General features: G+C 40.2%; 60 protein-coding genes (2 of these 60 cut by a window edge). 43 read left to right on the top strand and 17 right to left on the bottom strand.

Annotation, left to right across the window (positions count from 1 at the left end; all coding sequences use genetic code 11):
* The 4 genes from IPH84_07290 to IPH84_07275 form a co-directional block, all read right to left on the bottom strand.
* Nucleotides 1-198, bottom strand: the 5' portion of a protein-coding gene (locus IPH84_07290) for a hypothetical protein (protein ID MBK7173026.1). 309 nt of this gene lie to the left of the window's left edge; only the first 198 of its 507 coding nucleotides appear in the window; it begins with the start codon at nucleotides 196-198; its stop codon lies off the left edge, out of view.
* Nucleotides 199-296: 98 nt separating this feature from the next.
* Nucleotides 297-947 carry a uracil phosphoribosyltransferase gene (gene upp / locus IPH84_07285; protein ID MBK7173025.1) on the bottom strand — a complete coding sequence of 217 codons (651 nt, stop codon included), beginning with the start codon at nucleotides 945-947 and terminating at the stop codon, nucleotides 297-299.
* 104 nt (nucleotides 948-1,051) lie between these two features.
* A complete protein-coding gene (locus IPH84_07280; protein MBK7173024.1) occupies nucleotides 1,052-1,990 on the bottom strand; it encodes a hypothetical protein in 939 nt (312 codons plus the stop codon).
* Between the two features lie 47 nt (nucleotides 1,991-2,037).
* Entirely contained in the window at nucleotides 2,038-3,342 is a 1,305-nt protein-coding gene (locus tag IPH84_07275; protein MBK7173023.1) for a polysaccharide deacetylase family protein, read from the bottom strand.
* A gap of 78 nt (nucleotides 3,343-3,420) precedes the next feature.
* Between IPH84_07275 and IPH84_07270 the strand changes: the two genes are divergently transcribed.
* The 9 genes from IPH84_07270 to IPH84_07230 all read left to right on the top strand — a co-directional run bounded on the left by IPH84_07270 (nucleotide 3,421) and on the right by IPH84_07230 (nucleotide 13,217).
* The gene (locus IPH84_07270) at nucleotides 3,421-3,591 is read left to right on the top strand and encodes a hypothetical protein (protein MBK7173022.1); all 171 of its coding nucleotides are present in this window, start codon (nucleotides 3,421-3,423) and stop codon (nucleotides 3,589-3,591) included.
* Between the two features lie 49 nt (nucleotides 3,592-3,640).
* Nucleotides 3,641-5,458 (top strand): DNA polymerase III subunit gamma/tau, encoded by a 1,818-nt coding sequence (locus IPH84_07265; GenBank protein ID MBK7173021.1) that lies wholly within the window; start codon nucleotides 3,641-3,643, stop codon nucleotides 5,456-5,458.
* A gap of 98 nt (nucleotides 5,459-5,556) precedes the next feature.
* A complete protein-coding gene (locus IPH84_07260; GenBank protein MBK7173020.1) occupies nucleotides 5,557-6,504 on the top strand; it encodes a hypothetical protein in 948 nt (315 codons plus the stop codon).
* Nucleotides 6,501-7,100: a 1-acyl-sn-glycerol-3-phosphate acyltransferase gene (locus IPH84_07255; protein MBK7173019.1), complete on the top strand. Its 600-nt coding sequence runs from the start codon at nucleotides 6,501-6,503 to the stop codon at nucleotides 7,098-7,100. Before IPH84_07260 ends, IPH84_07255 begins: the two co-directional genes overlap by 4 nt.
* 67 nt (nucleotides 7,101-7,167) lie before the next feature.
* Nucleotides 7,168-8,439: a Vi polysaccharide biosynthesis UDP-N-acetylglucosamine C-6 dehydrogenase TviB gene (tviB, locus tag IPH84_07250; GenBank protein MBK7173018.1), complete on the top strand. Its 1,272-nt coding sequence runs from the start codon at nucleotides 7,168-7,170 to the stop codon at nucleotides 8,437-8,439.
* Between the two features lie 300 nt (nucleotides 8,440-8,739).
* Entirely contained in the window at nucleotides 8,740-9,618 is an 879-nt protein-coding gene (locus IPH84_07245) for a class I SAM-dependent methyltransferase (GenBank protein ID MBK7173017.1), read from the top strand.
* A gap of 183 nt (nucleotides 9,619-9,801) precedes the next feature.
* The gene (locus IPH84_07240) at nucleotides 9,802-12,009 is read left to right on the top strand and encodes a copper-translocating P-type ATPase (protein MBK7173016.1); all 2,208 of its coding nucleotides are present in this window, start codon (nucleotides 9,802-9,804) and stop codon (nucleotides 12,007-12,009) included.
* A gap of 49 nt (nucleotides 12,010-12,058) precedes the next feature.
* A complete protein-coding gene (locus IPH84_07235) occupies nucleotides 12,059-12,949 on the top strand; it encodes a cation transporter (protein ID MBK7173015.1) in 891 nt (296 codons plus the stop codon).
* Nucleotides 12,950-13,001: 52 nt separating this feature from the next.
* Nucleotides 13,002-13,217 carry a heavy-metal-associated domain-containing protein gene (locus tag IPH84_07230; GenBank protein MBK7173014.1) on the top strand — a complete coding sequence of 72 codons (216 nt, stop codon included), beginning with the start codon at nucleotides 13,002-13,004 and terminating at the stop codon, nucleotides 13,215-13,217.
* Nucleotides 13,218-13,227: 10 nt separating this feature from the next.
* Here the strand turns inward: IPH84_07230 and IPH84_07225 are convergent, their stop codons facing one another.
* The 4 genes from IPH84_07225 to IPH84_07210 form a co-directional block, all read right to left on the bottom strand.
* Nucleotides 13,228-13,806 carry a superoxide dismutase gene (locus tag IPH84_07225; GenBank protein ID MBK7173013.1) on the bottom strand — a complete coding sequence of 193 codons (579 nt, stop codon included), beginning with the start codon at nucleotides 13,804-13,806 and terminating at the stop codon, nucleotides 13,228-13,230.
* A 133-nt stretch (nucleotides 13,807-13,939) separates the two neighbouring features.
* Complete coding sequence (locus IPH84_07220; protein ID MBK7173012.1) at nucleotides 13,940-15,661, bottom strand: M23 family metallopeptidase; 1,722 nt, start codon at nucleotides 15,659-15,661, stop codon at nucleotides 13,940-13,942.
* Between the two features lie 111 nt (nucleotides 15,662-15,772).
* Complete coding sequence (locus tag IPH84_07215) at nucleotides 15,773-16,972, bottom strand: MFS transporter (GenBank protein ID MBK7173011.1); 1,200 nt, start codon at nucleotides 16,970-16,972, stop codon at nucleotides 15,773-15,775.
* Nucleotides 16,973-17,069: 97 nt separating this feature from the next.
* Nucleotides 17,070-17,768 carry a Crp/Fnr family transcriptional regulator gene (locus tag IPH84_07210; protein MBK7173010.1) on the bottom strand — a complete coding sequence of 233 codons (699 nt, stop codon included), beginning with the start codon at nucleotides 17,766-17,768 and terminating at the stop codon, nucleotides 17,070-17,072.
* A 306-nt stretch (nucleotides 17,769-18,074) separates the two neighbouring features.
* Here IPH84_07210 and IPH84_07205 point away from each other — a divergent pair, with 306 nt between their 5' ends.
* The 23 genes from IPH84_07205 (at nucleotide 18,075) to IPH84_07095 (ending at nucleotide 39,899) form a co-directional block, all read left to right on the top strand.
* Entirely contained in the window at nucleotides 18,075-18,500 is a 426-nt protein-coding gene (locus tag IPH84_07205) for a hypothetical protein (GenBank protein MBK7173009.1), read from the top strand.
* A gap of 54 nt (nucleotides 18,501-18,554) precedes the next feature.
* Entirely contained in the window at nucleotides 18,555-19,481 is a 927-nt protein-coding gene (locus IPH84_07200; protein MBK7173008.1) for a hypothetical protein, read from the top strand.
* A gap of 126 nt (nucleotides 19,482-19,607) precedes the next feature.
* Entirely contained in the window at nucleotides 19,608-19,937 is a 330-nt protein-coding gene (locus IPH84_07195) for a cytochrome c (protein ID MBK7173007.1), read from the top strand.
* Between the two features lie 170 nt (nucleotides 19,938-20,107).
* Nucleotides 20,108-21,019, top strand: a complete 912-nt coding sequence (locus IPH84_07190) for a hypothetical protein (protein MBK7173006.1) — start codon at nucleotides 20,108-20,110, stop codon at nucleotides 21,017-21,019.
* Nucleotides 21,019-21,636, top strand: coding sequence for a cytochrome b/b6 domain-containing protein (locus IPH84_07185; protein ID MBK7173005.1), 618 nt, complete (start codon nucleotides 21,019-21,021; stop codon nucleotides 21,634-21,636). Before IPH84_07190 ends, IPH84_07185 begins: the two co-directional genes overlap by 1 nt.
* 72 nt (nucleotides 21,637-21,708) lie before the next feature.
* Nucleotides 21,709-22,674 carry a 4Fe-4S dicluster domain-containing protein gene (locus IPH84_07180; GenBank protein MBK7173004.1) on the top strand — a complete coding sequence of 322 codons (966 nt, stop codon included), beginning with the start codon at nucleotides 21,709-21,711 and terminating at the stop codon, nucleotides 22,672-22,674.
* The gene (nrfD, locus tag IPH84_07175; GenBank protein ID MBK7173003.1) at nucleotides 22,674-23,990 is read left to right on the top strand and encodes a polysulfide reductase NrfD; all 1,317 of its coding nucleotides are present in this window, start codon (nucleotides 22,674-22,676) and stop codon (nucleotides 23,988-23,990) included. The genes IPH84_07180 and nrfD overlap by 1 nt, the downstream gene beginning before the upstream one ends.
* A gap of 22 nt (nucleotides 23,991-24,012) precedes the next feature.
* On the top strand, nucleotides 24,013-24,924 hold the full coding sequence (locus tag IPH84_07170) for a hypothetical protein (protein MBK7173002.1): 912 nt from the start codon (nucleotides 24,013-24,015) through the stop codon (nucleotides 24,922-24,924).
* A gap of 267 nt (nucleotides 24,925-25,191) precedes the next feature.
* On the top strand, nucleotides 25,192-26,544 hold the full coding sequence (locus IPH84_07165) for a hypothetical protein (protein MBK7173001.1): 1,353 nt from the start codon (nucleotides 25,192-25,194) through the stop codon (nucleotides 26,542-26,544).
* A gap of 344 nt (nucleotides 26,545-26,888) precedes the next feature.
* Nucleotides 26,889-27,881, top strand: a complete 993-nt coding sequence (locus IPH84_07160; GenBank protein ID MBK7173000.1) for a MoxR family ATPase — start codon at nucleotides 26,889-26,891, stop codon at nucleotides 27,879-27,881.
* A gap of 58 nt (nucleotides 27,882-27,939) precedes the next feature.
* Nucleotides 27,940-28,815, top strand: a complete 876-nt coding sequence (locus IPH84_07155) for a DUF58 domain-containing protein (protein MBK7172999.1) — start codon at nucleotides 27,940-27,942, stop codon at nucleotides 28,813-28,815.
* Nucleotide 28,816: 1 nt separating this feature from the next.
* Nucleotides 28,817-29,818 (top strand): hypothetical protein, encoded by a 1,002-nt coding sequence (locus IPH84_07150; protein ID MBK7172998.1) that lies wholly within the window; start codon nucleotides 28,817-28,819, stop codon nucleotides 29,816-29,818.
* Nucleotides 29,818-30,807, top strand: a complete 990-nt coding sequence (locus IPH84_07145; protein MBK7172997.1) for a VWA domain-containing protein — start codon at nucleotides 29,818-29,820, stop codon at nucleotides 30,805-30,807. Before IPH84_07150 ends, IPH84_07145 begins: the two co-directional genes overlap by 1 nt.
* A gap of 15 nt (nucleotides 30,808-30,822) precedes the next feature.
* Entirely contained in the window at nucleotides 30,823-31,857 is a 1,035-nt protein-coding gene (locus IPH84_07140; GenBank protein ID MBK7172996.1) for a VWA domain-containing protein, read from the top strand.
* Nucleotides 31,850-32,515, top strand: a complete 666-nt coding sequence (locus IPH84_07135) for a tetratricopeptide repeat protein (GenBank protein ID MBK7172995.1) — start codon at nucleotides 31,850-31,852, stop codon at nucleotides 32,513-32,515. The genes IPH84_07140 and IPH84_07135 overlap by 8 nt, the downstream gene beginning before the upstream one ends.
* Nucleotides 32,516-32,588: 73 nt before the next feature.
* Entirely contained in the window at nucleotides 32,589-34,463 is a 1,875-nt protein-coding gene (locus IPH84_07130; protein MBK7172994.1) for a protein BatD, read from the top strand.
* Nucleotides 34,460-35,266 (top strand): tetratricopeptide repeat protein, encoded by an 807-nt coding sequence (locus IPH84_07125; GenBank protein MBK7172993.1) that lies wholly within the window; start codon nucleotides 34,460-34,462, stop codon nucleotides 35,264-35,266. The genes IPH84_07130 and IPH84_07125 overlap by 4 nt, the downstream gene beginning before the upstream one ends.
* 87 nt (nucleotides 35,267-35,353) lie before the next feature.
* Nucleotides 35,354-36,175 carry a TonB family protein gene (locus IPH84_07120; protein ID MBK7172992.1) on the top strand — a complete coding sequence of 274 codons (822 nt, stop codon included), beginning with the start codon at nucleotides 35,354-35,356 and terminating at the stop codon, nucleotides 36,173-36,175.
* Nucleotides 36,176-36,215: 40 nt separating this feature from the next.
* A complete protein-coding gene (locus IPH84_07115; protein ID MBK7172991.1) occupies nucleotides 36,216-37,127 on the top strand; it encodes a DUF3078 domain-containing protein in 912 nt (303 codons plus the stop codon).
* Nucleotides 37,128-37,180: 53 nt separating this feature from the next.
* Nucleotides 37,181-37,585, top strand: a complete 405-nt coding sequence (gene mscL / locus IPH84_07110; GenBank protein MBK7172990.1) for a large-conductance mechanosensitive channel protein MscL — start codon at nucleotides 37,181-37,183, stop codon at nucleotides 37,583-37,585.
* A gap of 202 nt (nucleotides 37,586-37,787) precedes the next feature.
* A complete protein-coding gene (locus tag IPH84_07105; GenBank protein MBK7172989.1) occupies nucleotides 37,788-38,225 on the top strand; it encodes a hypothetical protein in 438 nt (145 codons plus the stop codon).
* A gap of 48 nt (nucleotides 38,226-38,273) precedes the next feature.
* Entirely contained in the window at nucleotides 38,274-39,335 is a 1,062-nt protein-coding gene (gene corA / locus IPH84_07100; GenBank protein ID MBK7172988.1) for a magnesium/cobalt transporter CorA, read from the top strand.
* Between the two features lie 51 nt (nucleotides 39,336-39,386).
* On the top strand, nucleotides 39,387-39,899 hold the full coding sequence (locus IPH84_07095) for a metallophosphoesterase family protein (GenBank protein MBK7172987.1): 513 nt from the start codon (nucleotides 39,387-39,389) through the stop codon (nucleotides 39,897-39,899).
* A gap of 6 nt (nucleotides 39,900-39,905) precedes the next feature.
* On the opposite strand, the gene IPH84_07090 is transcribed toward IPH84_07095, so the two are convergent.
* The gene (locus IPH84_07090; protein MBK7172986.1) at nucleotides 39,906-40,421 is read right to left on the bottom strand and encodes a DUF4293 domain-containing protein; all 516 of its coding nucleotides are present in this window, start codon (nucleotides 40,419-40,421) and stop codon (nucleotides 39,906-39,908) included.
* Between the two features lie 112 nt (nucleotides 40,422-40,533).
* Here IPH84_07090 and IPH84_07085 point away from each other — a divergent pair, with 112 nt between their 5' ends.
* The gene (locus tag IPH84_07085; GenBank protein MBK7172985.1) at nucleotides 40,534-41,187 is read left to right on the top strand and encodes an HAD family hydrolase; all 654 of its coding nucleotides are present in this window, start codon (nucleotides 40,534-40,536) and stop codon (nucleotides 41,185-41,187) included.
* A 45-nt stretch (nucleotides 41,188-41,232) separates the two neighbouring features.
* On the opposite strand, the gene IPH84_07080 is transcribed toward IPH84_07085, so the two are convergent.
* Nucleotides 41,233-42,021 carry a toxin-antitoxin system YwqK family antitoxin gene (locus IPH84_07080; protein MBK7172984.1) on the bottom strand — a complete coding sequence of 263 codons (789 nt, stop codon included), beginning with the start codon at nucleotides 42,019-42,021 and terminating at the stop codon, nucleotides 41,233-41,235.
* A gap of 333 nt (nucleotides 42,022-42,354) precedes the next feature.
* On the opposite strand from IPH84_07080, the gene recR reads away from it, so the two are divergent.
* Both recR and IPH84_07070 read left to right on the top strand, forming a co-directional pair.
* The gene (recR, locus tag IPH84_07075) at nucleotides 42,355-42,975 is read left to right on the top strand and encodes a recombination protein RecR (protein ID MBK7172983.1); all 621 of its coding nucleotides are present in this window, start codon (nucleotides 42,355-42,357) and stop codon (nucleotides 42,973-42,975) included.
* A gap of 119 nt (nucleotides 42,976-43,094) precedes the next feature.
* The gene (locus IPH84_07070; GenBank protein ID MBK7172982.1) at nucleotides 43,095-43,811 is read left to right on the top strand and encodes a pirin family protein; all 717 of its coding nucleotides are present in this window, start codon (nucleotides 43,095-43,097) and stop codon (nucleotides 43,809-43,811) included.
* A gap of 8 nt (nucleotides 43,812-43,819) precedes the next feature.
* Here IPH84_07070 and IPH84_07065 read toward each other — a convergent pair whose 3' ends face one another.
* Nucleotides 43,820-44,071 (bottom strand): hypothetical protein, encoded by a 252-nt coding sequence (locus IPH84_07065; protein MBK7172981.1) that lies wholly within the window; start codon nucleotides 44,069-44,071, stop codon nucleotides 43,820-43,822.
* A 77-nt stretch (nucleotides 44,072-44,148) separates the two neighbouring features.
* The gene (glmM, locus tag IPH84_07060; GenBank protein MBK7172980.1) at nucleotides 44,149-45,546 is read right to left on the bottom strand and encodes a phosphoglucosamine mutase; all 1,398 of its coding nucleotides are present in this window, start codon (nucleotides 45,544-45,546) and stop codon (nucleotides 44,149-44,151) included.
* Nucleotides 45,547-45,745: 199 nt separating this feature from the next.
* On the opposite strand from glmM, the gene IPH84_07055 reads away from it, so the two are divergent.
* The 4 genes from IPH84_07055 (at nucleotide 45,746) to IPH84_07040 (ending at nucleotide 49,297) form a co-directional block, all read left to right on the top strand.
* Nucleotides 45,746-47,179 carry a tetratricopeptide repeat protein gene (locus IPH84_07055; protein ID MBK7172979.1) on the top strand — a complete coding sequence of 478 codons (1,434 nt, stop codon included), beginning with the start codon at nucleotides 45,746-45,748 and terminating at the stop codon, nucleotides 47,177-47,179.
* A 159-nt stretch (nucleotides 47,180-47,338) separates the two neighbouring features.
* Nucleotides 47,339-47,965 (top strand): DedA family protein, encoded by a 627-nt coding sequence (locus tag IPH84_07050; GenBank protein MBK7172978.1) that lies wholly within the window; start codon nucleotides 47,339-47,341, stop codon nucleotides 47,963-47,965.
* A gap of 57 nt (nucleotides 47,966-48,022) precedes the next feature.
* Nucleotides 48,023-48,781 (top strand): shikimate dehydrogenase, encoded by a 759-nt coding sequence (locus tag IPH84_07045; GenBank protein ID MBK7172977.1) that lies wholly within the window; start codon nucleotides 48,023-48,025, stop codon nucleotides 48,779-48,781.
* A 204-nt stretch (nucleotides 48,782-48,985) separates the two neighbouring features.
* Nucleotides 48,986-49,297 (top strand): thiamine-binding protein, encoded by a 312-nt coding sequence (locus IPH84_07040; GenBank protein ID MBK7172976.1) that lies wholly within the window; start codon nucleotides 48,986-48,988, stop codon nucleotides 49,295-49,297.
* A 29-nt stretch (nucleotides 49,298-49,326) separates the two neighbouring features.
* Here the strand turns inward: IPH84_07040 and IPH84_07035 are convergent, their stop codons facing one another.
* The 3 genes from IPH84_07035 to IPH84_07025 form a co-directional block, all read right to left on the bottom strand.
* Nucleotides 49,327-49,572, bottom strand: coding sequence for a DUF4342 domain-containing protein (locus IPH84_07035; protein ID MBK7172975.1), 246 nt, complete (start codon nucleotides 49,570-49,572; stop codon nucleotides 49,327-49,329).
* 75 nt (nucleotides 49,573-49,647) lie between these two features.
* Nucleotides 49,648-51,126: a T9SS type A sorting domain-containing protein gene (locus tag IPH84_07030; protein ID MBK7172974.1), complete on the bottom strand. Its 1,479-nt coding sequence runs from the start codon at nucleotides 51,124-51,126 to the stop codon at nucleotides 49,648-49,650.
* Nucleotides 51,029-51,754 (bottom strand): Omp28-related outer membrane protein, encoded by a 726-nt coding sequence (locus tag IPH84_07025; protein ID MBK7172973.1) that lies wholly within the window; start codon nucleotides 51,752-51,754, stop codon nucleotides 51,029-51,031. The genes IPH84_07030 and IPH84_07025 overlap by 98 nt, the downstream gene beginning before the upstream one ends.
* A 326-nt stretch (nucleotides 51,755-52,080) precedes the next feature.
* Between IPH84_07025 and IPH84_07020 the strand changes: the two genes are divergently transcribed.
* From IPH84_07020 to IPH84_07005, 4 genes are read left to right on the top strand one after another with little or no spacing between them, the layout of a single operon-like run.
* Nucleotides 52,081-52,725, top strand: a complete 645-nt coding sequence (locus IPH84_07020; protein ID MBK7172972.1) for a zinc ABC transporter substrate-binding protein — start codon at nucleotides 52,081-52,083, stop codon at nucleotides 52,723-52,725.
* Nucleotides 52,688-52,972, top strand: coding sequence for a zinc ABC transporter substrate-binding protein (locus tag IPH84_07015; protein MBK7172971.1), 285 nt, complete (start codon nucleotides 52,688-52,690; stop codon nucleotides 52,970-52,972). Before IPH84_07020 ends, IPH84_07015 begins: the two co-directional genes overlap by 38 nt.
* A gap of 27 nt (nucleotides 52,973-52,999) precedes the next feature.
* Nucleotides 53,000-53,755, top strand: coding sequence for an ABC transporter ATP-binding protein (locus tag IPH84_07010; GenBank protein MBK7172970.1), 756 nt, complete (start codon nucleotides 53,000-53,002; stop codon nucleotides 53,753-53,755).
* Nucleotides 53,748-54,596, top strand: coding sequence for a metal ABC transporter permease (locus IPH84_07005; GenBank protein MBK7172969.1), 849 nt, complete (start codon nucleotides 53,748-53,750; stop codon nucleotides 54,594-54,596). Before IPH84_07010 ends, IPH84_07005 begins: the two co-directional genes overlap by 8 nt.
* 21 nt (nucleotides 54,597-54,617) lie before the next feature.
* On the opposite strand, the gene IPH84_07000 is transcribed toward IPH84_07005, so the two are convergent.
* Both IPH84_07000 and guaA read right to left on the bottom strand, forming a co-directional pair.
* Nucleotides 54,618-56,576 carry a LysM peptidoglycan-binding domain-containing protein gene (locus tag IPH84_07000; GenBank protein MBK7172968.1) on the bottom strand — a complete coding sequence of 653 codons (1,959 nt, stop codon included), beginning with the start codon at nucleotides 56,574-56,576 and terminating at the stop codon, nucleotides 54,618-54,620.
* A gap of 70 nt (nucleotides 56,577-56,646) precedes the next feature.
* Nucleotides 56,647-57,671, bottom strand: partial view of a glutamine-hydrolyzing GMP synthase gene (guaA, locus tag IPH84_06995; protein ID MBK7172967.1) — the 3' portion only. It continues 505 nt past the right edge of the window; only the last 1,025 of its 1,530 coding nucleotides appear in the window; the start codon falls outside the window, past its right edge — the gene reads right to left on this strand; the stop codon is at nucleotides 56,647-56,649.

Here is a 57,671-nt window from a genome sequence, read left to right as displayed (position 1 = left end):
CCTGCAATAGGTATCGTATAACCGAATAATGCTTCTGCTCAGATAAAAAAACAAGAATACACCCATAATTCCACCGGCTGATGTAGATGCCAGGGTTTGAACAAAATTCAGCCCCATTCCGAAAGAAAGAGGTGGAGCCAGCAGGAATTTGACACTGCTAAGGGCAAAGACTATTAAAAGCTTGAGAAGAGCAGACATGCATTGAGGAGTAAGAAACAATTAATTAACGTTGCAACTAATCATTTATTACTTCAACGCCAAATAGTAATGATATGTTCAGTTTGATTTTTTGCTTATCAGGCCTTTTTTCCAAAAGCGAGATCGCCGGCATCACCCAGGCCAGGTACAATGTATCCCTGGGCAGTTAATTCATCATCAATGGCACCGACCCAGATAGTAACATCCTGGCTCCCCATATAACGTTTCAGATACGCTATTCCCTGGAGACTGGCTAATACAGCAACAAGGTGTGTATGCACAGGCTTGCCTTGCTGTACCAATTCTTTGTAAGATGAGAGCATTGAATGCCCTGTTGCAAGCATAGGATCACTCAGGATGAGCACCTTGCCCTCGAGATCCGGGCATGAAGTATATTCAATCCTCACAGCAAACTCATCATCTTTCCTGTGTTCGCGGTATGCCGACACAAAAGCATTGTCAGAATGGTCAAAGAAATTCAGTAAACCCTGATGTAATGGCAACCCGGCCCGAAGAATGGTCCCAAGAATGGGTGGATATTTTAAAACAGGAACATTGGCAGTTCCAAGGGATGTAGTAATCTCTCTGGATTCAAATTCCAGTCGTTTACTGATCTCATAAGCGAAGACCTCCCCCAACCTTTCCATATTCTTACGAAACCGCATACTATCAGTTTGAATACCAGCATCGCGCAACTCAGCAATAAACTGATTAACCAATGAATTTTGTGTGCCCAGATTGATAACCATGGTATGGATTTTAAGTCAATGGGGTGAGTATTCTGTAATAAGGTATTACCGCAAATGTATCGAAAATCATGTGATCCCTGACCCAACTTTTTTAATTTATTTTTTCAGATTTCCCTAAATTTCCTGTACACAGATAAGAGGGGTCTAAGTATCACTGGCAGATTATTCATCTTCAAACGAGGGTAGAAAGTCTTTTCAGAACCAAATGATGCATAGAACCTGGCCAGGTTTTCATCATTGGATCCTTCAAAATCGAGGGTAATAGAATTTCCTGCTTTTTCGTGAATGAAAGTATCTATCATCCATGGCATTACGCCTTTTTCCTTGCCCAAATCTGACAAAGCAGAAAACAAAAAAACAGCTTTCTGATGACTGTATGCCCAGATGATTCCTGCCACAACCTGGTTATTCTCATCAATGGCACCCCAAACCTGGCAGATACCCCGGCTGATCATAGCATAAATCAACCTGGAAAGCAATTGATACTGATCTTCTTTAAGTGCCTTTATTGATGAGCCCTTATTTAGTCTGAAAAGATCAATGATTACCTCAGGCTTCAGACTTCTGACAAGAGTCAGATCATGCTTTTCAGCCTTTTTCAGATTCCTGCTTAAGTTTTCACTGTACTGACTTTTCAGTTTCTCATATGGGTGTATAAGGTCTAATTCATAATTGACCTGGAGAGAGCAGTCTAAAGAGAACTGGTTAATAGTATTGAACTTATTGAGATTAAAATCCATATAAAGGAATCGCCGGGGAATACTCCGGATAAACTTATCAAGAACTTCCTGGTTTAGAGCTTGTTGGGAATACAGTCCGAGTTGCTGAGTAAAGTAGGGTTGTAAAAGGTAAGTTATTCCAAATTTCTTCCAGGCAGGCAATGGCATGACCCGAACATAATCATCTTCAACAAGAGCGCACCATTCAGGGCATACAAGGTCTAGAAACCAGGAATATCCATAGAGATTCCCATTGATTGCATGCTGAATGCATTCGTCCCATTTCTCAGAATTTACCTGGTCATGTGATAGGAAATGAATCATAGGGAGGTCATTAACCTGGTTTCATTGATAACGAATTCTTCAATTAATTAAGGCCTGGCAAGTTGGACCATTAGTTCAAATACATGTAGCCATCCTTTCCATTCTTTATGATCATTCAGCGTTTGATTATGCCATAGAGGGATGAAAACCCCATTCACTTTTTTAACTTCATTTATAAGAGATGTCAGAACTTCAATGGCTTGTTCCGGGCTTAATCTCAGGTACTCCTGCAGCGTTCCATCCATTACTGTAAATGGGTGTATTTTCAGATGAGTCTCTACATCCAGATCGAGATCATAAAAGAAGAATGGGGTGCAGATAGAAGCCCTGAACCCTGGCTGCTCGGCATAACCCATAGTAAAATCATCCGTAATATCAAGGTTAACAAGTTTTCGATAGGTAACAGGAAACTCCAGTCGCAGAAAATGTTGCCTGCTCATCTGTATTTCCCTGTGCAAAACCTTTGACAGCCGATTTACCTCGATTCCGGTAAGTTCAGGATTGGAAGCCGAAGCATAGGATGGATGTATACCTACCTCAGCATAATCCGAGATCAATTTAAGAAGCTGAAGGAATTTTCGGTTGTTAACGGGAAGGTTCTTGTCCCTGGGCCCGTAATCAGCCATCAGCACAAAATAGAGCATCCGCAGTTTGTACTTCTCCTGCAATTCGAAGAGGTAGCGAAATGTATCAAAAGGATCTTGTTGCCGGTTCAATAACACCTTGATCCGGTCCTTCATTTCATGGTAATCCTTCCTTCTGAAGGAATTGAGGAAGCCTCCGAGAGTACGGGTTATTCCTTTATGTTTGTAGGCAAACGCAGCATCTATATCAATCGTTGGAATGAACTGGTATTTGTGCTGCCTGATTTGAATACCAGGAAAATGTAATGATAATATCTTTCCTAACATTATCGCCCAGGTATTTACAACTGGTATTCTGAGGAAACCATATTTAAAAGCATCACTTCCATTTGCCAGGAATCTGCCGTGCTCATCCCTTATATGTGGCAGATACTCTTCATATCTTGTAACAAGGTAAAAGGAGGCAGAAAAGATATCAAACGGAAATATGGAAGAAGGTTCATAGACAGGGAAAATGGCTGGTTTACCTTCATATTCAAAATAATTGACATTTTTTACTGAAATCCCCGATTCGAAGAGTAAACCGTTTGCAGCAAGATACAATTCATTCTCTATAAGGATGCCATAAGTCATCCGGGGACCTTGCCAGGAAAGAAACTCTGATTCTGATTGGGTTATCTGAAAGGGAATCCCAAGCAAATCCTCCAGGAGCAAATGCGCAATGTAATGAAGCCGGCTTGTTTTCTTTTTGGCAAGGATAAGAAACATGGAGGGATAATTTCAGTGTTACAATATTACCGCGGGAAGATAGAAGTTTTCGAAATTACGAAAAAAAGATGTCAGAACATGAACGTAAAATGTCTGCTGTTATTGGAAACTACTCTCTGTAAGCAGAAAAGCAATAAATATGAGGTGCTGATTCCTTCTGAATTTCTTTCCTGGTCATTGTTACTCTGCTCAACAATTTCGAGGAAAAGTCTTACTTTTGGAATTCCAACAAACAGGCAGATGCTGTGATTAAAAAAGGCCTGTGCATGCATGTTTCAACAGTCTATTGATTTGAATTATGGATAATTTCATTGTTTCTGCCAGAAAATATCGTCCCGTTACTTTTGATACGGTAGTTGGACAACTCTCCATTACGAGTACCTTGAAAAATGCCATCAGGAACAACCAGTTAGCCCAGGCTTTTCTGTTTTGCGGGCCAAGGGGTGTCGGGAAAACTACCTGTGCGCGTATCCTGGCAAAAACAATCAACTGTGAAAATCCATCTTCCACTATAGAACCCTGTAATACCTGTACGTCCTGCAAGACATTCAATGAATCTTCTTCTTTCAATATACATGAACTGGATGCTGCTTCCAACAACTCTGTTGATGATATCAGAAACCTGGTAGAACAAGTCAGAATACCGCCTCAAATGGGTAAATACAAGGTATATATCATCGACGAGGTCCATATGCTGTCATCTGCTGCTTTTAATGCATTCCTTAAAACATTGGAAGAACCCCCGTCATACGCTAAATTTATTCTGGCTACCACTGAAAAACATAAAATCATTCCAACCATCCTTTCCAGATGCCAGATCTTTGATTTTAAGCGAATTACCATACAGGATATAGCCTCTCATCTTGCATATGTTGCCAGTTGTGAAGCCGTGACAGCAGATCCGGAAGGATTGCACCTCATTGCTCAGAAAGCTGATGGCGCCCTCAGGGATGCCCTCTCCATATTCGACCAAATGGTGAATCTAGGGGACCATTCCATTACAAAGGAATTGGTACTGGAAAACCTGAACGTTCTGGATTATGATTACTATTTCAGGATCACTGACTATATGCTTGCCGGGAATTATAAAGAATGCCTGTTAATTCTCAACGAGATCATACAGAAAGGATTTGAAGGACAGCATTTTATAACAGGATTGGGCGAACATCTCCGCAATCTTCTTATGTGCCTGGATGGTTCAACCATTAAACTCATTGAAGCCAGTGAATCTGTTAAGGAGAAATATCTCTCACAAGCAAGGAATGCACCTGTTATGTTTCTTATCAACACCCTGGAAATAAACAATAAGTGCGACTTCACTTACAGGGCCGCTAATAATAAACGGCTTACACTGGAGATTGCACTTATCCAGATGTGTCAGCAAGGCAATCCGGCAATGATCAGCGAAAGCATTCAGCCTCCTGCAAGCATACCCATTCCTGTTTCTCAAACTGTTGCTCCTACTCCACCACCCAGGGAATTGGCCCCTGCACCTGCAGCCCCTCCTCAAATCATCGAGGAAAAACCAATCAGCCCGCCTGCGGTAGTCAAAGCAGAAACAATTTCTGAACCTGAAATCACCTCTGTGGAAGAGCCTGTTCAACCACAAAATGAAAAAGTCCCCCTTCCTGAAGAACCTATACAAAAATATCCTGCCGCTTCCATGCATTCCATTAAAGGCATCATGAACCAAGGTTCGCAGGTAGCTCCAAAAACTGAAAAAGAAAATATTACCCTCCGGAAAAAGGAGTCTTTTTCTTCAGAACAACTTGTCTCGGCATTTTCAATGTACGCTGCCAGGATCAATGATGATTCTGCCATGCTATTCACTGCTTTAACAGCCCATGAACCAGAACTAAAGGACGATCTCATCATTGTTCTGACTGTTGACAATGCAATTTTGTTGAAAGAGGTCAATGATTCATTTAACCTGTTGTTATCATTTTTAAAGGAGGAGCTAAAGAATGATTTCATTTCTTTGGAGGTAATAGTATCAACCCACATTATTGAAAACAAGAAATTCCTCAGTGATAAGGATAAATTGGATGCGATGAAACTTAAGTCGCCTGAATTGGCAACTCTTACCGATCAGCTTAATCTCGAATTAGATATTTAAGAATTTAGCCGGACGAGTTTTGCAACAATATAAAGTCTGCCACCCCATCAGACTGGGAATCAATGCTGAACAACACTCATGGATAAAAGGTCCATCCTATGAAAAAACGCATTTTTGCATTAGGGGAATCCCTTATCGATATCGTTTTTGAAAATGATCAGCCTGTAAAAGCGGTACCTGGAGGTTCTATGTTTAATGCGGCCGTGTCATTGAGCAGATCAGGCATATCCGTTGAGTTCCTTGGAGAATTGTTTGAAGATGCATTAGGCAATATTATAGAGAAGGCCCTTGAAAGGAACAAAATTGGCATCAACTGGAGTATCAAACACCCAACAGGAAGAACATCTCTTGCTATTGCCAGCCTGGATGAAAACAAGAATGCAAGTTATAGTTTCTATCATAACCCAACATTTCCATTGACTGAATTTCCAATTCCTGAGTTCAGCAATGCTGATATTTTGATTTTAGGCTCAGGTTATGCGATCAGGTCCGACAGAAAAGAATGGAAACTAAAAGTATTGGAAGAAGCCAGGCAAAAAGAAGTTTTGATTTATTATGACTTAAATATCAGGAAATCTCATTTGCAATCAATTTCAAAGATTAGGGATATGGTAATGGAAAATATATCATACTCTCAAATTGTTAAAGGCTCTGATGAGGATTTTTTGCATATTTTTGGGTATTCTGAGCCAGAGAAAGTGTATGAGATTATAGGCAAATACTGCCCGATCCTTATAATTAGTGCCGGGAAAAAAGACATTACCTTATGTTTACCTGGTACGACCCGGAGCTATTCAGTACCTCCCATTACACCAGTTTCAACTATAGGGGCGGGTGACAATCTAAATGCAGGCATTTTATATTCCTTGTTAAAAAAAATGATCAACCTTCACAATATAAAGGCTTTGGGAGAAAATGACTGGATGGAGATTATTGGGACCGGTATATCCTTTGCCCAGGCTTGCTGCTGCTCTTTGGAAAACTATGTTCCGGAAGGTTTCCCCTCAGAATTAAAATCATCAAATCTATCAGGCAACCCATCATGAGTTTTTCTATTTCACACATAATACTAAAAATGGCAGGCTGGAAAATTTCCGGTTCCATGCCGTCCTCCTTAAAAAAATGCATCGTTGTAATGGCACCCCATACCAGTAATTGGGACTTTTTTATTGGCTGGCTTGGGTTCAATGTTCTTGGACTTAAATCAAAATACCTTATCAAAAAGGAAGCTTTCTTTTTCCCTTTGGGCACTATTGTAAGAAAGATAGGTGGGATACCAGTGGACAGGGGAAAAAGCACGAATATAATTCTTCAGATCACTGAACTTTTCAAAGAAAGGAATGAATTAATCCTGACTGTGACACCAGAAGGAACAAGGAGCCTGAACAGAAACTGGAAAAAAGGGTTTTACACAATAGCACTCCATGCAAATGTGCCAATAGTTCTGGGATTTCTGGATTATAAGAAAAAAATAGGAGGCTTGGGTCCCATTATTATGGTAACCGGAGATTTTGAAAAGGACATGGAAATGATTGAAGCATTTTACGCTGATAAAACTGCCAGGTTTCCTGAAAATTTCAATCTAAGTCCTCAAAATTTCCAGAAAAGGATAATAAATCAAATAAAAGAAGGAGAAATCTAGTTACCATTTCCATGTTAAGGAAATAAATAAGCAGATAACTTAAATACATTATAACATCTAATCAATAATTCAGAATATGAGTGATATTAAAATTGCAATCATTGGTCTTGGCTATGTCGGACTTCCATTAGCAGTTGAATTTGGCAAAAAACTTCCCGTTGTTGGATTTGATATTAATGTAAAACGAATAAAGGAATTGGAAAGTGGTGTAGATCACACCCTTGAAACCTCTTCTGATGACCTGAAATCAGCCAAACACCTGGTTTATACCCATAACCTCGAAGATTTGCGTCAATGCAATTACTTTATTGTTACCGTTCCTACTCCTATCGACAGGTTTAAAAGGCCTGACCTTACACCACTTATAAAAGCTTCAGAAACAGTTGGTAAAGTACTGAAAAAGAATGATATAGTAATCTATGAATCCACAGTCTATCCAGGTGCAACAGAAGAAGAATGTGTCCCTGTCCTGGAAAAATTCAGCGGACTAAAATTTAATACTGATTTCTATTGCGGTTATTCTCCTGAAAGAATCAACCCGGGAGATAAGGTTCACACCCTGATAAAAATCAAGAAAGTTACTTCAGGTTCTACACCAGAAGTAGCTAAGAAAGTAGATGACCTTTATAAATCCATCATTATTGCAGGAACCCATATCGCATCAAGCATTAAAGTAGCAGAAGCTGCAAAAGTTATTGAAAACTCTCAAAGAGATATCAATATCGCTTTTGTCAATGAACTGGCACTGATATTCAATAAACTTGGAATCGACACTCATGAAGTCCTGCAGGCTGCAGGCACTAAATGGAACTTCCTTCCGTTTACCCCGGGCCTGGTTGGTGGCCATTGCATAGGAGTTGACCCTTATTACCTCACTCATAAAGCACAGGAAGTCGGGTATAATCCTGAAATTATCCTGGCCGGACGTCGCCTCAACGATAATATGGGAATCTATGCTGCCAACAGGACAATTAAACTTATGATCCAGAAAGGGCATACTATCGCCGGAAGCAGAATCCTGGTATTAGGGATTACGTTTAAGGAAAACTGCCCGGATATTCGCAATTCCAGGGTTATTGATGTCATCAATGAACTTCAGGACTTCGCATGCCAGGTAGATGTATTTGATCCCTGGGCTAATGCCGATGAAGTTAAACACGAATATGGTGTTGATATGATCCCCTCACTTGACAATGTCCAGCCTTATGATGCCATTGTTTTTGCTGTTTCTCATAATGAATTCAGGGAAATGTCATTCGATAAATTTAAGAAACCCAACACTGTTTTCTTCGACATAAAAGGAGTCGTAGAAAAGGGCATGGTTGATGGCCGGCTCTAATCTGAGTCTGCTGTAAATATCATTAATATTTTTAAAGAAGAGCTGCCTGTATTGACAGCTCTTCTTTTTTGTATTCCCGGAACCAGTAACACCTTATGGTTGGAATTTTGGTTTAGTTCAGCACACTGATATGCTAACTATTGAATACTTTTGCATCGAAATACTGGTTTATTACTCAAGTTTAACGGTTTCATGTCTATGAAATTGACAATTGAGACGCCACCAGGCCTTCCAGTGAAATAAAATTAAAAAAGCACAGATTTTCAAGTATAATAATCGCAAGCGCCAACCATTGTATTTATGAAACTTTTAACTCCATTATATTGGAAAGACTATGAGTTAATTGACTCAGGTAATTTCAGGAAACTTGAACGGTTTGGCAAGTACTGCCTGGCAAGGCCTGAGCCACAGGCCATCTGGAACCAGTCGCTAAGTGAAACCGAATGGGATAAAATGTCAAATGCTGAATTCAGAATTGAAAAAAACGACCCTGAAAAAGGAAAATGGATTCTGAAGAAAGGGATGCCTGAACAATGGTGGATACGTTACTCTCATGCAGGACTGGATATTAATATGAGACTGGGATTAACTTCATTCCGGCATATTGGTGTTTTTCCAGAACAGGCTGAAAACTGGGATTACATCTATGATTTCCTGAAAACCAATCAGAAACAACAGTCTAAAGTCCTGAATCTGTTTGCCTACACCGGAGGAGCCTCCCTGGCTGCACGTGCTTCAGGGGCTGATGTTTACCATGTGGATTCAGTGAAGCCCGTTATTACCTGGGCTCGGGAAAACATGGAAGGCAGTAATTTATCCGACATTCGATGGATAGTGGAAGACGCTCTGAAATTTGTAAAAAGGGAGGTAAGAAGAGGCAGCAAGTACCAGGGAATCATACTTGATCCGCCAGCTTATGGACGAGGTGCAGATGGAGAAAAATGGATCCTTGATGAACAGATCAACGAAATGGTAATGCATTGCAGTAATTTGCTGGAAGAAGATAATAGTTTCCTCATCCTGAACATGTATTCCATAGGCTTTTCTGCCATTGTCGCCGATAACCTGGTAAACTCTTATTTCAAACTTTTCAGGGACAAGGAAATCGGGGAGTTATTTTTAATAGATTCTTTTCAAAAACGACTTCCCCTGGGGACTTTTGTTCGTTTCATGTTGTAAGTCCCTCTTCAGAGTGATTGAAACTAATAACTTTAAAGAACGTATCCACCATCACATTATATAAAACATTTAAGCAATAAGTGAACTTCCGGTTTTAAATGAAACATAGAAATACAATAAGGTCAGTAAATCCATTGATGTAATCATTTTGATCTTAAAACTGTTATATAGTAAAGATAAAAAGTGACAGATGTAACCAAAATATCAGTTCCCGTTTTAGGGCTTGCTTGCGCAGCATGCGCAGGTAGTGTACAATCGTTATTGGAGTCTACTGAAGGAGTGGTATCCGCATCCGTCAATTATGGGAATAAAACTCTCAGACTGGAATACAATTCTACTGCCATTGGTTTACCTGAAATCAAAGAGAAAGTAAAATCAATAGGATACGACTTACTGATAGAAGAAGAAAACAAGTCAGAAAAACTCGAAGAAATAGAGCGACTGCGATTTGAAATTTTAAAGAGAAAATTATTGATTGCTTTAATTTTCAGTTTGCCTGTTTTTATTATTTCCATGTTTTTCCATCACACTTTCCAATATCAGGATATTATTCTTTTAATCCTTTCATTGCCTGTTATACTCTATTCCGGATCCGATTTCTATACATCCGCGTTCAGACAAGCCAGGCATGGGATTTTCAGTATGGATTCCCTGGTTGCAACCGGAACAGGGGTTGCTTTTTTGTTTAGTGTATTCAACACTTTTTTCCCGGCTTTCCTGGTATCACACAAAATCCAACCAGAGGTATATTATGAATCCGCTGTGATGATCATTTCTTTCATCCTGATTGGAAGGTTTCTTGAGGATAAAGCCAAAAGAACAGCCTCTTCAGCTATGCATAAACTCACCGGACTCCAACCGAAAGTGGTAACTATCGAACGTGAGGGTGAATTTTTTGATCTTCCGTATTCAATGATTCTTCCAGGTGATAAAGTAATTGTGAAACCGGGAGATAGGATCCCTGTAGATGGAATGGTTTCTGAAGGAGAATCCCTGGTAGATGAGAGTAGTATCACCGGAGAAGCGATGCCAGTGCTTAAAGAAAAAGGACAAAAGGTCTTTTCAGGCACCATCAACAGCAATGGCTTACTCACTGTTATATCTGAAAAATCGGGTAATGATACCTTGCTCTCCAATATAATTCGCCTGGTGGATGAGGCACAATCCTCGAAACCACCCATTCAAAAACTGGTTGATAAAATCACACAAGTATTTGTGCCGGGTGTATTCCTGATTGCAGCGATAACTTTCCTAAGCTGGATGATATTGGGAACCCTGGGGCAGGCAGTAGTTACTTCAATTAGTGTTCTCATCATTGCATGTCCATGCGCTTTGGGATTGGCCACACCTACAGCACTCATTGCCGGAATTGGCAGAGGTGCTTCAGAGGGAATACTGATCAGGAATGCTGCAGCCCTCGAAACAGCCAGAAAAGTAAATGTGATTCTTTTGGATAAAACAGGAACTCTTACGCAAGGAAAACCAGTGGTGAATAATATTATCTGGCAAATTGCTCCTTCAAAACTGGAATGGAATGCATTATATGCCCTGGAATCAAAATCGAACCACCCTTTGGCAGTGGCGATTTACTCCTATATTAGTAACATTGCATCTTTCAGTCCAGACTTCATTGACGAAATTACAGGTTTTAGTGAAGAAGCAGGCAGAGGGGTAAGTTGTACTATCAAGAATCAAATATGGCGGGCAGGCAATAAAAAATGGATAGAAAAGGAGTGTAATTTAATACTGAAAGATAATTCACAGGAGGATGGGAAAACCTCAGTATACTTTACAAAAGGTGAAGAATGGCTCGCAGAGATAGTCCTTTCAGATGAAATCAGGTCAAATGCTCCTGAAATGATCAGAGCTCTCAAAAAAAATGGCATTGAAACAATAATGGTGAGTGGCGACTCTGATTCCACAGCCAGGGCAATTGCATCTGAAGTGGGGATAGACAAAGTATATTCACAAATTCTGCCTGATCAAAAAGGGCAACTTGTTAAAGATTTGCAAGCTCAGGGTAAAATAGTTGCAATGGTTGGTGATGGAATCAATGATGCTTATGCTCTTGCTCAGGCCGACCTGGGAATAGCCATGGGAAGTGGTTCCGATATTGCTCTGGAGAGTGCTTCTTTTATATTATTGAAATCGGACCTGGAACTGGTATTGAAATCATTGACTTTATCTAATGCCCTATTAAGGGTTATCCAGCAGAATCTGTTCTGGGCATTTATTTACAACCTCATTATGATTCCTCTGGCTGCCGGATTATTATACTCCTTCACAGGTCACCTGCTAAATCCAATGATTGCAGGAGCCGCCATGGCCCTGAGTTCCGTCTCAGTTGTTACCAATAGCCTGAGATTGAGAACGATGGCACTTGTTAAATAATCACCAGAGTACTAATATGCGGTTTTCCACTCAATGAAATCCTGAATTCATGTCTCATCAACATATACATGATCATCATTCTTCCGAGAAGAATCTGAAGACAGCGCTTTGGCTCAATGCACTATTTGCCGTTATAGAAGTGGTTGGTGGCATTATGACTAATAGCATTGCTGTACTTTCAGATGCCTTGCATGATGCCGGAGATACAATAGCCATTGGAATTGCCTGGTATTTTCAAAGGGTGTCAAGGAAGAAACGTGATTTAAATTACTCATTTGGTTACAGGCGCTTCTCTGTCCTGGGAGCTCTGATAAACTCACTGGTATTGTTATCAGGATCGTGCATTATACTGGTGCAAGCGATTCCCAGAATATTTGCGCCACAGGAAGTTGAGGAGACCGGAATGCTGTTACTGGCAATAATGGGCATCATCGTCAATGGAATTGCCATGTTCAAGGTAAAGAAAGGCCAGAGCCGGAACGAACAGGTTATATCCCTGCACTTACTGGAAGATGTGTTAGGTTGGGTCGCCGTTCTGCTGGTCTCAATCTTATTGCATTTTGTCCATCTCCCTATCCTGGATCCCATTTTATCAGTGGCAGTTACCCTGTTTATACTGTACAGATTATTTGGCAGTTTGAGGAAAACATTCCGAATCCTGCTCCAGGGAACCCCAAGTTCAAGCCAGGGAAAAGAAATATCAGAGAAGCTAATGAAGAACATTCCCGAAATAACCGGGATACATGACCTGCATGTATGGTCCATGGATGGTTCCTATCATGTAGCTTCCTTACATATCGAAGTAACCACTGAAATGAACTTATCTGATACAGAAACGCTTAAAAATAAGGTCAGGGAGGAATTAATGAATCTTTCTATTGAACATGCCACACTCGAAATTGAATTAAAAGGGCAGGATTGCAGGTTGCAGAGTTGTTGATAGTATCTTTGAAAACTCAAAAATGATGTTCATCATTAACCCATAAAAAACAATGGAAAATTTGAAATTCCGGACAAGCTTGAAATGCAATGGCTGCGTTAACGCAATCACTCCATGGCTCAGCAATATTAATGAGATTAAATCCTGGAATGTTGATCTTAACAGTATTGACAAGGTTCTTGAAATTGAAGCGAATGAAGATATAAGTGACCAGGTAATTGAAAACATAAAAAAAGCCGGCTACGAGATCAGCCGGCTTCCTGCATAAAAAATATTTTTTAAGGCAGACGGGAAGCTACGATGTCCCAATCTACAAGGCTCCAGAATGCATTGAGGTAATCCGGCCTGCGGTTTTGATAATCGAGGTAATAGGCATGTTCCCAAACATCACAGGTAAGTAATGGCACCTGGCCTTCACGCATTGGATTGCCTGCATTACCTGTTTGAACAATTGCGAGGGAATTATCAGGTTTCATGGTAAACCAAGCCCATCCTGAACCAAAAAGGTTAATGGCTGCATCCGCAAACTTTGCTTTGAATTCGTCAAAAGAACCAAAGTCCCGTTCAATGAGGGCTAATAAATCTCCCTGCGGTGCAGTATCTCTCCTGGCTGAGAAGCTTTCCCAGAAAAATGTATGATTCCAGACCTGAGCTCCATTATTAAAAATACCGCCGGTGGCCTGGCAAACTATATCTTCAAGTTTAGCTTCTTCAAACTGAGTGCCTGGAATCATTCCATTAAGTTTGGTCACATAAGTTTGATGATGCTTACCATAATGAAATTCAATCGTCTTGGCGCTAATAAATGGCTCCAATGCATCCGGGGCATATGGTAGTTTTGGAAGTTCAAAAGGCATAATCTTGAAATTTTATGGTTAAACAAATCATTTTTGGAAAGGTAAAATTAACACGAATTTACTATGAATAGTCATAAAATCTGCAAAATTTGAAATAAGACAGTAAAACACCTCTTTTTTAAAACTAAAAAATCTATTTACCAATGAATGAAGTTGAAGCAGATGCCTTGTTTCCCTTCTCATCCCATACTTCCAGCCTGAAGTTGTTTTTTCCGGTTTGAACCTTTTCATCAAAACGATAAATCATTAACTTGTTCTTTGGATCCCATTCTACTAAAGCCCATTCATCATTAATCTCACCTTTGTAATCACTGATGCCCGAAAAATTATCTGAAACCCTGAATTTCAACGTATTACGACTTTTCGATTTATCATGAATGATTTTTAATGAAGGAGGAATACTATCCACTACTATGGCATAGGAATCAAAGAAATAGGAGTCTGTACTTACATACCCATTCTCATAACTCCCTCCTGCAGGATGTCTTCCGCCTTCCCTGTCAATCCTTGCGAGCAAAGCTTTGGAACGCAAACGAACAGGAAGTTTGTCGGCCTTAATGGAAATTTTCATTTTCTTATGAAGGGGGATTTCAGGATTATGCAAACTATGGAGTTCAGAAAAATATCCTTTTCTGGCAGCTGACTTTCGATATTCAAACTGGCATTGATCATATAAACTCCCCTTTGGAAGGAGAACTTTAATTTCAGGAGTTATAAATTCATTGGTTTTGCTTATAGTGAACTTCACTATTGTGTCAGCCTGTATAAGTTCCGGTACCTGAACCATCTGCTGCGGCAAGCTGCTTTGAATCCACCACCTTAATACAGTTTTATGCCCCTCAAAATCTGTAACAACAACCACCATTTCATGGACCAGGGAATCGGTTAAGATCAGTACACCATTCTTTTCAGAAACTGAATGCATCAACAATTCATTTCCTGGTAACTTTCTTGTCTCAAGCAACCTGTTTCCATTTTTATAATTCCTGGAATAATCAATGCTCGCATTTACATACCTGGATTCTGTGAAGGCAAAGCTATCGACCTGCATCGAAAACAACGTTCCTTTATCCATGAAAACCGTCATAGAATACCAACCATTCCGGTCGGTTTTACTATATAGAAAATCATATGCTTCAATTCCAAGTTCAAGAAGACCCCAGGCCTTCAGAGTGTCACCCGCAGCTAGCCGGTATTCCCCAGGTTCATTTTTTTTCACATTGAACTTAGTTGACAACAATGATCCTTCAATTGTGCTTTGTTCATTAACCGGTGAAAGGGTAATGAGGTCAATATAAGGTGGATAAAGGTCCTTACAACTAAGCCCAAATAACAGGGGATTGATGACCCTTTCAGTTTTTGTATTCCTTAATTCAAAATGTAGGTGAGCACCAAAGGAACTCCCTGAATTACCGGCATATCCGATCAACTGACCTTTGCTGACAAAAATGGAGTCCTTTTTAGTAGCTGGAAATAAGTCAACCTCAAATGATTTAAGTAAGTACTGCTTTAAATGCGCGTATTTACGTATCGTGTCATTATAGTCAAAAAGGTGTCCATATACAGAGGTATAACCATTTGGATGGTCAATATACAATGCATTACCAAACCCGACCGGTGATATTTTTATTCTTGAAACCCATCCATCTGCTACAGCATAAACCGGAAGGCCCTCTTTCCTCTGCACCTGGAAATCGATTCCTGAATGAAAATGGTTAGGACGGATCTCTCCGAATGTGCCGGTAACAGATAGATCAATCCCTAAAGGAGAGGAAAAATAGTCTGTGGGAATTGGTTTCTGTGCTGATAATCCACACGAAACAGCAAGAAATAAGTAGATTAAGAGAATTCGCATTATTTTCATCTTTGCAAACTTACAATTGATGATCCATATAATCAATGTACATAAAACCCTAAGTTGAGAAGTTAGTTCTCAAGAAACTGCAACAGGAAAGTAAATATTTTATTATATAGGTATAACCTTCATCTTTTTACCTATAATCAGAAGGTATATTGAAATAAGCACAACCCCTGAACCAGAAATGATAAACATCCAGGATGGCCCAAGGCTAAACCATATGATCCCAGCCAGACTGCTAGCCAGCATGGTAAAAATACTTGCAAAACTTGTATAAAAGCCAATAGCTGTAGCCGTTTTATTGGATGCAGCTACATTGCTGATTATAGCTTTTGAAATCCCTTCGGTAGAGGCAGCATAAATGGCATATCCTCCAAAAAGCAACAATAATTCCGTAATAGATGTTGCAAACCCCATAAAGAAGTATACGAGAGAAAATATCATTAAACCGGCAACGAGCATTCTGTGCAACCCAATTTTATCTGCCAATATCCCTAAAGGGAAGGATAATAAAGCATAAATCAGGTTATAAAAAATATAAAGGCCGATCATAGTCTGGTCATCATATCCCTGATGTTTTACACCCAGCAGGAGAAAAGCATCTGAACTATTAAATAATGTAAACATCAAAAGGCCTGAAACCAGTAATTTATAGTATTTACTCGCCTCTTTCCAATAAGAAAAATAGGAGAAGAAGCCTGGAGATTTTTTAGAGGGGGTATCCAGCTGTTTTTCTTTCAACAGGAAGGTAAGTAAAATGGCTATAATTCCAGGAATCACAGCAATAATGAACAACCAGCGATATTCTCCCGGATAGTAATGCAGGTAAATCAGTGCCGCAAAAGGCCCAAGTGCAGCACCAACTGTATCCAAAGCCCGATGAAATCCAAAGACTTTACCTTTATGCTCAGGAGTTGTTTCACTGCTCAATATTGCATCCCTGGCTCCTGTCCGGATGCCTTTTCCAAGACGGTCAACAGTCCTTGCCAGGAATATCCACAATGGAAAAACGAAAGCAGCCATCATTGGTTTTGAAATGGCAGACAAAGTATATCCCCATTGTACAAAAGGTACTCTTCGGGATATTTTATCAGAATAGTTTCCGAAATATCCTTTGCTCAGACCAGCTGTTGCTTCTGCCAAACCTTCAAGGATACCGATAAGCAGAACGGAGAAACCAATGGATTGAAGGTAAACCGGCATAACCGGATATAACATTTCACTGGCAATATCAGTAAATAAACTGATGAAAGAAACAAGGAGGATTGTTCGGGTAAGGATTGAACGTAATGGAGTACTCTGCTTCATGCCTTCAGGAAAACGACAAATTTATAAATATCCTCAGGAGAATCATTGCGTAAGTGAAACATTCAATAAAGTAAGGAAAGTGCTTAAATAAGAATGGTTATCCCGTTTGACTGATCTTATGCAACTGTTCTTCATTGATAACTTCAATATGGTTCCCATCTACCCTGATAATATCTTCATCCTTGAATTCCTTGAGAATACGAATTGCGCTTTCCTTTGACATTCCTGACATGTCGGCAAGATCCTGCCTTGACAAAGTGGTAGTGAATGGATTGGATTCATAAACCCTATCTTTCAGGTAAATGATCACGTCAGCGATTCTGCCAGGCATTTGTTTTTGGGTAAGACTGATCACCTGCTCAAAATTCATGATAGATAATAAGCTGACTTTCCTGATAAATGCTTCCGCAAAGTCTGGATTGGTTCTAATCAAATTTTTAAAAACACTTGTCTCAACCAGGCATGCTGTAGAATCTTCAATAGCCATGGCTGAATAGTGGTGTTTGGAATCTACATAAATACCAGGTCCAAGAATATATTCAATAGGTTTAACAATGCCCAGAATAAGATTCTTACTGTCAAATCCCTCAATATAAAGTTTTACCATACCACTGGTAAGACATAGAAAATGCAAATTTGGGGTCCCCTGTTTAAAAATAAGTTCTCCCGCTTTGAAATTTATTTCAATCCTTTTTTCATCAATATTTGCCAATTCAGCTTGACAGAGACAATCAAAAATATCTGCTCGTTCTCCACAAGAATTGCAACCCGAATGTGCACCTATTCTATTATTCATTTTTGATTGATTGAGGATGAACCCGTAATATATTGATGAATTACTTGACTATCAATTGCTTATAAAAACATCTAAGATGGAAGCAATCCATTTATTTTTTCCGACCATCATTCTCCCACAAAAATAATGATAAATATCAATATGTAGATTGATAAATAATAGATATTTTCAACTAATAAATCATACCTTCGTTCGTAAGCCGTTTTGATAAAAGATGTTTTTTTGTCTCGTCAAATATAGGAAACTACATATTTAAGAACATACACACTTTCCGAGCAAAAAGCTAAATAATTAACCTTGAATAATATGAAAAACATTACACCAAAAATCCTGCTGCTTGCATTTATCGGTTTGATAATGCTGGCATCCTGCGAATACAACTATTATGTAATTCCCCCGGAGCCAGAGGCGCCCATTGATACAACAGGCAATACTGACACTACAAATAACGACACCACTATTGTTACTGTTGATACCATCAGTTTTTCACAAGATCTGCTTCCATTCTTCTCAAACAAGTGCGAGATTTGCCACAAAGGCTCTACACCTCCTGATCTTAGGCCTAGCAAAGCGTATGCTTCACTAATGAATGGATTTGTTGTTGCTAAAGATATTGACAACAGTGTGTTATACCAGTCCTGTAAACCAGGTGGAAGTATGAAAAGTTATTGCAGTTCAGCTGAACTAAAGCTAATACAGCGATGGATACTCAAAGGAGCAAAAAATGATTAATTAGTGGAACCGGTTTATTTAACGATACTTTCAATGAAACAAAATATCATTCCTATGAAATTTATTTATAGCCTCTTACTGGCAGTTGCGTTAATGATTCAGGCTGTTTCCTTTGCACAGGATGCTACTGAAGAAGAAACAGGGCCTGATAACCGTCCATCAAAACCTGCATTTGAAAGTGGGCTGCTTTTTGATCAGCAAACTGCCAACATGCAGCAGAAGAATACACTCGAATTTATTATTCAGCACAGGTTTGGAACTGCAGAGGATGGAATTTCCAATCTCTACGGAATCTGGGGTGCATCAAACATTAGGCTCGGTCTCAATTACACCGTATTGAAAAATGTGATGGTAGGATGGGGTGCAACAAAATACAAGAAAGCCCAGGATTTCCAGGTAAAATACAACATCCTTCAGCAAACCCGCTCCAACAGTGTTCCTGTTTCTCTAACCTTGTATGGCAATATGCAGATCGATTGTCAATACAAGAGCGATGACACGATAAGTGTAGGAAAAGATTTTGGATTTAGCGACCGCTTATCCTATTTTAGTCAGTTGATCATTACCAGGAGATTTGGCAATCACCTTTCAATGCAGGTTGCTCCAAGTTTTACCCATTACAACTGGTTTATGGTTGATACCGTTAATTCAGAAGTAGGTGATGCAGTTGCCTGGGAACATGATAAAATTGGTATCTCAGCAGGGATCCGCTATAAAATCAGTCCTCAGACTTCTTTCATGGCCACTGTTGACTACCCTCTGCAGATAAAGGGCATAGCAGAATATAAAGATTTTGTCAATCCACCAAAACCCAGTTTCTGCATTGGAGCAGAGATTGCAACCAGTACCCATGCATTTCACATCTATTTTGGAACTTCCCAGGGGATACTTCCGCAAGAAATCATGATGCTGAATCAAAATGATTTCTTCAATCAGCAATTCCTTATTGGATTGAATGTTACCCGTTTATGGAATTTCTAATTTTGGAATGATAATTGTAATTTTTTTTGACAACTTTAAAAACCATTTAATATGAAAACAAAAAGAATGATCAGTCTGTCAGCAATGATTGTTGCTGCTTTCCTATTCGTCTTCGCTAACAGCGTGATGGCTCAGAAAAAGGCAGGACCATGGGAAATCCCGGCCAAGTACAAAACTATGAAAGGTAAAGGCGATGTTGCTACCGGTAAAGAATTATATGCCAAGCATTGCAAGTCATGCCATGGTTCCAAGGGAGTAGGTGATGGACCAAAAGCTGCCGGATTAAAAACCTCATGTGGTGATTTTTCAAGTGCCGATTTCCAAAAAGGTACTGATGGTGAACTGTACTACAAATCAATTATTGGCAGGGATGAAATGCCCAGTTATGAAAAGAAAATTCCTGACGAAGCCGATCGTTGGTCTCTTGTTGCCTACATACGGACAATGAAGAAGTAATTCAACCAGACATAGAGAATTGGGTGTTTCACAAATGAGGGAAACACCCAATTCTCTTTATGGAACTGCCCAATTGAACATTAGTCTAAATAAGAATTATGGACAACAGCTACTTTAACTCATCTAAGGCTTTATTGAAAGTATCAGTAATTTGCATTCTGGTATTTTTTATGTCTGCTTTTAAACTGGATGATAAGACCAGGAAAGAATTCAAAAATGCAGAATCAAACGAGAACTGCCTGAAATGCCACGGCCAATCCAAGTATTCCTATGATAATCCGGAATCAGGGCAAGTTGTATTCAGGAGGATGTATAGTGAGGCCATTGTTAACCGGGACCTTTTCTATGAATCGAATCACAGGCAGTTTAAGTGCACCGATTGCCATGCAGAAGATTATGACACTTTTCCTCATCCCGGCAGGCTAAGAATGGAAACGCCTTATGCCTGTAACGATTGTCATGGTGACGACCCTGCCTATGAAAAGTTCAAATTTATGCAGATCGAGGAGGAATTCCTTGCCAGTATGCATTCAACGAAACATAGTGAAGATTTCACCTGTTGGATGTGCCACAATCCGCATACCTATAAAATTAGTGCACGTACTGAAGAAAAGATTAAAGATATCGTTGCTTATGATAATGCCATCTGTCTTAATTGTCATGGCGATATAAATGAATATCAGCTGCTCACTACGAAGGTAAACCCAAACATCATCAAGAAACATGACTGGCTTCCAAATCAAGCCTTGCATTTTACCAGCATACGCTGTATAGAATGTCATGCCAGGACCAGTGACTCTCTCCTGGTTTCTCATAATATTCAACCGAAATCAAAGGCTGTCAAGAGATGTGTTGAATGTCATTCAACCAACTCCATACTGATGGCATCGCTTTATAAATTCAGTGTCAAGGAAAACCGAAGCAAAACAGGTTTTTATAACGGAGTTATTATGAATGAGTCCTATGTAATTGGGGCTAACCGCAACTTTTACCTTGGAATACTAAGTATGGCAATGTTTGCCATAGTAGTGGCAGGTATAATCATACATGCCAGTTTACGAATTTTAAAAAGGAAAAAATAATGGCTGAGAAACTCTATTTATACCCTTTATGGCTTAGGCTTTGGCATGGAATCAATGCAATCCTGATATTATGTTTAATAATTACAGGTGTCAGTATGCAGTATTCCAGCCCTAATTTCAACCTGATCAGGTTTGATATTGCCGTGTCATTTCACAATATTGCCGGAATGATTTTAACGGCAAATTACCTGCTGTTTCTCATTGGTAACATTGTTACTCCTAATGGGCGATACTATAAAATGACTTTTAAAGGATTGTTTGACCGACTGAAAAAGCAATTCGTGTATTATACGATGGGCATTTTCAAGCATGAGAACCCTCCATTCCCTGTGATTAAAGAACGGAAATTCAATCCTCTGCAACAGTTTACCTATGTTGGAGCTATGTATATAATGGTGCCAATCGTAATCATCACCGGTTGGGCATACCTTTACCCGGAATTACTTTTAACCAAAATCATGGGAGGCGGAGGTTTGAAGGTAAATGATTTTATCCATGTTATTATTGGATTCTTTCTTTCCTTCTTCATGTTTGTTCATGTATATTTCTGTACAATCGGAGCAACCTTCGTAAGCAACTTCAAAAGCATGATTAATGGGTTCCATGAGCCTCATTGATTCACTGTTTATTAATACCTGGGAATCAGTGTCATCCATGCAGTATTAACAGTAACTTAATGTAAATCTACCATGAACGAAGATCAGAACCAGGATAATAATTCACGCCGAAGATTCCTAAAGCTGGGACTTCTGGCGGGTGCCGGAACAGTGGCAACTGGTGCGATTATAGCAACCAGTAACAGCCAGGCACACGAATCAGGCGAAAAAATCAAGGTATTAACCACCAATGGCGAAGTTATGGAAGTAGATAAAAACTATCTTTCCATGGCTCCTGTAGGAATCAAAGAATCGCATGAAGGGATTCCCGGGAGGAAATTCGTCATGGTGATCGATCTGGCCAAGTGCAAGAATGCCAGGAAATGTGTTGAGGAATGCCAGAAAGGGCACAACCTGCCGAAAGGCCAGGAGTTCATGAAGGTGTACCTTATGCAGGACTCAGAAAAAACTGCACCATACTGGTTCCCAAAACCATGTTATCATTGCGATAACCCCCAGTGTGTAAGTGTTTGTCCCGTTGGGGCCACTTATAAACGAACAGATGGTATTGTTCTGATTGATAATGAACGCTGCATTGGATGTAAATTCTGCATGACAGGCTGCCCTTATTCAACAAGGATTTTCGCATGGAATCATGAAGAGGCGTTTGAATCTGACCAGGTCTATTCACCTGAAAAAAGTGTTCCCGGAGTTGAAGGCACCGTTTCCAAATGTGATTTTTGCCCGGATCTCGCCAGGGAAGGCAAACTCCCTTACTGTGCATCTGCTTGCCCAATGGGTGTTATCTATTTTGGTGACATCGACGAAGATGTGGTAACCAATGGAGTAGAAACCTATAAGTTCAGTGAACTTATCCGCGACAGGTCAGGATACCAGTACCTGGAAAACCTGGGCACCCGGCCCAATGTATATTATCTTCCTCCTGTCGACAGGCAATTCCCCGTTGAGAGAGGTTATGACGGACTGGAAGATGACATTAAAGCACGGTATGATGAAACTCCGTTTGTACAAAAATTAAAACATGAGGAGGAGAAATAATGACACAATCCGATCAACTGCTTAAGGAATTTGCTCCTCAATTGGAGAGAACAGGGCTGAAAGGCAAAATCTGGATCGGTTTCCTGATTTTTATGGTGCTGGCAGGTATATTTGCACTTTACTGGCAGGTTTCCAGGGGCCACATTGTTACCGGCATGAGGGATAATGTGGTATGGGGTGTTTATATTGTCAATTTCATCTTCTTTATGGGAATCAGCTATGCCGGGGCACTCATTTCCGGAGCACTGCATCTTTTCCATGCAGAATGGAGAAAGCCCATTATCAGGATGGCTGAATTTATCACAGTGATCTCCCTGCTTATCGGTCCGCTTTATATCATGCTTTGTATTGGCCGTCTTGACAGGCTTCCAAACCTGATCTTGTTCGGACGTATCCAATCACCTATTACATGGGATGTGATTGCCATTTCCACTGATATCATCGGTTGCTTTATTTTCCTTTACCTGGCCTTACTGCGGGATCTAAGCAAACTACGTGATTATAAGGATCTTAAATTGCCTGAATGGCGTAAAAAACTATATAAAGTGTTGGCTCTTGGTTATGAAGGTACCCCTGAACAGCAGATCCGCCTTAAGCGTGCAACAGACATTATGGCCGCTATGGTTATTGCTATTGCTATCATCGTTTATTCTGTATTAGCATGGATCTTTAGTGTAACGCTCCAACCAGGCTGGCATAGCACCATATTTGGCCCTTACTTTGTGATCGCTGCCGTTTATTCGGGATCCGGAGTACTCATTGTTGCCATGTATATTTTTCGAAAAGTTTATCACCTTGAAAATCATATCACACTGAAACATTTTATCAATGTTGGTGTCATCATGCTGGTACTCGCTGCTTTCTTCGGGTATTTTACCTTCAGTGAATATCTTACAAAATGGTATGGTTCGGAAAAAAATGACGAATTACTGATCAAGATCCTTTTCAGGGATTATTATTTCTTCTTCATTTTCTCAAATTATTTAGGTGTATTGTTACCTCTTATCGTTGTAGGGTTTAAAAAACTCAGGACCATCAACAATATTACCATAACTGCAGTCATCGTAATTCTTGCATTATGGATGAACCGTTACCTGATTGTAGTACCAACCCTTGAATCTCCTTATCTTCCAATACAGGATGCCAGGGAAGCATGGAGGCACTATTCAGCAACATGGGTGGAATGGGTATTGACTGCAGGGGGCGTTGCATCCTTCTGTCTATTCTTCACCATTGCTTCCAAGTTTATTCCAATCGTTCAAGTCTCTGAACTTAAAGAAGAGCCTGTAGAAGCAGGTGACATCAATTTGAGGTAACCGTTTTTCAATACAACACATCATGAAAAAATACTCTATAGTGATCATTTTCCTGCTTATGAAAGTTGCTTTAATACAAGCGACCGCTCAGAATGCAGAAAAGGAGACAGGGCCGTTTGCAACAGCCATGAGTTTTATTTGCACCAGCACATCAAATGATAGTATCCTGTTGAAAGTGCAGATCAGTGTCAAACATGAAACCGGTGCAACAAACCTGGCCAATGCTCCTGTTTTATTTTCTGTAGCAGGAACAGAAAGTGATATTGAATTGGGAACTGTAAAGACTGACCTTAGGGGCACTGCAATCATGAAAGTTCCAGCCTTGAACCAATTTCCGAGGAATGAAGAACAAATGATCAATTTTAAGGCTGTATTTGCCGGAATAAAAAACTATGAAGGGTCTGACGGTGAATTTGCCTTGAAACCTAGCAAACTGGTGTTATCATTTTATGAAGAAGATTCCATTAAATATGTGAAAGTTGAAGGCTCTCAATACAATGCTGACGGTACTGTTACACCACTTGGTCCGATTGACCTGGCTGTTGGAGTACAAAAGATGCTCAGTGTCCTGAAAGTTGCCGATATTTCGCTGGATTCAACAGGGGTTGGAACTGCTGAATTCCCTTTGGATATTATTGGTGATACACTGGGTAACCTAATTGTTATTGCCTCCATAGATGAACACGAAGTTTATGGATATGTAAAAGTTCAATCCAATATTGGATGGGGGTTACAAAAACATCTAATAAGCCCTGACCGACCTTCGAGGGAACTCTGGACACCTATCGCTCCACTTTGGATGATCATCACACTTATCATCATGTTAGTGGGAGTCTGGGGACATTATGTATATGCAGTCGTGCAATTGGTAATGATTAAAAAGTCTTCAAAAAAGAAAGTTGAAGACGAAGAGGAAGAAATAGCAAAAGTTTAACAAACTGAATTCGCATCAATACATAACTCATATGTAGATGCATTCAATAATATTCATATGTCATTTTGTTATTGATTTATATCAACCAAAACACGGATTATTACTTTCCAGACTAGAGAATATATCAATGCTCAATAAACAATAATGAACAGATATAAGTACATATTTGTATGCAATTAAAGGTGCAAAAATAGTTTGAAATAGTAAATCTTAAAATAACATAAGTACTTCATTTACAAACCCTAACAAACAACTAAAACAACAAGTATGAAAAAACTCTTATTTATTCTTGCAATCGGTGCCGGGCTGCTGATCACATCCTGCACCAAGGAAGGACCAATTGGGCCAGCCGGACCAGCCGGAACCAATGGTACCAATGGTACAAATGGTACCAACGGTACCAACGGAGCAGACGGTATCAATGGTGTTGATGCCAATGCAAACTGCACCCAGTGCCACGCACAGGATGTCGTTGAATTTGCTGCAACCCAGTATCAATTATCTAAACATGAGTACGGTGAAGCAGCTTTTGAAGAAGCTGGCAGCACAACCTGCGGTCCTTGCCATTTATCAGAAGCCTTTAAGTATGTTTGCGAAAACAATACGCCTTCAACATTTACATTAAATACTACCACAAACAAGTATGTAAATGATTATTTCGTAGCTCCCGATGCTGCTTTTGGTGAAATTACCTGTTCTACTTGCCACAGTTCACTGCACACAGGTTACACTATTTCCGACCTTCTTCCTCTCACAACAACAGCTCCTGTTGCTATGTCCATGTGGGGAGGTGCCAAAACCATCAACCTTACTCAAAACAATGGCGAAAGTCATCTTTGTATCAAATGTCACCAGCCTCGTCCTTTCACAGCATCTGCTGGTAATGGCAATGTTCTGGATTATGTAGCCATGGCTTCAAATCCAACTACCGTATTCTATGATCCAAACGGAACTGCAAACCTTTTGAAACCAGGTTACAGGACACATACCCATTATGGTACCGTAGGTGCTATATTTGCCGGTATGGGTGGTGTTGAATTCGCAGGACTTGCTTATACAAGTTCAGTGCATGCTACAGGTGCTTCCTGCCAGGATTGCCATATGGCTCCAATGACAGGCAAAGCCGGTGGACATACTTTCTTTGCAAAAGGTAACTTCAATGGTTGTAATGTTGACGGTTGCCATACAGGTATGGGTTCAGCATCAGCTACCTGGACAGGTACCCGCACTGAAATTAAAGGTTTACTTGATAACCTTGCTTCAAAATTAAATATTGGTGGTATCGATATTCTTAACCGTAATCCGGATGCTGAAGCTAACCTTTGGTCAACACTTACAACCAATAAATATGATGGTTACCTGAATATTTTCGACCCAATTAACAATCCTGATTTTGCTGCAAACAACCCTACCGGAACTTTCCAGAATCCAAGTCCATCAAATTCATGGAGTGCCGATCAGAAAGCTTTCAACCTGACACTGCCTAAGATTTCTCTTACAAATGCTCAGATGGGTTCAATCATCAACTTCCAGTTGTGTTTAAGGGAATATAGCCTTGGTGTTCACAATTATGCTTATACCAAAGCTCTGCTTACCAATTCAATAGCTGTATTGAACTAGTTTTCCTCAATTAAGGATTACTAACTTTTTATCGTCGAAGTTAAGAAAAGCCGGCTACCCTTAGCCGGCTTTTCCTTTTAAGTATAACAGAATCTGGCTCTGAAAGAGATAAGTACCAACTAAGTTAGAATATACACTAAAAGTGCATCTATTAAACCTGATTCCTAACTTCTTAAGGGTAGTTCAGCAACATCTGAGTCATAGCATAGGTTAAGACAGGTAAATGCTTGCAATCCCTAGAGAATTAACAGGTTTTAACTAGACGTTTAACAAAATTTAACAGGCAATTCAACCTCCAATGTTATGCCTGTTTCTATTTTTGCGGTCACAAAAATCCTTGTAATATGTTAGAGACCAACATCAAAGAACTGAATGATAAAATTCAACAGGAAAGTGCATTTGTTGACATGCTGACGATGGAGATGCACCGTGTGATTGTAGGGCAAAAACACATGATAGAAAGATTAATCATTGGTTTATTGTCAAATGGCCACATATTGCTCGAAGGGGTGCCTGGCTTGGCTAAAACACTGGCTATTAAATCTTTGGCAGCAACTATTGATTCAAAATTCAGTAGAATACAGTTCACTCCCGACTTACTGCCTGCCGATGTTGTTGGTACGATGATATATAGTCCAAAAAATGAAGATTTCGCGGTAAGAAAGGGTCCCATTTTTGCCAATTTTGTATTGGCTGATGAAATCAATCGGTCCCCGGCAAAGGTACAGAGTGCACTCCTGGAAGCCATGCAGGAACGGCAGGTCACCATTGGCGATAAGACTTATATGCTTCCGGATCCCTTCCTGGTAATGGCTACACAGAATCCTATCGAACAGGAAGGCACCTATCCCCTGCCTGAAGCACAGGTAGACCGGTTCATGTTGAAAGTGATCATTGGTTATCCGCAGAAACAGGAAGAAAAATTAATATTACGTCAGAATATAGCGGAAGAAACTCAGTCGACCAGGACAATCCTTAAACCAGAAGACATACTTAAAGCCAGGAGTGTTGTAAAGCAAGTGTATCTTGATGAAAAGATAGAGAATTATATTACAGATATCGTTTTTGCTTCACGCTATCCAAATGATTATGGCTTAAAGAAATTCAATGACCTGATCAGGTATGGTGCCTCTCCCAGGGCATCTATTTATCTTGCGATGGCCTCTAAATCCTTTGCATTCATTAAACGCAGGGGTTATGTAATCCCCGAAGATGTGAGGGCAGTAGCACATGATGTACTTCGTCACCGTATTGGGCTAACCTATGAAGCAGAAGCTGAAAACATTACTACTGAGGATATAATCAATGAAATTCTGAACTCAGTAATCGTTCCATAAGCAGCAACATAAACAATTAGCCTTAACATTTACTCCATTGATATAAAAAACGATTCAAGTGGAAACCACTGAAATTTTAAAGAAAGTCAGGAAAATAGAGATAAAGTCACGGGGGCTTTCGCAGCAGATTTTCTCCGGTCATTATCACTCTGCTTTTAAAGGCAGGGGAATGGCTTTCAGTGAAGTCAGGGAATACCAGTTTGGAGATGAGATCAGGAGTATTGACTGGAATGTTACTGCCAGGTTCAATCATCCATATGTCAAGGTATTTGAAGAAGAAAGAGAACTCACGGTCATGTTGTTGATTGACGTTAGCGGATCACATGAGTTTGGAACACGTAAGCAATTCAAGGCAGAAACAATGACTGAAATTGCCGCAGTGATAGCCTTTTCCGCGATCCAGAATAACGATAAGGTAGGTGTGATCTTTTTCAGCGACCGTATAGAAAAATTCATCCCTCCCAAAAAGGGAACCTATCATATCTTAAGAATCATCAGGGAGTTACTTTATTTTAAACCGGAAAGCCATAAGACAGATCTTTCGGAAGCCTTTCGCTTCCTTACCAATGCCATTAAGAAACGTTGTACTGCCTTTATCATTTCCGATTTTATGGATTCTCCTTTTGAAAAGGCGTTGCGTATTGCTTCCGGCAAGCATGATATTGTTGCGTTAAGGGTTTACGATCACCGAGAAACTGAATTGCCTTCAGTGGGCATCATGGAGGTTTATGACAAGGAATCGGGTGAACGGATGTGGGTTGATACATCAGAAGCGAGGGTGCGCAGGAATTATAAAGAATGGTGGATAAACCATAGCAGGCAGGTAGAAGGAATAATGATGAGATGCGGCGTTGACTCTGCAATCATTAATACAGAGGAAGATTATGTAAAGCCATTATTACAGTTATTTTCCAGAAGGGAGTTAAGGTATTAGGATGAATAGAATGAAACTGCCACATATACTTTTCCTTGCTTGTCTAACAGCCGGCCTGATGCTAATTGCCTCCTTCCAGGCTGAAGTCCGGGCACAAAAGGCAACTGCATCTCTTGATACCACTTCCATCAGACTTGGTGAACAAGTGCAGTTACAATTAAATGTTACCCTTCCTTCTGCAGCAAATGTGATTTGGCCAAGGTTTACCGATAGCACTTTTTCACCTGTTGAAATTTTGCATGCCTCAAAGGTGGACACAATTGAAACCTCAAGAAACAACTATCTTCAATATAAGCAGTTCATTACAATCACATCTTTTGATTCCGGCTACCACGTTATTCCGCCCATATCTGTTGAATACCAGATGAAAGGTGATCTTCAGACAATGGTCTCCGTTACCGATTCCCTGATACTTCATGTCAGGACTGTTGATGTTGATACAACCCGGGCTATAAAAGATATCAAGGGCAATATGGAAGCACCTATAACCCTTGCAGAACTATGGCCCGTTTTTGCCGGGATTGCCATTGTCGGCCTTATTGCAGGTTTTATATGGTACTATCTATGGCGGAAAAAAATGAAAAAACCCTTGTTCCCGGTTATTAAAAAGGCGCAGTTACCGCCCTGGCAACTGGCGCTGGAAAACCTTGACATTATTGAAGCCAAAAAGTTATGGCAAAACGGGAAGTACAAGGAATATCATACTGAAGTAACTGATGTTTTGCGTGTTTACCTGGAATCGCAATTCCGGATTCCGGCAATGGAAATGATCTCATCCGAGATCATGGATGCATTTCAGGGAAATGATCAATTGAAGCCTTTCAAGGAAAAAGTATGGCAAGTATTACAACTGGCTGACCTTGTAAAATTTGCTAAAGAGGTCCCGATTCCTGCTGAGAATGTGATGAGTCTTGAGAATTCAAGGGCATTTATTATCGAAACAAAACCAACTGAAAATCCGGAACCACAAAAAGAAGTGACCCTTACAAAAGAGCACATATGATGAGACTCACCTTTGCAGACCCTGAATACTTATGGTTGATGCTGCTGATTCCTGCAGCTATCGCCTGGTATGTCTACAGGCTGAGAAAGCATCATGCCACTCTGCAGGTATCTTCCATCAAAGCATTCAGTCAGCAAAGCCCTGGCTGGAGATTGTATGGAAGGTATATTCTTTTTGGAATGCGGTTAATGACAGCTGTTTTCTTTATTCTTGCCTTAGCAAGGCCCCAGACAAATATGAGTCGTCAGGATATCAGTGTGGAAGGCATTGACATTATGCTTGCCACTGATATTTCCCGCACCATGCTGGCTGAAGATCTGAAGCCTAACCGCCTGGAAGCAGCCAAACAAGTGGCCATTGATTTTATCAAAAGCAGGCCGGATGACCGGATCGGGTTGGTAGTATTCAGTGGAGAAAGTTTCACCCAATGCCCGCTAACCACTGATCATGCAAAACTCATTAACTTATTTGATGACATCAGGTTTGGCATCATTGACGACGGGACTGCCATTGGTGATGGTCTGGCCACAGCTGTTAGCAGGCTGAAAGAGAGCAAAGCCATAAGTAAGGTGATTATCCTGCTCACTGATGGGATAAATAACACTGGATCCCTTGACCCTCAATCCGCTGCAGAAATTGCTTCAATCTATGGTATCCGTATTTACACCATTGGCGCCGGCACAATGGGTTTCGCTCCGATTCCTGTTTCTACCCCATTTGGCATTCAATATATTCAGGAGCAAGTAGAAATTGATGAAGTTCTGATGAAGAAAATCTCTGCCATGACCAATGGTAAGTACTTCAGGGCAACCAATACAAGGAAACTGGAAGAAATATATAAAGAGATTGATCGATTGGAGAAATCCAAAATAGATGTCACTGAATTTAAAAGAAAGAAAGAAGAGTTTTTAATTTTTGCTTTGATAGGTCTTATCCTTTTGGGTATTGAAATACTTCTTAAAAACACTATACTTAGAACAATTCCTTAAGCCGAAAGCAACACTATGTTCCGACTTGCTCACCCAATGATGTTATACCTGCTGCTGCTCATACCGGCATTTGTGGCTATTTTCATCCTGGCTCAAAGGCAAAAGAAAAAGGCATTTAAAGCGTATGGTGAATGGACAATGTTGCTGCGCCTGATGCCTGATTATTCCGGGACCCGTAGCCTTCTCAAGTTCTTACTACTGATGCTGGCGTGGGTATTCCTGGTAATTGCATTAGCTGATCCCCAGACCGGTTCAAAACTAGAAAAAATAAAAAGGAAAGGCATTGACCTGGTATTTGTTTTGGATGTTTCCAATAGTATGCTGGCCCAGGATATTGCACCCAACAGACTTGAACGCGCGAAGCAAGCTATATCCAGGCTCCTTGACAACCTCGAGAACGACAGGGTAGGTTTGGTTGTATTTGCAGGTAAATCCTATATTCAAATGCCTATCACGACTGATTATTCAGCAACGAAGCTGTATTTGTCAGGAATAAGCCCCGGTATGATACCTACCCAGGGAACAGCAATTGGTGATGCTATTGAGACCGCCATTTCCTGCTTTGGGAAAAACAAGCAAAACAAAGCCATCATCCTGATTTCAGATGGAGAAAATCATGAGGATGATGCTATAGAAGCTGCGTCAGCAGCAGCATCAGCGGGTATCAGGGTATATACAATCGGAATGGGACTACCTGATGGAGCACCTATTCCCATCTACAACTCGGGGGTTCAGATCGGATATAAGAAAGATCACCAGGGGAATACAGTCATTTCCAGGCTGAGTGATGAATTGATGCAAGATGTGGCAAAAGCAGGTAAAGGCGTGTATATCAGGGCCAATAATTCTCAGGCTGGTATAAATGAAGTATTCGACCAAATTAATAGCCTGGAGAAAGTAGAATATGATTCACAAATATTCTCTGATTATGAGGATCGTTATCAATTTTTCCTTCTGGCAGCCTTACTACTAATCATAACCGAAATCCTGATTTCCGATAAAAAGAGCCGGTTAGCCGGAAAACTAAAACTGTTCCAGCCGAATGAATAAATCTGAAATCCATAGAATAATCATTTCAGTGCTGATACTTCTTGCCTGGGTATCTCTTTATGCTCAGCCTGCCCAGAAATATATCAGGGAGGGCAATTCATACTTCCAGGATGGCAAATTCAAGGAAGCTGAAATTGATTACAGGAAAGCCCTTGAAAAATCACCGAAATCCACCAAAGCTGCTTACAACCTGGGGAATTCACAGTACAAGCAGCAGAACTATAACGAAGCCTCAGCTTCTTACCAGCGGCTGGCATCCGAACCGGCGAACAAGAACCTTGCTCAATTATATCATAACCTGGGTAACTCCTATCTGCAATCTCAGAAATACAATGAGAGCATCGATGCATTTAAAAAAGCCTTAAGGTTGAATCCAAAGGATGAAGATACACGTTACAACCTGGCATATGCAATGACTAAACTTCAGCAGCAGAAAGACAAAAAGCAACAGGAGCAGAAAAACAAACAACAGCAGCAACAACAGCAAAACCAACAACAACAGAATAACCAACAACAGCAGAAGCAGAATCAAAAGATGTCGAAGCAAGATGCTGACAGGATGTTAAATGCGCTAAGGAACAATGAGAAACGAACCATGGATAAGGTAAAGAAGCAGAAAGCAAATGCATCTGCGGTTCAGCCTGAGAAAGACTGGTAGCCTGACTATTTGATTCTTAAACCATTCATATCTTTGCCATTTCATTCAGAATAGCTGTAAATGAGTATACAAAATGAAGCGTAACCTTTTCTTTATAGCATTCTTTTTCTTAATCCTGGGCACAGCATGGGCGCAAGATGCAACATTTTATGCCCAGGGACCCAGGCAGGTGAATCTGGGACAGCGATTCTACCTAACTTTTACTGTCAACCAGGAAGGTACAGGGTTCATTAGTCCTGAGATTCAGCACTTTGATGTTTTATCAGGCCCTACTGTTCAGACTAATACACAATATCAGAGTGTTAATGGAAAGGTCAGCCAATCCATGTCCTTTTCCTACACCTTTGTGCTTATGGCTACAGAAGCTGGTAACTTCACTATTCCTCCTGCCACCATCACTGTAAAGGGAAAAAAAATAAGTTCCAATACTATTACCATTTCAGTTTATAACCCTGGTTCTTCCCAACAGAAGTCAGCAGGTCAATCCACTCCAAAAGGCAATCAGAACAGCGCACAGCAGGATGCTATCGGAAATGACATCTTCCTCAAAGCAGTTTCAAATAAGTCCAATCCTTATATTGGAGAAGAGATTATTATAACGTATAAATTATATACCACCACTACTGAACTCAGTATAAATAATCCGGAAAAAGTACCTTCATATCCCGGTTTCTGGTCACAGAACCAGAATTTATTGAAGGGGCTTGACCGTTTTCCGCAGTACAAGGAAACCGTAAATGGTAAAACCTATGTAGTTGCTGAGATCAGGAAAGAGGCTCTGTTCCCTCAAAAGACCGGAAGTTTGACCATTGCTCCACTTGAGCAGAGTGTTGTATATCGTGTTAAAGTTAAAGGCAGGAGTGCCATTGCTGATGATCCGTTTTTCAATGATCCCTTTTTCAAGAATTTTTTCGATGACTCCAATTTTGGCATTGGTTATCAGAATGTTGAAAAATCATTAAAATCGAATCCTATTACTGTACAGGTGAAGCCCTTGCCCCAACAGAACAAACCAGTTGATTTTACCGGTGCTGTCGGGCAATTCACCTTCAAGCCCTCATTAGATCGAAGTGAGTTGAAAGCAAATGAAGCTATGACGCTAAAGCTCATGGTTTCAGGATCAGGTAATCTCAACCTGATTGATAAGCCCAACATTACATTCCCTCCTGATTTTGAGGTCTATGATCCCAAGATTGTGGATAATATTAAATCCAGTACGTCAGGAGTATCAGGTTCCCGGACTTTTGAATACCTGATTATTCCCCGCACGGCAGGTGACTTCAGGATAGCACCTGTGCAATTTGCTTATTTTGACCTTAATAAAAAAGATTTTGTAACATTATTGTCGCCTGAGTATATTATTAAGGTAAATAAAGGTGATGGCAGTACCGGCAGTGATCTTACCACAATTAAACAAGATGTTAAGTATATAGGCAATGATATTCATTACCTGATGGATAAGCCATTAATGCTGAATCCTGTTGGGAGGCACTTTTTTGGGGGAAACATTTTCTGGATGCTTTTCGCATTCCCCATTTTACTTTTCATTCTTTTCCTGGTTATTTGGAGGAACCATCTCCGGTTGAACAGTGACAGCAGCCTGGTTCGACTTCGCAAGGCTACCAGGGTTGCCACACAGCGTTTAAAGAAGGCGAAATCACTCCTCTCCCCTTCCACTCAGGAAGCTTTCCATATTGAGATTTCTCTGGCTTTATGGGGCTATATCAGTGACAAATTCAATATCCCACTTGCAGAGCTATCTATGGAAACGGCATCTGAAAGTTTATCCCGCCGAAATGTGGATCCTGCTCTGATTTCCAGATTTATTGATACACTTCAACACTGTGAATTTGCCAGGTTTGCACCGGGTGACAAAGGGAAAAACATGGAAAACCTCTATAAGGAGGCGATTGAAGTCATTTCAAATACTGAAGAACAATTAAAATGATCAAAGACATGAGGTTCAATTCTTCAACATTGTTGAATTCCTTTTCAGGAAGGCGATTGCTCTTTTTGATCTTTTTAGTGTATTCCTTTACAGCTTTGAGGGCTCAGACTACTGACGGGTTATCTCTGAAAGCAAGGAAGGCATATGATATTGGTCAGTATGAGCAGAGCATTCAGTTGTATGAAAAAATCCTTTCACAAGGGTTGGAATCTTCTACCCTCTATTACAACCTGGGCAATGCATATTTCAGGAATAAAGAGTTACCGCTGGCTATCTTATATTTTGAGAAAGCTTTGAAGTTAGATCCTACGAATAGTGATATAAAGCACAACCTTACAATCTCTTATAGCAGGATAACAGATAAAGTTGAAAATGTTCCTGAATTATTCTACAAAAGATGGTGGAAGGCCCTTATAAATTCTTTTAGTCTCAATCTACTGGCAATTTTTATCATCCTTTTTCTCACTTTGTCGTTATTAACCTTTGGCATTTACCTCACTTCCAGGAGGCTACCTATTCGGAGATTTTCATTTTATTCAGCTCTACTGTTCATTGCCTTCATGGCAATACTGCTTTATGCTGCAAATCAAAAAGAGCACTATCTGTTAGTTGAACATGAGGCCATTGTATTTACTCCAACAGTTACTATCAAAAGCTCACCAGATGTCACAAGTACTGACCTTTTCGTTATTCATGAAGGCTTGAAGGTTACATTGCTTGACCAGATCGGTGAATGGAGAGAAATAAGGATTGCAAATGGTAGTGTAGGATGGTTGAAAGAATCAGATATTCGCAAAATTTAGTTATCCCATTACCGGGAGCAATTTGCATTCCGTAATTTTCTTTTTTATCTTAGCATTTCATTCACTCCTTTCAGGCATAGTATTTGTATGAAATGGACTCTTATTATTTCGGCCATCACCCTTTCAGGACTTTTGAGCATCACACTTTGTTCAGAAGCACAGGAATATATTCCGGCACAACCAAGGGGAGGTGAAAGATTAGCAAGAGAATTTATTGATGAAGAAATGATTTATCCACCTTTAGCTTTAAAGAATTCGGTGCAGGGCGACGTTGTATTTGATTTTATTATTCAGGAACAGGGACTGGTTAAGAACCTGGTAATCAAGGAGCCTATTGATCCGCTTTTAAAGAAGGAAGCAATTCGTTTATTCAATTTAATCATTTGGGAACCAGCTGAATACAGGGGAAAAGCTGTTGAAAGTAAAAAGAGCTATTCCTTCCGTTTTAACATCAGAAACTATAAAAAAGCTTGCAGAAACAGAGGATACGATACATTTCCATTTCCAACAGAGAACGTAGATAGTTCCGGCACCATATATCAGTATAAATATGTAGATGTCCAGCCCTTCCCATTTTTTGAAGAGGCAGAAACAGATCTGCAAAAATTCATGGCTGAAAATTTTACCTATCCGGAAGAAGCTCTCAAACGAAACATCACTGGTATTGTCAAATTAAATTTTATCGTCGAGCCGCATGGAAGAATTTCCAATATTCGCACTATTGAACATGTTGGGGCAGGATGCACTGAAGAAGCTATAAGGCTGGTAAAACTTCTTAAGTGGAAAGCCGGAATATATAACGGGAAATCAGTGAGGGTAACTGTAAACATGCCCATTACATTTGGACTTAATTCTGATGGTGGCAGCTATAAGGTAGCTCCTGCTGCAGGACAAACAACTTTTCAATAACCTGAAATACTTAATAATTACAAACCAAACCCTATAATTTATGAAACAATTATGCCTACTCTTTTCATTTTTAATGAGTTCATTACTATTTCTTACAGTTCAAGCACAAACAGATACCACCAGGCACTGGAAATCGAAAATAGAAACTTCTCTGGGAGTTTCTCAAACCTCTTTAACCCATTGGTCAAAAGGGGGTGAGAATTCAGTATCTGCCAAGGGGATGATAAACATTTTTGAAGATTATACAAAAGGTAAATTTACCTGGAATAATTATCTGGGTGCGGCCTATATGGTTCAAAAACAGGAGAGTTTCACCAAGTGGAGGAAAGCTGACGACAAGATCAATATTTTCACAAAGGCTGGCCTTTATGCCTGGAAACATTGGGATTATACAGGTCTTCTGGAGTTCAAGTCACAATTTGCAAAAGGATATAATTATCCGGATGAATCGAAATACAATTCAAAATTCATGTCACCTGCTTACTTTCAACTGGCTATTGGTTTAAGCTACAAACCGGTTGATTATTTTTCAGTATTATTATCTCCAATCGGAGCCCGTGTTACAATTGTTAATGATGACAGTCTATCCGCAGCAGGGGTTTTCGGAGTTGAAGCAGGAGAGAAATCACTACTCCAGGCTGGAGCCTCGGTGAATGCTATCTTTAAAAAAGACCTTTTCAAGAATATAAACCTGATGTCGAAGCTTGACCTCTTCTCTGATTACAGTAAGGATCCCAGGAACCTATTGGATGTCTGGATTGTAAGCTGGGAGAATAACCTCATTCTGAAGGTGAACAAATTCATCTCTGTTAATGTTGCCACCATGTTGATTTATGATGACAACATCTTATGGAAAGACCCAAAAAGCACTGATTTAGAAGACAAGGGACATCCCACTGCACAATTCATGGAAACCATTTCAGTTGGTTTTGCTTATAGTTTTACCCGTTAACAAGATTTCCAGATCATTTATTCATATCAGTATAAACCTAAAAATCAATAAAAATGGCACTAGTAAAAGAATTTAAGGAATTTGCCATGAGAGGCAATGTTGTAGATCTGGCTGTCGGTGTAATCATCGGCGGCGCATTTGGCAAGATAGTATCATCCTTTGTGAATGATGTTCTAATGCCACCTATTGGTGTATTGCTTGGCGGCCTGGATTTCAAGGATTTCAAGGCTACCCTTATTGCAGCAACAGCAGAAAAACCAGAGGTTACCTTGAATTATGGATTATTCCTTCAAAATGTGATTGATTTTGTCATCATCGCTTTTGTTATTTTCATGTTTATCAAGGCCATTAACTCCACCAAGAAAAAAGCTATTGAAGCTCCTGCTGCTCCTCCGGCACCTTCCAATGAAGAGATTCTGTTAACCCAGATCAGAGATCTTCTTAAGGAAAAAAAATAAACTCACCAGCCTTAATTGGATACTGAGCCCGGTTAATTACCGGGCTTAGTTTTTATTAAAGCTTCCAGCAGCAAATCTTGAAACAATGTCCCTCAGATATAAACTTTTCTGCTGATCCGATGTTTTGGAATTATGTCTTTCATTTTGAAAGAATCGGTTAATTCTATTGTTATTTATTCATCCCAAATAAAATTATTTACTGATGTTAGAAAACCTATTACAACTTGTCAAAGAGAATGCCGGTGAAGCCATTATTAATAACCCGGTTATTCCAAATGAGAAAAATGATGAAGCTATATCCACTGCTTCCAAATCCATATTCAATTCATTGCAGGAACAGGTTCAGAGCGGGGGGCTTGATTCAATAACCGGTTTATTCAAAGGTGGAAGTTCAGCATCCGGCGACATGGTGAATGGCATCTCAGGAAAGGCTGTCGGCGATTTGATGAATAAATTTGGAATTGATAGCGGGGCCGCTACACAAATTGCATCGCAACTTATCCCAACGGTGATGAATAAACTGGTTAGCAAGACTAATGACCCGAATGACTCAAGTTTCGATTTACAAGGTATTTTAGGCTCACTTACAGGCGGAAAAAGCGGAGGACTTATGGATACTGTTAAAGGAATTTTTGGCTAATCATGTATTCGCTTCTTAACCTGAATTGTTTATTTGTAACTTCACGTAATGAATGAAGCAGCAAAAAAAAGGTTAAGCAAAAAAGCCGGACTGCCTCCGGGAAGTCTTGTTTATACAGGGAGTCGTGCCCAACCCACTACATTTACACTGGTTTCCTATGATAAGGATAACTTTAAAATGCTTGAAAACATAAGTGTTCAGGCAGTAATTGAGGGTATTGGAGCCAATATGTCGAACTGGCTGATTATAACAGGATTTGGGGATACTGAAAGCCTGGAGAAAGTAGGAAGTCATTTCGAGATATCCTCCCTGATTCTGGAAGACATTTTCAATGTTGAACACCTTCCAAAGGTTGAAGATTTAGGCACCAGTATCTTCATTACCCTTAAAAGCCTTAAACTAAATGGTAAGAAAGTTATCGAAACCGGGCAAATTAGTATTTTCCTTGGAAAAAACGTTCTGATCACTTTCCAGGAGGAACAAAGCAATCTATTCGACCCGGTAATTGAACGGCTTAAAAACGCAAAAGGAACCGGACGCCTTAAGCAGGAAGATTTTCTTGCCTATCTCCTGATTGATCATATTGTAGATCAATATTACCTATTGCTTGATAATTGTGAGGACCAGGTAGAAGTTTTAGAGAAAAACCTGTTTACGGATCCAAAGTTTGAAAATGCTGCCAGATTTCTCCATTTCAAGAAAATGTTGTCGGTATTGAGAAGATCTATTTATCCATTCAAAGAGGAAATACGTTATCTCACAAGGGAGGAATCCCCAGTTATTAGCAGTGCAACCCGTCAATACCTAAATGATGTACATGACCACCTGAATCACATCATACAAACGATTGACAACTATCGAGAAATGGTATCATCCATGCTGGACCTTCAGGCAGCCAATGCGTCCAATCGCATGAACGGAATTATGAAAACCCTGACCCTGGTTTCCACCATTTTTATTCCCCTGACTTTTGCTGTTGGAATTTATGGAATGAATTTCAGGTACATGCCGGAACTGGAATGGAAATATGGATATCCTGCATTTATGGTACTCATGGCGATCCTCAGTTATGGAATGTATTTGTTCATGAAAAGAAGGCGTTGGTTTTAATAATTAGCAGCAAATTTAATATTTTATCATCATGCACATCAGATTGTATCCATGAAACGTATCGGACTAATCAGTGACACTCATGGCTATATTCATCCCAGGATTTATGATTTTTTCTCAGATTGCGATGAAATCTGGCATGCCGGGGATATCGGGAACTATGAAACAGCGGCCAGTTTAGCAAAATTTAAATTGCTGCGTGCTGTTCATGGCAATATTGACGGTACAGAAGTAAGATCAAGTTATCCACGGGTACTTTTATTTCCGATTGAAGAGGTAAAAGTATTTATCACTCATATTGGAGGGTATCCAGGCAGGTATGAGAAAGAAGCGATTAGTATAATTCGTACTGAAAAACCTGGCATATTTATTTCAGGACATTCGCATATACTTAAAGTGATATACGATCAGAAGAACCAGCTTTTGCACATCAATCCGGGGGCAGCCGGTAAATCAGGGATGCATCACCTGATTACATTTATCAGGTTTATCATTGATGGAAAGGATATCAGGGAACTGGAAATCTGTGAGATTCCCCGGGCAAGTCAAATTATGACTCCATAAATATTCTTATCTCAATCTGTCGCTGGAACGGACAAGTTTCTCATCGCGTTTAATAGCCCTGTTTGCCAGAACCAGAAACATCAGGGAAACAATAGGAAGGTAAATACCGATTCCATTGGCAAAATCAGGATTTATACCTGTCTTCTTTTCGATCAAGGGCACATAAACGAATAAAACGGCCAGGATGAAAAGGATATTCAGCAAGACCGCAATATTGGTCAGCTGAATCTGCTTAGGCCTGTTTTTGAATAGGCTGATGGACATTCCGGCCAGGACGGCAATAGCTATTGCACCAATGATGAGAGGAAGGAAGTATGAAATCTCAAAAGGCACTGGTCCGCCCGGGGCCATATTTTTTAATCCGCTTATAAAAAGTTTTAAATAGGCTAACTCTGAGAAAAATGTTGCCATTGGGAAAAACAGCAGCATAAAAAGTGCGATGATGGAAAGCGCAAGGTAAACAGTCTGGATTCGCTGGATCATAGGATTAATGTTGTAGGATGCAAATATACTATAATTCATTTGAACGGAAATAAAGCCTAATCAAGCAGATTTAGCAAGAGATGCATGAAATTCTTAACTTTTTTCATCAAATTTGCCTTTAGAGAAATTGCAGAACAAAACAATGAATTAATTGGAAACAAAAGGGACAATTATTTGGGACTGGAATGGCACTTTGCTGGATGATACAGCAATCTGTCTTGACTCTATGAATCAGATGTTAAGCCATCGTCATCTTCCTTTATTGACCCTGGAAAAATACCGTGAGGTTTTTACTTTCCCGGTGATCCAATATTATACTACCATTGGATTTGATTTTGAAACAGAGCCCTGGGATAAAGCAGCCATCGGGTTCATTGAATTATACCTGGAAGCCTTACCTGGCGCTCAACTTGCTACCGGAGCCATTGAGATGCTTGAATTTTTCAAACAACAGGGTTACCAGCAAGCCATTATATCTGCAATGCAACATGATGCCCTTCTGAAATCTGTTGATGTACTTGGGATCACCAGGTATTTCGATTATATAGGCGGCATTGGAGATCATTATGGAGCAGGTAAAATCGAGAATGCCAGGAATTTCTTTTCAGATTTCAATCTTAGTCCTTCGTCAGTCACACTTCTCGGAGATACACTTCATGATGCAGAAGTAGCAGAAGAATTGGGATCGTCTTGCATCCTGATAGCAAATGGGCATCAGTCGAAACAAAGGCTGGTAGAATCAGGCCACCTGGTTATTGATAATCTCAAGAAATTATTGGATCATTTTCTAAAGAATCCTTGCTAAAAAGGATGAATTCTGAAGGATTCAGTGATCTGCACAGCCAGGAAGTTACTCCTTCTTTATTTCAGGAGATTCCTGGTGAAGTTCCTTATCGCGTTCTTTATCATAATACGTTTCCGAGAGCAGATTCCCATTATCAAATTCTCTTACACTTTCCTTCTGCCCGTTTTGTTTATAGTTTTCCCAAATTCCATTTTTCAGGTCATTTTTATAATTTCCTCTTGTCATAATTGCACCATCCGGAAAGTAAAACTTGGCCGGCCCCTGACGTAGTCCATCGATATACATCGCTTCCGCCTTGATATTCCCTGTAGGGAAATACTGTTTCCATGAGCCTTCTTTTAATCCATTCCGGTAGGTAAATTCTTCCATCACTTTCAATCCCTGGTAGTAAACTTTCCAAACTCCTGCAGGCAACCCTTTTGACCAATTTTCCTCAGAGGCAAGTTCACCAAGGTCATTATAGTATTTCCAGTTACCATCCTTTTTCTGGTCGATATAATTACCTTCGGCCATTTTGATTCCATTTTGATAAAATGCAGTATTCAGGACAATATTTCCGGTGGCAGGATAAAGCAAAGTACTTCTTAATTTTCCGTCAGGATAGAAATAGTGGAATTCACCAATAGGTTTATCATCCTTAAAAGTACCCTCATAGATTTTGATTCCCTGGGCATCGTTTTTAACCCAGGCCCCTTGTTTTCGACCTCTGCTATCCACCTGGTTAATGCCTGTTCCCGGGTCAGGCTGGGCAAAAATCGATTCAGAACTGATAAATGCAAAAAGCAAAACCAAAACTACTATTCGTATACCAGAACATTGAATCCCTATCCGCATGTTATATTGTATTAAAAATTAAATTTATCATAACGAACCATCCCATCTCCAATTCAGAAAAAATTTCCATGATTATTTATTTCCATTCAAATGCAATACACCTTTCAAAGCAAAAGAAATTACAGATTACACGGTGAAAATGACTAATTTTGGATAATTGTGCTTTGGCTGACAGTTGGATCCCCGACTTGCCATTATGATGCTGCCTTTCATTGATCCTGGTTTCGTGATACAAAAGTAAGCAAGCATTAAATACTGTCACAAATTTTTGTCAACTGAATGAAAACGGATGATCTCTGACCGTTTTCATCAATTATTATCAAGGCAGCGATCATGGAACAACAACTCACTTCTATCCTCTTACAAAACGCGGTTCAGGAATTAACCCGTTTACCGGGAATTGGCAAAAAAACAGCCTTACGTCTGGCTCTGCACCTTTTAAGGCAGCCGGCAGAAATTGCAACTGCTTTGGGTGAGTCAGTCATTAAACTGAGGAATGACATCCAATATTGTAAGACCTGTCACACTATATCTGATGGTGATAAATGTATGGTTTGTTCTGATTCCAGGCGTGATCATTCAACTATCTGTGTTGTAGAAGACATCAGGGATATGATGGCAATTGAAAACACCTCCCAGTTTCATGGGGCTTATCATATTTTAGGAGGAGTAATTTCTCCAATGGAAGGCATTGGTCCATCTGATCTCATGATTGCTTCTCTTATTGAAAAATCAAGATCCGGAAGTCTGAAAGAGGTTATCCTCGCCCTTCCCTCTACCGTTGAAGGGGATACTACAAACTTTTACATTTTCAAAACGTTAAAGGATACAGGGATAGCTATTACAACCATAGCAAGAGGGATACCGGTAGGTGATGAACTTGACTATACTGATGAAATCACCTTAGGCAGATCTATTCTTAACAGGCAGGTATACCAGGGAATGGGACGTTAACCATTTTTGTTGTTGAAATTCCAGGCATTCTATATTAATTTCTTCAGCATGCAATATTGCTGAAAGCAATTGGAGCCCATAAACATCTTTATAAATTCATAATTACGAATAAAGCAATCATGAGTATTGAATTTCATCCTTCCAAAGACAGGGGTCATGCAAACCACGGATGGCTTGACACTTATCACAATTTCAGTTTTGCTGAGTATTTTAATCCGTTAAGAGAGCAGTTTGGATTATTGAGGGTATTGAATGACGATACCATTATTGGAGGAAGTGGATTTGGTGAACATGGTCATAAAAACATGGAGATCATTTCGATTCCTTTAATTGGTGAACTTGAACATAAGGACAGTATGGGTCATTCAGAAGTGATTAGTCCTGATGATGTGCAGGTGATGTCAGCCGGAAGCGGGATTCAGCATTCTGAATTTAATCACCATGCTGATAATCCCTGCAATTTCCTTCAAATCTGGATTTATACCAGGGAAAAGGATATTCAGCCAAGGTATGATCAGCTTTCTTTCAATAAAATACAAAGAAAAAATAAGGTCCAGCTGCTTGTAACTCCGGATACGGATCAGGATGATGATGCTTTGTGGATTCACCAGGATGCCTGGATATCAAGGGTCAACCTTGAGCATGGTGTAAACATTACCTATAAGATTCACAAATCAGGGAACCAGGTATTTTGTTTCCTGATTGAAGGGAGAACGACAATTGAAGGTTTTGCACTTGGATCGAGAGATGCACTTGGCATTGCTGAGATTTCGCGCATTCATATTAATAGTAATGCAGCATCTGACCTCCTGATTATTGAGGTACCGTCAGCGTAACAGTCAGATTAGTTTCCGGAATGGCTTGATGGACCCTCAAGTAAATCGAAGATAGACATCTGATTTGCAGCAACCTGGGCATCAAAATGGTCATGATGAAAATGGTTCTTTTCCAGAAACTCTTTCAATGCCCTGCGGAAAACTTTGTTTGCAGTGGTATCATGCTTCTTACAAAATCCCTTCAACTGTTTCTTTGTTGATTCCGGAATTTTAAAATCTGCTCTATAGAATTTAACCTTTTTTCTTTTCTTCCTTGGCATTGGATGTTGCTTTATGACAGAGAGCAATAAAGTAAAGAAATATTCCGATACGTAATTCGCTGTCGGACAAGAAAATTTCAGGATATGATGCCTGCGATTTCCCTGATATCTGCCATAATTTTTTTTGCAAGGTCCTCAGCCTTTGAAGAAAGAGTGCTTTCTGAATAGATTCGGATAATAGGTTCAGTATTGGATTTCCTCAAATGAACCCATTCCTTGCCAAATTCAATTTTTACCCCATCGACTGTATTAACAGGTTGACCTTTATATTTCGCAGCCACCCCTTCGAGAATTGCATCTACATCCATACTGGCATCCAATGCAATTTTGTTTTTTGAAATAGTATAATCCGGATAGGTTTTACGCAATGCTGAACATGATAAACCTGTGATAGCCAGGTGTGAAAGGAATAAAGCGATACCAGCCAAAGCATCCCGGCCGTAGTGAATTGCGGGATAAATTACACCCCCGTTTCCTTCACCACCAATTACCGCATTCACTGATTTCATCATGCTGACAACATTTACTTCACCCACTGCAGCAGCTGAATGATTACCTCCAGCCGCTTCGGTGACATCTCGTAAAGCCCTTGTAGATGAAAGGTTTGAAACTGTATTACCAGGCTTATGTTTTAGCACATAGTCAGAAACTGCGACCAGGGTATACTCTTCGCCAAACATGGAACCATCTTCAGAGATGATAGCCAGCCTGTCAACATCCGGATCCACAGCAAAACCAAGGTGAGCCTTTGCTGTAAGAACAGCAGCAGATAAATCCTTCAGGTTTTCAGGTAATGGTTCAGGGTTATGAGAGAATAATCCGTCCGGTTTACAATTTACTTCAATCACTTGTTTTACCCCCAATGCTTCGAGTAATGGTGGCAGGGCAATTCCACCCGTTGAATTCACACAATCGATGGCTACGACAAACCCTGCTGACCTGATGGCTTCGATATTTACCAGGGGCATGGAAAGCACCTCCTTTATATGGTCATTGATAGCTTTATCATAAGATTTATAGGTCCCGATGGCTTCTATCCCAGCGGCAGGAATTGCATCCGACTCTGCAAGTCTGAGTATTTCTTCCCCGTCATTTCCATCCAGGAACTCCCCTTTCTCATTCAGAAGTTTAAGAGCATTCCAATGACCGGGATTATGACTGGCCGTAATGATGATTCCACCATCTGCTTTATGAGAGGTAACTGCTACTTCCACTGTGGGTGTGGTACTCAGTCCCAGGTCGGTAACATCAGCCCCCATGCCAACCAGAGTGCCTGTCACCAATTGATTGACCATCCAGCCGGATACCCTGGCATCCCGGCCAATCACGATATGAACCTTTGAATGGCCTGCTCTCTTAGAGATAAATGAAACATATGCAGAGGTAAACCTGATAATATCCTGAGGTGTAAGGCCGTCGCCAGGAAGCCCTCCAATTGTACCCCTGATGCCTGAAATACTTTTTATTAACGCCATTGTCAAAAGAAATTAACTAAAAATTAAGAAGTCGGATGCAAAGATAAACACATCTCTTAATACGGAAGGGATGATTTTACAGATGAGAGGTTGAATCTGCTTCAGGAGAGCAATCTATGTGTGGATTTTTCAACAAAATAAAAGAGAATGGAGAGAGTGAAGATTTCTATTCTATATCGCTCCATTAAAATTATTATTTTTGCAAAATCTCAAATGGAGGATTCCCATGAAGCATGGATTTGATGAAGAGGAGGAATATATCCGCGAATTGCTGGAGCGATTTGAGGCCAGTCTGCATACAGGTGGTTTTACTTTTTTCGACAGCAATGAACTTGAAGACATCATTTATCACTATTTTTCAGCTGCTGATTTCCCAAAAGCATTTCAAGCGATACGCCATGCGTTGGACAGGTTTCCAACAGATATAACCTTTGAGGTGTTCCAGGCGCAATACCTGATGAATACAGGGGAGCCGCAGAAAGCACTTGCCAACCTGGACCGGCTTAAAAAGAGAGATCCAAGAAACCCTGACATTATGCTTACCAGGGCTTCAATTTTAGGGAGCATGAACCGGCATGAAGAAGCAATCCGTGAGTATATTAAAGCCCTTGATCATATCGATGATGATAAGGAAGAAATTTATACCGGTATTGCCTTTGAATATGAAAGTATTGGCAACTATGAAAAAGCAGTTGAGTATCTAAAACAAGCCCTTTATATAGAGGCTGGTAATGAAACGCTTCTATATGAGATCGGTTATTGTTATGATCTTGGGGGGATGAGTGAGCAGGCTGCTGAGTTTTTTGAAAGTATAGTCGACAAGAATCCATACTCAGATGTTGCCTGGTATAATCTTGGCCTGGCCTATACAGCGCTTGAACTTTTTGAGAAAGCGATTGATGCTTTTGACTTCTGTATTGCTATAGATCCCAGTTTCACCCCGGCCTATTTTAATAAAGCACAGGCTTATGAGCAGATGGAACGGTATCCGGAAGCGATAGCAGTATATAAAAGCACCCTTGAGTTTGAGAAACCTGATGCCATGGTATGGTATTATCTTGGTGACTGTTACGAGCGATTGGAAAAATATGAAACTGCTCTTGAAAACTACAGGAAATCTGTAAACATGGAAAAGCAGTTCTCCGATGCCTGGATGGGTATGGGAATATGTTTCAGTGAGCTCGACCAGAAGGCTGAGGCAATCGTTCATATGAAACAGGCGGTAAAGCTGGAACCTGAGAATCCCGAGTATTGGATTATTTTGGCCGACACGCTGATGGACGACGGACAATACCAGGAAGCAGAAGCGGCATTTATCAAGGTAACAGAGCTTGACCCTTATCATCAGGAAATCTGGCTCGACTATTCTGAATTCTTTATACAGGCACATTCTAACTATAGCAAAGCATTGGAGATTATAGAAGAGGGCACTTATTTTCAACCTCAGAATGCATTGCTTTCCTTCAGGAGGGTTGCCTATCTGCTCGAATCAGGGTATGAAAAGGAAGCCGTAAGGGAATTGTATATTGCCCTCTCACAGGATTATGATGGATTTCTTAGTTTGCTTGAATATTCGGAAAAAGCCCGTTTATCAAGTGCCATAAATGATGCGATACAACAATTCAAAGAATAGAATGATTCGGTATCTTCCTTTATCATAGGTACAATGATATTCAAGCAGGTTAAACAGGCAAGAGATCACTGAAAAATTTAATTGAGCCTTTTATTGTACCATCTGCATTAAAGACCTCCACCAAAAGAATAAAGATTAACAAACTTAGCAAATAGCTTTATGGGTATTACTGAATGGATTGCAGCCACTGCTGTAGCAATTATCGGAGCATCGGGATATCCCGGTATTTTTATTTTAATGACCCTGGAAAGCATGGTTTTCCCTGTTCCCAGTGAAGCCGTTATGCCATTCGCTGGTTTTCTGATTGTAGATGGCAGATTCACCTGGACCGGTGTAATAATGGCATCTACAATTGGAAGCATAGTTGGCTCTTTATTATCTTATGCCATCGGCTACTATGGCGGCAAACCTTTTATCCAGCGCTTTGGGAAATTCCTTCTTCTTAACACCCATCACCTTGAGTTATCGGAGAAGTTTTTTGCCAAACGAGGAGAAATTACCATTCTTATTTCGAGATTCATTCCTGTTGTCAGGCATCTCATCTCTATTCCAGCCGGATTCGGAAAAATGAATATCTGGACTTTCTCTCTTTATACCATTATTGGTGCCGGATGTTGGAATACATTTCTCACCTGGGTGGGATATGAGCTAAAGAATAACTGGACAGAAGTGATGACTTATAGCCATATCATCGATCTGTTTGTGGTTGGAGTTCTTGGAATCGCTGCCATTTACTACCTGTACAAAATCATTTCCTCGATGAGAGGAAATAAGGTAAGTTCATAATTCAGCGCTTTGTTGTTCATTTTCCTGCTTTGCCACTAACATTTCAAAATCAAAACAATGTCATTATATGGGTTAATAGGTCATCCTTTGACCCATTCATGGTCAGCAAAGTATTTCAACAAAAAGTTTGAAAATCTTGGATTGAATGACCACGAATACAGACTGTTTCCTTTAACTTCAGCAGACCAGTTTTTACAACTTATTCATGAATTCCCTGACCTTCAGGGCCTCAATGTTACGATTCCATTAAAGATCAGTATAATCCCATTTCTCCACCGACTTTCAGGTAGTGCCATGGAGGTAGGAGCTGTTAATTGCATTGAAATTAACAGATCGGGGTCTGAACCCTTGTTGATCGGGCACAATACTGATGTTACAGGATTTAGGAACAGCCTGCTCCCGCTATTAAATGACTCTCATAAACAGGCTCTGATTTTAGGGACCGGTGGAGCATCCAGGGCTGTTGCGAAAGTGTTATCCGACCTTAGTATTTCCTTCAAACTGGTTTCCCGCAACCCAGCCGGCACTGAAATCCTTAAATATGACCAGGTATCTAAGGGGGTTATTGACCAGTACACATTGATTATTAATACAACTCCTCTTGGAATGTATCCTCAAACAGGATTCAGTCCGGTAATCCCATATCAATATCTCGGGAATAAGCACCTCCTTTTTGACCTGGTCTATAATCCTGAAATCACATTATTCATGAAAAAGGGAACTGAGGCAGGAGCAAGGGTCTGTAATGGCTTGAAAATGCTTGAAATGCAGGCAGAGGCGAGTTGGGAGATTTGGGATGATTCGACGATTCGATAATTCGACGATTCGATAATTCGACTATTCGACAATTCGACAATTTCCCGAAGGGAAGCCTTTTGCTCAATAATACGACAATTTAGAAATTTAGAAATGTGAAGATTGGTATTAATTGCCCCTTCATAAGCTCACTCTAGTTCACTTTAGCTCACTTTAGCTCACTTTAGGCACTCCACTTCACTTTAACCCTCAAAGCCCAATATCATGTCAGTACTACTTCAATTTGCTATGTTTCCTACCGATAAAGGAATTAGTGCCAGTCCATGGGTAAGTAAGATCATTGAAATGGTCAGGGGTAGTGGATTTGAATACCGGCTGACAAGTATGGCTACTATTGTTGAGACTTCAACGCTTGCAGAAGCCCAGGAAATAGTTGAAAAAGCATATTCTCTGCTTGAACCTGAATGCGAGAGGGTTTATTGTACTATTTCTCTTGATATTCGAAAAGGCCCTATAGGTCGTTTGGAAGGCAAAATAGACTCTATAGAGCAGAAAATAGGCCCTGTTAAAAGATAGGTATCAATCCCAAGTTTTCTTTCCCGATCCTATTCTTCCTTACGGATCACTTCGATAGTGAAGTTAGCTGCAAGGGCTGCCAATGCCCCAACAGCGGCAAGGACAGGAACAATGATTGCCCCTATTAAACCAACAGTTACAGGGATTTCAATAAATGTTTTCCCTTGATCATCTTTAATGATAATCCTTGTTACATTTCCTTCATGAAGAAGTTCCCTGATCTTTTTGAGGAGTTCCTCCCCGTTTACTTTGAATTCATTTGAAGTAAATGCCATGGCGATAGAATTAAAAAACCAGGATAAAATTAATGTATTTTATCCTGGTTTCAGTTTATCCTTCAATTGCCTCTGCTAGTGCGACACAACAATTGTTTGTGATCCAACCACCCTTTTCCCATCAAGGAGAGTGCAAATATATTGTCCGGAAGCAAGTTGTGAGGTGTTGATTCTCACTTTTGAATCGCCGGCATTAACCTGGATATTCATTATCCTGGCTCCCAGTAAAGAAGTTACTTCCAATATAAGGTTCTTATCCGAAGTATTGAGGGATATCCAGGTATGATCATCGGCAGGGTTGGGATAATTCTGACCCATTAGTTTAGCCAGGGCATTTTCGTATTCCATGCCTGAAATTACCTCATTGAACCAGTCATAGGTAAGTTTTGTGATTTCATTCCTGACAGCAGTGGTACTTAACATTTCGAATCCAACTCCAAAGTATACAGCCTTATAGTTATTCTTTTCAACCCTAATAGCGGCACGTTTGGTATTGAGGTTTTTATAGAGGAAGATAGGCCTTGCCGGAGCAATCGTATCAATCTGTTCAGGATACATATTTCCAGCGTAAACATCAGTAACGGTTGAATTTCCTGCAGCTCCATATATTGCATCGCTGGTAACGGCTGTAATTTGGTTGTTTGCAGTACTGCCATCATCGATAAACCTGGCACACAAATAGTTAGTATAGAGATCGCGTGTAATGTCATTTCCATTGGAACCTGACTGTCCGCTCATGATATCCCAACCCACATCCTGGCCGGCCACAAGGACATGTCGACCTGAATTCAGAATAGCCTTAACAGCTTCTGCTTCTGCATCCTTGAAAGCAGGGAATGTCCATGCAACATTGTAGAAGATACTGTTCACATCCACCAAAGCTCCGTTAGCCACTGCTTTAACAAGTTGAGAAGCAGGAATGGCAGCATAGGTAGTACATCCGGCATAATCCAGGCCATCTGTGTAGGCAGCCTGATTATCAGACGTTTCCTGACCACCACTGCCATTTACTACCAATGTGGTAATTCCTGAAATTACAGAAACATCTGCAATTTTTTCAGGTGCACCCGGGAAAGCAGCCGATTTCATGGTAAACCGATACGTTGAAACTGCAGGAGTAGCCCCAGGTACCACTGAAAGGGTAATTGATTTGGTTTCATCCTGGTTCAAGGCTATGGTTGCTGATCCTGTATATTGGATTCCATCAACGGTAAAACTGTCATTCCATCCAGCAATGGCATCCAAAGGCTCAAAAGTCAATTCATAAAGTTCTCCTGAAGGAAGGGCTCCTACTACATCACAAGTAAAATCGCAGGGCATGGATTCAACACCCATCTTAAAATCAGTAACAACAGATGCTTTACCAATATAACGATTGGTTCCACCGATGGCTTCCACAACATCACCAGTTAAAACTTCCTGGTGACCTTCGGCAACATAAACAGCTACATGACAATTATCTACAATACATGGAATATTGTTGTATACAGCAGGAACAATATACGTATAGGTCCGGGTTACCAGGGTACCCTGGCTTGTAGTAGTTAACTTCATCTCCCCATTGGCCTGTGAGAAAGTAACGAAGCATGTGCATGTGGATATAATTGTTACCCATTCCTCCGCCGGTCTGCGGGCCAATTAAGCTATCCTGAAGCAGGGCTACGTTAATGAAATTTGAAGAAACAGTACTGCTTGCAGTATAATATAATTCAACATTGACAGTAAGTTCACGTGTCGCCTCATTAAAAGAAGATTCAATTCCAATATTAACAGGAGAAACCATGGCCATGATCTGATCGGCTGATGCACTCCATGATCCGCGGTTTAAGGCAGTAGATGTACTTCCTGCAAACACATGCCTGTTGACGGTTCCTGAAGGATAACCGGTTAACCCTGTTTGACCGGCAAGGGCATCTCCGAATGGAGTGCGGTAATCAGGCTCTGAGCCACTGGGAACCGCAAAAGACCCCTGGTGTATATTCATCAGGACCACACGACCTGGATTGGCGTTAGCAATACCTTGTGCAATACGGTGTCCGTCGGGGCAGTACTGACAATGAATACCTGTATACTCTTCCAATACCACATTTTTATTTTGTGGATCTGTGGAAACGAGATTCTGAGCATACATTGTGGAACTCACCAGTAGAATGGCAAAAAACGAAAGTAAAATTTTTCTCATAAGTGGTTGTTTTGGCTGGATTATAATTCAAAATTAAAATTTCCCTTCAATGGTTCTACAAATCGTGCAATTATTTATGATGATTCCTTCATATCACCATCATCTGCATATAACATGGTACCGTCAAATTCTGCAGTGATGAAGCTATTTAACTTGGGAATCCCTAAACTGGCAGAGAAAATCACCAGAATGGATTCAGTGAACTTCAAATTTCGTAAAACCTGGTAAAGGCTTCATCAAAAGGTATTTTCACACCATTTCAGTCTGATTGAATTGTCAGGTAATATTTGTATACAGGTAAATTGGGTTTAATTACCTTTGTAGCAATGAAAACAAAAATACATTCGAGCAGCTCATTTATCATTTTCCTCTTGATTGCAATATTGATAACTTCATGCAATCAAAAGGAAATAAATCACCAGAGCAGAAAGATCACGGTGAGTATTTTGCCTCAGAAGTTCCTTGTAGAACAACTTTGTGGGGATAATTTTGAAGTAAATGTACTTTTACCTCCAGGCGCGAATCATGAAACATTTGAACCGACGCCCGGAGATATGAGAAACCTGGAAAATGCAGAACTCTACATCTCAACAGGTCTGCTGGATTTTGAACGAAACTGGTTACCGCGGTTTACCGAGTCAAGAACCGGATTGGCAGTTATTAATACCAGTGAAGGCATTGATCTGTTGGGTGGACATCACCACGAAGATGCAGAAAACCACAATCACGAAGGTTCAGGGTTGGATCCCCATATCTGGCTTTCACCTTCAGCGATGAAACTCCAGGCAGGTACCATTGTGAATGCACTTAATAACATTGACTCTTCCAAAAAAGAGTCTTATAATTCCAATCTGATAGCTTTTAATCAGTTGATGGATTCAATTGATCATCGGATCAGGCAGATTCTTTCAGCCAGCCAGGGGAAAAGCTTTTATGATTTTTCATCCGGCACTTGCCTATTTTGCCCGTGATTATGGATTGACTCAAATAAGTATTGAAGAGGAAGGAAAAGAACCTTCAGCCATCAGGATCAAAGAATTGATTCAGCTTGCAAGAGAGAAAAACATTCACAGCATCCTGATATCAAAGGAATTTGATGTTCGTCATGCTGAAGCTATCGCAAAGGAATTAAATGCAAAAGTGATTGTATTTGACCCCATGGCCGGAAATTGGGATGAAAATATGATATTGCTGGCTAACCTTATTGCTCAAAACTGATTTAAACTATTTAGGATAACATACCCAATGACTGAACTTCTCCAACTGAATGATGTTTCTGCCGGTTATGACCAGGAGATTGTGCTTAGGGACGTAAATTTCAGGATATATGACCAGGATTTTATTGGAGTAATTGGACCTAATGGAGGAGGGAAGACCACTCTGATTAAAATTATTCTTGGCCTGGTAAAACCCTTGCAAGGTTTCGTAAAAAGGTATGATGACCGGCCGGGGAGTTTTGCAGGATACCTGCCTCAACAATCATTGGTAGACCGTAAGTTCCCGATAACAGTACTGGATATTGTTTTATCCGGGCTGATGTCGGAAAAAGGGAGTTTAGGCCGCTACAGTTCAGCCGACAGGAAAAAAGCCATGGAACTGCTTGATCAGATGGGAGTAGCCGGTTTAGCGAAAAGAACAGCGATGGAACTTTCCGGAGGTCAGTTACAACGTGTTTTTATCAGCAGGGCTTTGATATCGGCTCCAAGGTTACTGATCCTGGATGAGCCAAACACCTATGTTGACAATCGTTTTGAAAGTGACCTCTATGAATTGCTAGGGAAGCTTAATCAAAAAATGGCAATTATGATTGTATCCCATGATGTTGGCACAATCTCATATTTTGTGAAGACAATTGCCTGTGTCAACACTTATCTTCATTATCATAAATCCAATATCATTACAGAAGAGCAGCTGGCATCCTATAATTGTCCCTTACAGATCATCACCCACGGGGATGTACCTCATACCGTTCTTCAAAAACATGACCATCACCATGATTGATTTTTTTAATGGTATATTCGAATACCAATTTCTAAGGAATGCTATGTTAGCCGCTTTACTGGCGAGTATTTCCTGCGGAATTATCGGTTCGTATATTGTGGCCAGGAGGATGGTTTTTATCAGTGGAGGTATCACCCATGCTTCTTTTGGTGGAATTGGGTTAGGTTACTTTCTTGGAATTAATCCACTTATCGGAGCTTTTGTATTCAGCACTTTAACTGCCTTGGGAATCAGGGTTGCATCAAGGCGGAGCCTGATCAGGGAGGACTCAGCTATTGGCATACTTTGGTCATTGGGAATGGCTATCGGAATCATCTTTATTTTCCTCACGCCCGGGTATGCCCCCAATCTTATGACCTATCTTTTTGGGAGCCTGCTTACGGTAAGTACCCTGGATTTATATCTCATGGCCTTGCTTGCAGTTGTAACCCTCATTGTTTTTATCTTTTTTTACAGGATTATCCTCTTTGTATCTTTCGATGAGGAGTATGCCCGGTCGCACAATGCCCCTGTTGAAACCGTTAATTACCTGCTTTTCATCCTGGTTTCGATGGCCATTGTATTGCATATCAGGGTTGCAGGGATTATCCTTGTTATCTCTTTTCTCACCATTCCTCAATCCACTGCCAACCTGTTTGCCAAAGATCTCTCCAGGATCATTATTTATTCCATTTTCATCAGTTTCATGGGATCATTAGCAGGATTGGTAGCCTCCTATTATTTCAATATTCCTTCGGGGGCAACCATTATTTTCGTCTTTGTGTTGCTATTTCTTTTAGCCCGGACTTACAAATATTTCCAAAATAAAATAGCCAGAAAGCGCTTGCTTCCTGGCTCATAAACGTTATTGGTTAATCCAGAATTATTCTGCCTCAATCCATTTATAATCCTTAATCCTGATGATTTTACAGGAATAGTTCTGGAATCCGTCAGTAGTAGAATCACGGCTAAAATCAAAATCATATTGAAGTCCATCCATTTTGAAAGCCGGAAGACAGTTACTGAAGTCAGGTCCAAAATTCATTAATGCCTGGAAGAAATACCATCCCAGGTCATATCCGAGGAATGCTTGTTTATCCACTTCAGGTTCGGTATTGTAGAGTTGCCTGAACTGTTTCACAAAAAGTTTCACATTTTCGTCCTCATAATTAACATATGAAGTAGTAACCTGATGAAAATCAAGTTTTTCAAGAAATTCTGATTCAATATCAAGGTTTTCCCAGCCAGGAACTCCAATAAGTGTGATATCTTTTCCTTTTCCATAGTTATGTAGCAAGGAAACAAAGTTGGGAATATGAGATCTGTTTGCTGACAGCATAATCACAACATTTTTCTTATCGGGAGCAAGTGCTTTTGTAACTCCCTGAAATCCATCAGTCTGGTAGTTTACCTTTCTCATTTTTGTTGCAGGAATTTCTCCACCACCCTGCAAACCAGCGATTAACGACTCATAAAGGATACTTAATTCCTTCACTCCATTGCGTATAATCACAATATTGTCATCCTTGTATTTCTTTGAAACAAATGAAGCAATTTCATCAGCGATTGCTATTTCTGAAGGTTGTGCCTTGATTACAAAAGGATTTCCCTCTACGATCCTATCCCTTCGCGACAAGGGATTCACCATATTCATCTTATGCTTATTTGAATACCTGGAAGCCACCTCAAAACTCTTAACGAATAGCGGACCGATCACGAGGTCCATTGAAGCCAATTCATTTTTGTATAAAACCTTCTTAATTTTAAGGGAATCCGTTTCAGAATCAGCATCATATACATGGATCTTAGCATTAAAGCCAATTTTTCCCAGGGAATCTGCAGCCATTTTCAATCCACAATAGAACTGGAAATAATCAAAAGTTTTGAATTCAGTCAAAGGTTTGGCATTATCTTCAGTCTGAACCAGAATACTATCTGATTCTTCAAGGGCTAAAGGAAGCAGGAAAGCAATATGGTAAGTACGATTACGATTTGTGAGATTTATGCATGAATCCGGGATTATACCTGACACAGATTTACGGGTATTCAGAATTCTCTCTGTTTTATTTCCTTCTATCTTTTCAGTCTGTTCATTATTTAGTTTTTCTTGTTCTGCGACCTTATTTACTAACCTATTATCAGAACGAGGGATTTTTACCAGTTGATCAACTTTTAATCCTTCACGCGCATCAGGATTAAGCGTATAAAACTGTTCAACAGTAATATTATTTGCTTTTGAAAGGCTATACGCAGTTTGTCCGGGTTCCACTTTAATCATTTCATAGTCCTTTTCATCCGAATCAATCGTTTTGTTCAGGACAGTATTTTGTGCAGGAATAATGGGATCCGGATTTTTATCAGCCGATGAAGATGGAATCTTTAGTTCCATACCTTCCTGGAGTGCAGTAATGCCTGGATTCGCCCTAAGCAAGTCTTCGACAGTGATATTAAACTTTTTGGAAATCCCATAAAGCGTTTCCTTCTTCTTTACGACATATGTTTTTTCACTAATAACAGAAGGTTTTGCAATTTCTGATTTAGCTGAAGGTTCAGGTTCAGGGGTGATTTCTTCCACTTCCCGTTTAGGGATCCTAAGTACCTGGTCAACCTTGAGACCTTCCTGTAGAAAAGGATTTTCTGCAATCAGTTCATTCTTTGAAACATTATAGGCTTTGGTTATGGCAGTAATGGTTTCACCGGATTTTACAAAATGCAGGTAATAAGGATTCCCTTTATACTGCTCGACAACTGCAGATCTTCTTACCACAGGATCCTGGGCATAGACAGGCCATTGCAAAAGCAAGAGAGTTAGAATAGAAAGAAGTAAAAATCTGCTTTTCATGCTGGATAGTTTTGACTTTGAAGACTCAGTCCATGCGGATCTGAGAAAACGGAGCCTGGTTCCCGGGATATTATTCCCATTCAATAGTGGCTGGAGGTTTGGAGCTGATATCATAAACCACCCGGTTTACCCCTTTAACTTTATTGATAATCTCACTTGAGATGGCAGCAAGAAATTCGTAAGGAAGATGTGACCAGTCGGCTGTCATTCCATCTGTAGAACCGACAGCTCTTAATGCGACTACATTCTCATAGGTCCGTTCGTCACCCATCACCCCTACTGAATGCACAGGTAAAAGTATTGTACCGGCTTGCCAGACTTTGTCATATAAGCCATGGCTTTTCAGGCCTTCGATATAGATGTAATCCGCTTCCTGGAGAGTTTTGACTTTATCAGCGGTGACATCCCCTAATATCCTGATACCAAGTCCGGGACCCGGAAAAGGGTGACGATTCAAAATATCCGGTTCCAGTCCGAGAGTTTTGCCTACTCTTCTGACTTCATCTTTGAAAAGACTTTTGAGCGGTTCCACCACTTTGAGTTTCATATAATCAGGCAAACCACCCACATTATGATGGGATTTGATGGTAGCAGAAGGTCCTTTAACGGAAACCGATTCGATCACATCAGGGTAAATAGTACCCTGGGCAAGCCATTTAACATCGCGAATATAATGGGCTTCGGAATCGAAAACATCAATGAAGGTTTTACCGATAGCCTTTCTTTTCAACTCAGGGTCTGTGATACCTTTCAGTGCTGTATAGAAAAGTCCTTTGGCATCGACTCCCTTTACATTTAAACCCATATGCTGATATGAATCCAGGACAGATTCAAATTCATTCTTTCTTAATAAGCCATTATCCACAAAGATGCAGTGGAGTTGAGTACCTATAGCTTTATGCAGTAAGAGCGCAGCAACGGAAGAATCTACCCCACCTGACAATCCGAGCACAACCTTATCGGTCCCGATTTGTTTGCGGAGGTCCTCAACTGTACTTTCTACAAACTGGTCGGGAGTCCATGATTGGCTGCATCCACAGATGCCAACAACAAAGTTTTTCAATAATACTGATCCTTCAACTGAATGGTAAACTT

The sequence above is a fragment of the Bacteroidales bacterium genome, from assembly GCA_016707785.1.
Classification (GTDB): domain Bacteria; phylum Bacteroidota; class Bacteroidia; order Bacteroidales; family UBA4417; genus UBA4417.
This window is presented reverse-complemented; position numbering and strand designations above follow the sequence as displayed.

What these genes read in the sequence shown, in the direction of transcription:
- upp (MBK7173025.1), bottom strand. Translation starts at nt 947, where the DNA reads ATGGTTATCAATCTGGGCACACAAAATTCATTGGTTAATCAGTTTATT.
- IPH84_07280 (MBK7173024.1), bottom strand. Translation starts at nt 1,990, where the DNA reads ATGATTCATTTCCTATCACATGACCAGGTAAATTCTGAGAAATGGGAC.
- IPH84_07275 (MBK7173023.1), bottom strand. Translation starts at nt 3,342, where the DNA reads ATGTTTCTTATCCTTGCCAAAAAGAAAACAAGCCGGCTTCATTACATT.
- IPH84_07270 (MBK7173022.1), top strand. Translation starts at nt 3,421, where the DNA reads ATGAACGTAAAATGTCTGCTGTTATTGGAAACTACTCTCTGTAAGCAG.
- IPH84_07265 (MBK7173021.1), top strand. Translation starts at nt 3,641, where the DNA reads ATGGATAATTTCATTGTTTCTGCCAGAAAATATCGTCCCGTTACTTTT.
- IPH84_07260 (MBK7173020.1), top strand. Translation starts at nt 5,557, where the DNA reads ATGAAAAAACGCATTTTTGCATTAGGGGAATCCCTTATCGATATCGTT.
- IPH84_07255 (MBK7173019.1), top strand. Translation starts at nt 6,501, where the DNA reads ATGAGTTTTTCTATTTCACACATAATACTAAAAATGGCAGGCTGGAAA.
- IPH84_07245 (MBK7173017.1), top strand. Translation starts at nt 8,740, where the DNA reads ATGAAACTTTTAACTCCATTATATTGGAAAGACTATGAGTTAATTGAC.
- IPH84_07235 (MBK7173015.1), top strand. Translation starts at nt 12,059, where the DNA reads ATGTCTCATCAACATATACATGATCATCATTCTTCCGAGAAGAATCTG.
- IPH84_07230 (MBK7173014.1), top strand. Translation starts at nt 13,002, where the DNA reads ATGGAAAATTTGAAATTCCGGACAAGCTTGAAATGCAATGGCTGCGTT.
- IPH84_07225 (MBK7173013.1), bottom strand. Translation starts at nt 13,806, where the DNA reads ATGCCTTTTGAACTTCCAAAACTACCATATGCCCCGGATGCATTGGAG.
- IPH84_07220 (MBK7173012.1), bottom strand. Translation starts at nt 15,661, where the DNA reads ATGCGAATTCTCTTAATCTACTTATTTCTTGCTGTTTCGTGTGGATTA.
- IPH84_07215 (MBK7173011.1), bottom strand. Translation starts at nt 16,972, where the DNA reads ATGAAGCAGAGTACTCCATTACGTTCAATCCTTACCCGAACAATCCTC.
- IPH84_07210 (MBK7173010.1), bottom strand. Translation starts at nt 17,768, where the DNA reads ATGAATAATAGAATAGGTGCACATTCGGGTTGCAATTCTTGTGGAGAA.
- IPH84_07205 (MBK7173009.1), top strand. Translation starts at nt 18,075, where the DNA reads ATGAAAAACATTACACCAAAAATCCTGCTGCTTGCATTTATCGGTTTG.
- IPH84_07200 (MBK7173008.1), top strand. Translation starts at nt 18,555, where the DNA reads ATGAAATTTATTTATAGCCTCTTACTGGCAGTTGCGTTAATGATTCAG.
- IPH84_07195 (MBK7173007.1), top strand. Translation starts at nt 19,608, where the DNA reads ATGGCTCAGAAAAAGGCAGGACCATGGGAAATCCCGGCCAAGTACAAA.
- IPH84_07190 (MBK7173006.1), top strand. Translation starts at nt 20,108, where the DNA reads ATGTCTGCTTTTAAACTGGATGATAAGACCAGGAAAGAATTCAAAAAT.
- IPH84_07185 (MBK7173005.1), top strand. Translation starts at nt 21,019, where the DNA reads ATGGCTGAGAAACTCTATTTATACCCTTTATGGCTTAGGCTTTGGCAT.
- IPH84_07180 (MBK7173004.1), top strand. Translation starts at nt 21,709, where the DNA reads ATGAACGAAGATCAGAACCAGGATAATAATTCACGCCGAAGATTCCTA.
- nrfD (MBK7173003.1), top strand. Translation starts at nt 22,674, where the DNA reads ATGACACAATCCGATCAACTGCTTAAGGAATTTGCTCCTCAATTGGAG.
- IPH84_07170 (MBK7173002.1), top strand. Translation starts at nt 24,013, where the DNA reads ATGAAAAAATACTCTATAGTGATCATTTTCCTGCTTATGAAAGTTGCT.
- IPH84_07165 (MBK7173001.1), top strand. Translation starts at nt 25,192, where the DNA reads ATGAAAAAACTCTTATTTATTCTTGCAATCGGTGCCGGGCTGCTGATC.
- IPH84_07160 (MBK7173000.1), top strand. Translation starts at nt 26,889, where the DNA reads ATGTTAGAGACCAACATCAAAGAACTGAATGATAAAATTCAACAGGAA.
- IPH84_07150 (MBK7172998.1), top strand. Translation starts at nt 28,817, where the DNA reads ATGAATAGAATGAAACTGCCACATATACTTTTCCTTGCTTGTCTAACA.
- IPH84_07145 (MBK7172997.1), top strand. Translation starts at nt 29,818, where the DNA reads ATGAGACTCACCTTTGCAGACCCTGAATACTTATGGTTGATGCTGCTG.
- IPH84_07140 (MBK7172996.1), top strand. Translation starts at nt 30,823, where the DNA reads ATGTTCCGACTTGCTCACCCAATGATGTTATACCTGCTGCTGCTCATA.
- IPH84_07135 (MBK7172995.1), top strand. Translation starts at nt 31,850, where the DNA reads ATGAATAAATCTGAAATCCATAGAATAATCATTTCAGTGCTGATACTT.
- IPH84_07130 (MBK7172994.1), top strand. Translation starts at nt 32,589, where the DNA reads ATGAAGCGTAACCTTTTCTTTATAGCATTCTTTTTCTTAATCCTGGGC.
- IPH84_07125 (MBK7172993.1), top strand. Translation starts at nt 34,460, where the DNA reads ATGATCAAAGACATGAGGTTCAATTCTTCAACATTGTTGAATTCCTTT.
- IPH84_07120 (MBK7172992.1), top strand. Translation starts at nt 35,354, where the DNA reads ATGAAATGGACTCTTATTATTTCGGCCATCACCCTTTCAGGACTTTTG.
- IPH84_07115 (MBK7172991.1), top strand. Translation starts at nt 36,216, where the DNA reads ATGAAACAATTATGCCTACTCTTTTCATTTTTAATGAGTTCATTACTA.
- mscL (MBK7172990.1), top strand. Translation starts at nt 37,181, where the DNA reads ATGGCACTAGTAAAAGAATTTAAGGAATTTGCCATGAGAGGCAATGTT.
- IPH84_07105 (MBK7172989.1), top strand. Translation starts at nt 37,788, where the DNA reads ATGTTAGAAAACCTATTACAACTTGTCAAAGAGAATGCCGGTGAAGCC.
- corA (MBK7172988.1), top strand. Translation starts at nt 38,274, where the DNA reads ATGAATGAAGCAGCAAAAAAAAGGTTAAGCAAAAAAGCCGGACTGCCT.
- IPH84_07095 (MBK7172987.1), top strand. Translation starts at nt 39,387, where the DNA reads ATGAAACGTATCGGACTAATCAGTGACACTCATGGCTATATTCATCCC.
- IPH84_07090 (MBK7172986.1), bottom strand. Translation starts at nt 40,421, where the DNA reads ATGAATTATAGTATATTTGCATCCTACAACATTAATCCTATGATCCAG.
- IPH84_07080 (MBK7172984.1), bottom strand. Translation starts at nt 42,021, where the DNA reads ATGCGGATAGGGATTCAATGTTCTGGTATACGAATAGTAGTTTTGGTT.
- recR (MBK7172983.1), top strand. Translation starts at nt 42,355, where the DNA reads ATGGAACAACAACTCACTTCTATCCTCTTACAAAACGCGGTTCAGGAA.
- IPH84_07070 (MBK7172982.1), top strand. Translation starts at nt 43,095, where the DNA reads ATGAGTATTGAATTTCATCCTTCCAAAGACAGGGGTCATGCAAACCAC.
- IPH84_07065 (MBK7172981.1), bottom strand. Translation starts at nt 44,071, where the DNA reads ATGCCAAGGAAGAAAAGAAAAAAGGTTAAATTCTATAGAGCAGATTTT.
- glmM (MBK7172980.1), bottom strand. Translation starts at nt 45,546, where the DNA reads ATGGCGTTAATAAAAAGTATTTCAGGCATCAGGGGTACAATTGGAGGG.
- IPH84_07050 (MBK7172978.1), top strand. Translation starts at nt 47,339, where the DNA reads ATGGGTATTACTGAATGGATTGCAGCCACTGCTGTAGCAATTATCGGA.
- IPH84_07045 (MBK7172977.1), top strand. Translation starts at nt 48,023, where the DNA reads ATGTCATTATATGGGTTAATAGGTCATCCTTTGACCCATTCATGGTCA.
- IPH84_07040 (MBK7172976.1), top strand. Translation starts at nt 48,986, where the DNA reads ATGTCAGTACTACTTCAATTTGCTATGTTTCCTACCGATAAAGGAATT.
- IPH84_07035 (MBK7172975.1), bottom strand. Translation starts at nt 49,572, where the DNA reads ATGGCATTTACTTCAAATGAATTCAAAGTAAACGGGGAGGAACTCCTC.
- IPH84_07030 (MBK7172974.1), bottom strand. Translation starts at nt 51,126, where the DNA reads ATGAAGTTAACTACTACAAGCCAGGGTACCCTGGTAACCCGGACCTAT.
- IPH84_07025 (MBK7172973.1), bottom strand. Translation starts at nt 51,754, where the DNA reads ATGAGAAAAATTTTACTTTCGTTTTTTGCCATTCTACTGGTGAGTTCC.
- IPH84_07020 (MBK7172972.1), top strand. Translation starts at nt 52,081, where the DNA reads ATGAAAACAAAAATACATTCGAGCAGCTCATTTATCATTTTCCTCTTG.
- IPH84_07015 (MBK7172971.1), top strand. Translation starts at nt 52,688, where the DNA reads ATGATTTTTCATCCGGCACTTGCCTATTTTGCCCGTGATTATGGATTG.
- IPH84_07010 (MBK7172970.1), top strand. Translation starts at nt 53,000, where the DNA reads ATGACTGAACTTCTCCAACTGAATGATGTTTCTGCCGGTTATGACCAG.
- IPH84_07005 (MBK7172969.1), top strand. Translation starts at nt 53,748, where the DNA reads ATGATTGATTTTTTTAATGGTATATTCGAATACCAATTTCTAAGGAAT.
- IPH84_07000 (MBK7172968.1), bottom strand. Translation starts at nt 56,576, where the DNA reads ATGAAAAGCAGATTTTTACTTCTTTCTATTCTAACTCTCTTGCTTTTG.